The organism is Janthinobacterium longum, assembly GCF_051380735.1.
In the GTDB taxonomy this organism is placed as follows: Bacteria; Pseudomonadota; Gammaproteobacteria; order Burkholderiales; family Burkholderiaceae_D; genus Janthinobacterium.
In genome coordinates this window covers 1-57,671 of the sequence record NZ_JBNYXQ010000009.1, presented here as the reverse complement: position 1 = coordinate 57,671, position 57,671 = coordinate 1, and the positions used below count along the sequence as shown (strand labels likewise).

The following is a 57,671-nucleotide window of genomic DNA, read 5'->3' as shown; positions in this document are numbered from 1 at the left end:
GTCGCCTATGTGCCACTGGAGGGCGAAGGCCATGGTTTCCGCAAGGCCGAAAACATTATCCGCACCCTGGAAGCAGAACTGTATTTTTATCGGCGCGTGTTGCGGCTGGCCACGCCGCAAGGCGAGGCGCCGGTGCAGATCGACAATCTGCCAGCCTGATCGTTTCATTCACTCACCAAGAACAGCCGCATGACCGACCAGCAATTGCTTGAACAATTCGACGCCCTGCACCTGCACGAGAAGATGATCCTCGCCTTGCTGGCCATCGTCGGCGAGCCGGTCGGCAAGCACGCCGTGTATGAACACCTGCAGCGCGCCAATATCGGCGAACCCGACTGCACGCCCTTCAAATTGACCACGGTAACAGAGATGCTGCAGCGGCTGGCACGCCTGGCGCTGGCGACCGAGGTGGTGGGGCGCGGCTTTGCCTGCGAAGCGAAACTGCGCTGGCCGGCCATGCGCGAGGCGATCGAACACCTGCATTTTCGCGACCTGTGCCACGCGATCGAAACCATCAACCCGGTGCGCCGCAACTGGGACGGCTATGTGGAGTTGCGCAGCTACCGGCAAGGCGTGGCGCGCTTGCGCATCGCGCTGTTGCGCAATGACGAACGCAGCCAGGTAGCCAGCCTGCTGGCCGCCTGCATGGCCTGCTATGAAGCGCAGCAGCTGCATCCGCTGATCGAGATTTGCGGCCGGCCGTTCGAACCGGCGATGCTGCCGTATATCGTGCCGCAGCTGCAGGACGAGATCCTGGCCGTGCTGCTGGCCAATGCGCCGCGCGAGCCCGCCATGGCGCCGGCCATTCGCGTCTATGCCCGCACGCATTTCGCGGCGCAGACGGCGGCCGGCGACTGGATTGCCCCGGCGCTGCCGCTTGCCCTGGCTGAAGACGCCATCCTGTGCGGTGAGCTGGAGCAGGCAGCCGCTTACCTGGCCGGCCTGGAAGGCGCGCAGACCCTGTATATCGACAGCACCATCGCCGTGCTGCGCGGCGAACATGCCCAGGCGCTGGCCGGCTTTGAAGCAGCCCTGAAAGCGCTTCGCAAGGAAAACAGCAAGCGCAAGCTGCTGTTTACCGGCATCGGCGGCCACCTGTACATGCTGGCACTATTGAAAAGCGGTGACGCCAAGCACCTGAAAACGGCCGAGACCTATCTCGATATCGCCGTGCGAGCCCAGCCCAACCACGACAGCACCGTCTACCAGCAGCTGCATATGCTGCGCCTGGTGCGCGCCGGCGTGATGCAGGCCGAACTGGTGCCAACGCGCCACTGGGAAACCGCCTTGCAGGCGCAGCTGTTCCAGGGTTTGCTGTATTACTGGCTGTCGCTGCCGCAGTTCGCCGGGCACCAGCCGGAGCTGCTGGCACTGGTGACACAGGCCCAGGCGGCAGGCTACGAGCTGATCGCGGCGCATGCGGCCGGCTTGCTGGGTTTATCTGGTGATACGGCCCGGGAACGCCAGGCCACGGCCCTGCGCGCCAAACATGGCTTGACCGACATGGCTCCGTGGTTCGAGCGCCAGGAAGCATGGCAGCGCCAGCTGAGCGCGCTGATCAATCTGCAGCCAGGCGCCACCAGCGAAGCACCGGGCAGCGCTTCGCGGCTGGTGTGGCTGGTGGCCTTCGACACCCGTTACGGCCTGACGGCGGTGGAAGTGCGCGAACAGAAGCGCGACGCGCGTGGCGGCTGGAGCAAGGGCCGCGCGATGAGTCTGAAACGCCTGGCTGAAGACGCGCACGAGCTCGATTTCCTGACACCGCACGATGTGCGCGCGGCGGCCAGCATCCTGCCCTTCAAGCAATATTACTCATCGGCGCCGCGCCATGAAATCGTGCCCGACAAGGCGGCCCTGCTGCTGGTAGGGCACCCGCTGGTATTCTGGCTCGACGCACCGGACACGCGCGTGGAGTTGCTGGCCGGCGCGCCGGAACTGTTGATCAAGTCGCACGACGGCCAGTTGTGGCTGGGCCTGCAGCCCCCCGTACCGGAGGAAGCGGTCGACGTGGTGGTGGTAAAGGAAACCCCGACCCGCTTGCGCGTGGTGCATATCCAGGACGAGCACCGGCGCATCGCCGCCATCGTCGGCCTGGGCTTGTCGGTGCCGCTGCATGCGGAAAAACAGGTGCTGCAGGCGATCGCCGCCATCTCGTCGATCGTCACGGTGCAATCCGATATCGGCGGCGGTGTGGTAGACGCCGAAGTGATCACGGCCGATCCGCGCCTGCACGTCCACCTGCTGCCCTACAGCCAGGGCCTCAAAATGCAGATCCTGGTGCGCCCACTGGTCGACAGCGGCGCTTACTATGCCCCCGGCAGCGGCGCCGAAAGCGTGTTTGCCGACGTCGCCGGGCGCGCGGTGCAGGCGCGGCGCGACCTGAACGCCGAGCGCGAAGCGCAGCGCCAGCTGATAGGCAAGTGTCTGGTGCTGGAACAGGCCGAGGAAGAGCATGGCGAATGGCTGCTGGGCCAGCCGTCGCTGTCCCTGCAATTGCTGGTGGAACTGCAGGAGCTCGATCCCGCCGGGCTGGTGCTGGCCTGGCCCGAAGGCGAATCGATGCGCGTGTCGAAACGCATCGACAGCGGCCAGATGCGGCTCAATATCAAAAGTGAAAAAGACTGGTTTGCCGCCAGCGGCGAAGTGCAGATCGACGAAGACAAGGTGATGGACCTGCGCGCGCTGCTGGACCTGATGCAGAACAACAAGAGCCGCTTCGTGGCGCTGGGCGACAACCAGTTCCTGGCGCTCAGCGACGAACTGCACCGGCGCCTGTCCGAACTGGCCGCCTATGGGCAGCTGCAGGAAGATGGCGTGCAGATCCATCCGCTGGCAGCGTTTGCGCTGGAAGAGCTGGCCAATGATGCGGGCGGCGTGAAAGCCGACAAGCTGTGGCGCGAACACCTGCTGCGCCTGCGTGCGCTGGACGACTTTACGCCACAACTGCCCTCCACCTTGCAAGCGGACCTGCGCGACTACCAGCTGGCCGGCTTCGAGTGGCTGGCGCGCCTGGCCAACTGGGGCGTGGGCGCCTGCCTGGCCGACGACATGGGTCTCGGCAAGACGCTGCAGGCGCTGGCGCTGATCTTGTCGCGCGCACCGAACGGGCCGACGCTGGTGGTGGCGCCAACTTCCGTGTGCATGAACTGGCTATCCGAGGCGCAGCGCTTCGCGCCCACCCTGCAGCTGAAACTGTTTGGCAACGGCGACCGTGCCGACATGCTCGACAAGCTGCAGCCATTCGACCTGGTGGTGACCAGCTATGGTTTGCTGCAGCAGGAAGCGGCGCTGTTTGCCGGCGTGCGCTGGCATACGATTGTGCTCGATGAAGCGCAGGCCATCAAGAACGGCGCAACCAAGCGCTCGCAGGCGGTGATGGCGCTGCAGGGGGACTTTCGCATGGTGGCCAGCGGCACACCGCTGGAAAATCACCTGGGTGAATTGTGGAATCTGTTCCGCTTCATCAACCCCGGTTTGCTCGGTACGCTGGACCAGTTCAACCTGCGTTTTGCCGGCCCGATCGAAAAAGACCAGGACAAGCGCGCCGCAGCCGGCGCCCGTTTGCGGCTGCGCCGCCTGATCGCGCCGTTCATCTTGCGCCGCACCAAGACGCAAGTGCTGTCGGAACTGCCACCGCGCACGGAGATCGTGCTGGAAGTGCAATTGTCGCCGCAAGAGACCGCCTTGTATGAGTCGTTGCGCCGCGAAGCGCTGGAAAAGCTGGCGATGGTGGAAGGGCCTGCCTCGAAAAAAGCCATCCAGATCCTGGCCGAAATCATGAAGCTGCGCCGCGCCTGCTGCAACCCGCAGCTGGTGGCGCCGGAACTGGGCCTGGCCAGCAGCAAGCTGGCGGCGTTTGCCGGACTGCTGTCGGGCTTGCTGGAAAACCGCCACAAGGTACTGGTATTCAGCCAGTTTGTCGACCATCTGACCCTGATCCGCCAGCACCTGGAACAGCATGGCGTGCAATACCAGTATCTCGACGGCAGTACCACCATGCAGGAGCGCAAGCGGCGCGTCGACGCCTTCCAGGCGGGCGAGGGCGAGGTGTTCCTGATCAGCCTGAAAGCGGGCGGCATGGGCATCAACCTGACGGCGGCCGACTACGTGATCCATATGGACCCGTGGTGGAATCCGGCGGTGGAAGACCAAGCGTCGGACCGTGCCCACCGCATGGGGCAGCTGCGCCCGGTGACCATCTACCGGCTGGTGGCCAAACACACGATCGAGGAAGGCATCGTCGAATTGCACCAGCACAAGCGCGACCTGGCCGACAGCCTGCTCGAAGGCAGCGACGCGGCCGCGCGCATGTCGGCCCAGGATATGTTGGGCATGCTGCAGGAAGGCTTGAAAAAATAAGCGTGGCGCGAAACGGGCGGCTTGATTCCATGCGATGATGTTTTTTCCCTGGATTACGATTGCGCCCATGACCGACCCACTTGCCATTTCCACCAACGCCAGCCCGCGTGCGATTTTTTTATGCGGCAAGTCCTGGACCGCGTATGCCGGCACTTTCACGATCGCGGTGCTGCTGTTTTTCGCCGCCCTGCCGCTGGCGTTCAAGTACAACACGCGCGCCGCCTTTATCGTACTGATCGGCTCGGCGCTGATCGTCGGCTACCGCCTGCTGACCATCCGCAGCCATCAGTTGTATTACGACGAGGCGGGCGTGTGGCTCGCTTCCGGCATCTTGCCATGGAAGAAAAAACTGACGGGCGTGCTGTGGCGTGACATGGACCAGGCCAGTGCCGAGACCAACTTCTGGAGCTGGCTGTTCCGCTCATACACAGTGCGTATCGGCCTGCGCGCCACGCGACAAACGGTGATTCACGCGAGCGGCATGGCGCGCGGCAAGCAGGCCGTCGACACCATCAACAGCCGGCTGCAGGAGCTGCTGGACAGCCGCGCCGTCGTCGCCTGAAACCCGGAGCCTCGTGTAAAGCTGGCGCAACGCCGGCGATTGATGCTAATCTTTGCACCGCCACGGCAAGCACAGCAGGGGGTGCAATCGTTGTTTGTTACCGACATTATCAGTTTAATATTTACTGATAAACACAAATAACCAAATAATCAAGAGAATACTTATGATGATAAGAAACAAAGTTGCACTCGCAGCATTGATGATGGCGTTCACGCTGTCGCCGGCCGGCGCCGCCGGGAAACCGCAGAAAAACGGCAAGGCCAGCACCGGCAAGAAGGCGGCCGTCGCCGGCGCCACTGCCACAGCCACTGCCGCAGCGGCCGCCACCACTGAAAACAGCCGCGACCGCACCATGAATTACCTCAGTGGCCAGTTCCTGACCAATCTGTGGCGCCTCGATCCGGAAAGCGCGATTTCCGCCGGCAAGTATGATGGCGCGGCCAACCTGACCATCCCGGACGCGGCCTACCGCCAGCGCCAGCTGGCCTTTATCGACGAGTGGCTGGAAAAATTCGGCAAGCTCGATGGCAGCAAAATGTCGGACAAACAACGCACCGACCTGGCCCTGCTGACCAACAAGCTGCAGTCGGACCGCTGGTACCTGACCACCTTCCGCGAATTCGAATGGAATCCGGCCATGTACAACGTGGCCAGTTCCATCGACTACATCCTCAACACGGAATACGCTTCGCAGCCACAGCGCCTGCGCACCCTGCTCAAGCGCATCGCCACCGTGCCGCAATACTATGTGGCCGCGCGTGCCAGCATCGTCAACCCGACCCGCGAGCATACGCAACTGGCGATTGCCCAGAGCGCCGGCGTGCTGACCGTGCTCGACGACCTGAACAAGGCAGCGCAGGCGTCTATCCTGACGCCGACCGAAAAGCAGCTGTACAACACGCGCGTCACGGCGGCGCGCACGGCCGTGCAAGGCTATGCCGCATGGCTGACGGAACAGGACGCCGCCCTGGCGCAAAACGGCGCGCGTTCTTTCCGCATCGGCAAGGAGCTGTACGAACAGAAGTTCAATTACGATATCCAGGCCAGCGTCAGCGCCGAGCAGATGTACCAGAAGGCCCTGGCGGCGCGTGAAAAACTGCTTGAACACATGGACAGCCTGTCCGACGAGCTGTGGACCAAAACCATGGGCAACGTCGCCAAGCCACAGGACCGCAACCAGAAGATCGGCATGGTGATCGACAAGCTGTCCAGCAACCATGTGGCGCCGGCAGATTTTGTGCCGGAAATCCGCCGCCAGATTCCGCAACTGCAAGAATGGGTCACCAGCCACAACCTGCTGACGATGGACCCGCAAAAACCGCTGGTGGTGCGCGAAACGCCGCCGTACCAGCGCGGCGTGGCCGGCGCCAGCATCGAAGCGCCTGGCCCGTATCGTCCACAGGACCGCACCTATTACAACGTGACGCCGCTCGACGGCGAAACGCCGGAACAGGCGGAAAGCAGCTTGCGCGAATATAACCACTGGATCTTGCAGATCCTGAATATTCACGAAGCGATTCCCGGCCATTACACCCAGCTGGTCTATGCCAACAAGTCGCCTTCGCTGATCAAGTCCATCTTCGGCAACGGCGCCATGGTCGAGGGCTGGGCCGTGTACGGCGAGCGCATGATGCTTGAATCGGGCTATGGCAACAATGAAGCGGAAATGTGGCTGATGTACTCGAAGTGGAACTTGCGCAGCGTCACCAACACCATCCTCGATTACAGCGTGCACGTGCTGGGCATGACGGAAGCGCAGGCGATCGACCTGCTGACGCGCCAGGCCTTCCAGACCAGGCGCGAAGCGACGGAAAAGTGGCGCCGTGTACAACTCAGTTCGGTGCAACTGACCAGCTACTTCAGTGGCTACAGCGAAATCATGGACCTGCGTGAACAGCGCAAGCAGGCACTGGGCAGCCGCTTCGTGCTGAAGGATTTCCATGAGCAATTCCTCAGCTACGGCAGTGCGCCGGTCAAGGTGATCAAGGAACTGATGCAGTAAAGCTTTAACCGATAGCGTTTGCTCCAAACATTAAAAAAGCCGCTGCTTCCAGGGAAGACAGCGGCTTTTTTGCATGGCGCACGGCAAAACGTCTAGGAGGCTTCTTCCGGCGCCTGCGTGGCCCTGACAAACATCGGCGCCACCAGCAGGCCCAGTTCGAACAGCAGACACATCGGGAGGGCCAGCGCGAACTGGCTGACGATATCGGGTGGCGTGACGATGGCGGCGATCACGAAGGCGCCAACGATTACGTAGGGGCGCACTTCCTTGAGCTTGACAATGCTGACCAGACCCATGCGCACCAGGATCACCACCACCACCGGTACTTCGAAGGTGGCGCCAAAGGCCAGGCACATCGACATGACGAAATCGAGGTAGTTTTCAATATCGGGGGTCACCGCAATCGACGTCGGTGAAAAGTTGCTGATGAAATGAAACACGCGGCCAAATACAAAGAAATAGCAGAAGGCCACGCCGGCCATGAACAGCAGCGAGGACGAGATCACCAGTGGCGCGACCAGCCGCTTTTCATGCGTGTACAAACCAGGGGCGATAAATGCCCACATCTGGTACAGCACCCACGGCAGGGCAACGATAATGGAGATCACCAGCGTGACCTTCATCGGTACCAGGAACGGCGAAATGACGCCAGTGGCGATCATTTTCGAGCCGACCGGCAGCGAGGCGATCATCGGCGCGGCGATAAAGTCGTAGATCTGGGCCGGGCCGGGCCAATAAAACAGCACTGCGCACACCACCGCGATGCCGATCGAAGCCTTGACCAGGCGGTCGCGCAACTCGACCAGATGCGAGATAAAGGTGTCTTCCACCGGAGATTTGTCGCTCATGAATAAAAAGACGATGGGGAGGAGGCGCTGCGCGGCCTGAAGCGCGCCACGCGGGCAGCGGCCGACTGCACATGCTGCTTGCCGCCATGGCGCTGTTTATACCAGCCGGGAATGGCGGAATTGCGCACCAGTTTCTTGCGGCGGAACTCGCGCGCCTTGCGTGCCAGGTCATCCTGGGTGGCGCGCAGCATGGCTTCATGCGCATCGTGGCCGTCGTGGTCCTGCGCCGCATACACGGAAGTATCGCCGCGCCAGGCGTTTTCCACCTCGGCAAGATTACCTGAAATCGAATTTTCCACGCCATGCATGGATTTCTCCACGCTCTGCTTGACCGACTCGGCCGCCTCCTGCACTTCTTTCTGCAGGTTTTTCAGCTCTTCGAGTTCGATTTCACGCGTGACTTCGGATTTCACCTGGTTCAGGTAGCGCTGCGCCCGGCCATACAGGGTACCGGCCATGCGTGCCACCTTGGGCAGCTTTTCCGGGCCGATAACGATCAGCGCCACCACGCCAATGATGGCGATTTTAGAGAGACCGAGATCGATCATAAGCGTTCAAGTGCTTCAGACGGGCAAGGCACAGGCCCCGCCACGCCATCAGAACTTGCTTTTCTCTTTCGTGTCGACGTCGATCGTGCTTTTGTCGGCCACTTGCGATGGCGGCACGGGAGGGGTATTCACGGGCGGTTTTTCGTCGTCGCCCTTGATGCCATCCTTGAAGCCTTTGACTGCCTTGCCGATATCACCGCCCATATTGCCCAGTTTCTTGGTGCCAAAAACCAGCATCACGATCACGAGGACGATCAGCCAGTGCCAAATACTCAATGAACCCATCACATTCTCCTTGCGGGACAGCGCCCGAGTAGCGTCAACCAATGCCGGTAGTATACACGCGAACCTTGCCGGTTGCGTAAAGTCAGTGCTGGCCGCGCCATGGACGCGGGCCACCATATACATGCATATGCAGGTGGTACACCTCCTGGCCGCCGTCCGGACCGCTGTTGACCAGGGTCTTGAAGCCGCCCGATGGCACGCCATCGGCGTCCATGCTGACAGCGCAGCCGAATTCGGCCGCCAGCTTCGGCGCCAGGCGCAACAGCTTGCCCAGCACGTCCACATGGCTGTCGTCGCAATCGGACAGGGTCGCCACATGGCGTTTCGGGATCAACAGCAGATGCACGGGTGCGGCCGGGTTGATATCTTTAAAGGCGAGCAAGTCGTCGTCCTCGTACACAATGGTCGACGGAATCTGTTTTGCAGCGATCTTGCAGAAAATACAGTTATCCACGCATGCTCCAGGGTTGGTCAGTGTTTGTCCGCTTCGCCGGCGTCGCGCAGCTCATCCTTGCGCGCGGCTTTTTCTTCCAGGCCAGACAGGCCTTCGCGGCGCGCCAGTTCATCGAGCACCTGCTGCGGCGTCAGCTCGAACTGGGCCAGCATGACCAGCGTATGAAACCACAGGTCGGCGCATTCGTACAGCACTTTGGACGGATCGTTGTCGCGCCGCGCATCCTTGGCGGCCATCACGGTTTCCGTCGCTTCTTCACCGATTTTTTTCAGGATCGCATCGTCGCCCTTGGCAAACAGGCGCGCCACATAGGAGGTGGCCGGGTCGCCGCCATTGGCCAGCTTGCGCGATTCGATCACGGCGGCCAGGCGTTTCAGGGTGTCGCTCATTTGTTCTTCGCTTGCGGGTAAATGGTGTCGGGGTCTTGCAGTACCGGTTCGGTGATCTGCCATTCGCCGGTCTTTTCATCGCCTTCGAACTTCTGGAAGAAGCAGGAATGGCGGCCGGTATGGCAGGCGATGCCGCCGGTCTGCTCAATTTTCAGCAAGATCACGTCTTCATCGCAATCGAGGCGGATTTCCAGCACTTTTTGCGTGTGGCCCGATTCCTCGCCCTTGTGCCACAGCTTCTTGCGCGAACGGCTCCAGTAGACGGCCTCGCCCAGTTCCACCGTGCGCGACAGCGCGTCGCGGTTCATCCAGGCGAACATCAGCACATCGTTGCTGCCCGCCTCCTGCGCGATCACGGGCACCAGGCCGTGTTCGTCCCATTTGACCTTTTTCAGCCACTTTGCATTGCTTGCGACCATAGTTCCGTTCTGCATATTATCGTTATCCTGTTAAACCAGGCGCATCGGAATGCCCTGCTGCGCCATGAAACGCTTGGCTTCCTGCACCGTGTGATGGCCATAGTGAAAGATGCTGGCGGCCAGCACCGCATCGGCGCGGCCCAGCTTGATGCCATCGGCCAGGTCCTGCAAGCCGCCCACGCCGCCCGAAGCGATCACGGGAATGCTGACGGCGTCGGATACGCCGCGCGTCAGGCCCAGGTCGAAGCCGATCCTGGTGCCGTCACGGTCCATGCTGGTGAGCAAAATTTCACCGGCGCCCAGGCTTTCCATCTTGCGCGCCCATTCGAACGCGTCGAGGCCGGTGGCGTTGCGCCCGCCATGGGTAAATACTTCCCACTTGCCCGGCGCCACCTGCTTGGCGTCGATCGCCACCACGATGCACTGCGAGCCATGTTTTTGCGACGCTTCGTACACCAGTTGCGGATTGGTCACGGCCGAGGTGTTGATGCTGACCTTGTCGGCACCCGCGTTGAGCAGGCGGCGCACGTCGTCGACCACGCGCACGCCACCGCCGACGGTCAGCGGAATGAATACCTGCGAGGCGACCGCTTCGATGATGTGGAAGATCAGGCCGCGGTTGTCGCTCGATGCCGTGATGTCGAGAAAAGTGATTTCGTCGGCGCCCTGCTCGTCATAGCGGCGCGCGATTTCCACCGGGTCACCGGCGTCGCGCAGTTCGGTGAAATTGACGCCCTTGACGACGCGGCCATTGGTCACGTCCAGGCAGGGGATGATTCGTTTTGCAAGCATGATTAATCCAGATTGTCGCCACAAGAAAACCGGGACGCATGCGCCCCGGCGTGCTGCCTTATGCCTCGGTGCCAGCGTCCGTATCAGGTTCGATGTCGCCGCTGAGCTCGTCGGCGCGCAGTTGCGCCGAGGCCAGGTCGATCGTGCCTTCGTAGATGGAACGGCCGCAGATCACGCCTTCGATGCCTTCGTCCTGCACCGCGCACAGCGCTTCGACGTCGCCCAGGTTATGCAGGCCGCCTGACGCGATCACGGGAATTTTCACCGCTTGCGCCAGCTTGACGGTGGCGTCGATATTGATGCCACCCATCATGCCGTCGCGGCCGATATCGGTATAGATAATCGACTCGACGCCATAAGCTTCGAATTTTTTCGCCAGGTCAATCACTTCATGGCCCGACATCTTGCTCCAGCCATCGGTGGCCACTTTGCCATCCTTGGCGTCCAGGCCGACGATGATATGGCCGGGGAAGGCGCTGCAGGCGTCATGCAGGAAGCCCGGGCTTTTCACGGCCGCCGTGCCGATGATGATGTAGCTGATGCCGGCGTCCAGGTAGCGCTCGATGGTATCGAGGTCGCGGATGCCGCCGCCCAGCTGCACCGGGATTTCGTCGATATCGTTTTCTACCGCGAAATCCTGCACGGCTTTCAGGATGGCCTTGACGGCGCCTTCATTTTTCGGTTTGCCGGCAAACGCGCCGTTCAGGTCGACCAGATGCAGCCGCCGCGCGCCTTGCATCAGCCAATGGCGGGCCATTTCAGCCGGGTCTTCGGAAAATACAGTGGCAAGTTCCATATCGCCTTGTTTCAGGCGTACGCAGTGACCGTCTTTCAGGTCGATGGCGGGAATAAGCAGCATGGTCAGTGTGGTTTAAGGTGAGTGAGTAGCAAAAGGTTCTGGGAAAGCAACGGTCAAGGTCAGGGTTGCCAGTGAACGAAGTTCTGGTACAGCTGCAAACCGGCGGCAGCACTTTTTTCAGGGTGGAACTGTGTAGCGAAAATATTATCACGCGCAACGGCGCACGCGAACGGCTGGCCGTAGATAGTCTGGCCAACAGTATGGGCTGCCTCTTGAGGCTGAGCAAAATAGCTGTGCACGAAATAGAAATAGGCATCGTCGGCGATGCCGTCCCACAGGACGTGCGGCGCCGTTTGTTTCACCTGGTTCCAGCCCATTTGCGGCACCTTGAAGCGCGAGCCGTCTTCCTGCAGCTGGCCGTCGAGCTGGAAACGCACGACTTTGCCGGGCAACAAGCCCAGTCCGGCCGCATCGCCCTCTTCGCTGCCATCGAACAGCATCTGCTCGCCGATGCACACACCAAGCACCGGCTTGCTGTCAGCGGCGCGCAGCAGCGCTTCCATCACGCCCGATTCGCGCAGGCTGCGCATGCAGTCAGGCATCGCGCCCTGGCCCGGCAGCACGATGCGGTCTGCGCTGTCGATGTCCTGCGCCAGGCCCGAAATGCGCACGTCCGCTTCCGGCGCCACGGCGCGCAGCGCCTGCGCCACCGAGCGCAGGTTGCCCATGCCGTAATCCACCACCACAATCTTGTTCATGTGTTTTATTCAGTCTGAAAATCGATGAAAACGATGCAAGGCCGGCGCTTACAGGCTGCCCTTGGTCGATGGAATGATGCCGGCCGCGCGCTCGTCGAGCTCGGCGGCCATCCGCAGTGCGCGGCCAAAGGCCTTGAACACGGTTTCGCACTGGTGGTGGGCATTGGTGCCGCGCAGGTTGTCGATATGCAGGGTCACGCCCGCGTGGTTGACAAAGCCGCGGAAAAATTCCAGGGTCAGGTCGACGTCGAAGCCGGCGATCATCGCCCGCGTAAACGGAATATGGTATTCGATGCCCGGGCGGCCCGAGAAGTCGAGCACCACGCGTGACAGCGCTTCGTCCAGCGGCACATAGGCGTGGCCGTAGCGGCGGATGCCCTTCTTGTCGCCGATCGCCTTGGCCAACGCCATGCCCAGCGTGATGCCGACATCTTCCACCGTATGGTGGTTGTCGATATGCACGTCGCCCGTCGCCGTGATGTCCAGGTCGATCAGGCCGTGGCGGGCGATCTGGTCCAGCATATGGTCGAGGAAGGGCACGCCGGTATCCAGCTTTTGCTGGCCGGTGCCGTCGAGGTTGATGACGACGCGAACTTGCGTCTCATTGGTATTGCGCGTGATATCTGCGGTGCGGTTCATGAGGGGACTCTGGCGATAGGCTAAACGAGGGATGCCTGGAAGGCATCGTAAAAAAGGGTGTTTTCTTCGGGAGTACTGACGCTGACACGCAGGCAATTGGCTAGCACAGCGTGCATTTTACTCATATTTTTGATTAAAACCCGGCGGGCAAGCAGTTTGGCGCAAACATCGTCGGCGTTGGCCACACGAATCAGGAGAAAATTTGCCTTCGATGGAAACACCGTCACGCCGGGCAGCGCTGCCAGCCTGGCGGCCAGCTCATCGCGTGCGCGGTTCAGCAAGGCGGCCTGGGCATTGAGCACGTCAAGATGGTCCAGCACGAACTCGGCCGCCACTTGCGTCAGGACGTTGACGTTGTATGGCGGGCGCACTTTCTCGAATTGTTCCAGCAAGGCTGGCGCGGCCGACATATAACCGAGACGGATGCCGGCCAGGCCAAGCTTCGATACGGTGCGCATCACCACCAGGTTGGCAAACTCGGGCAGGCGCCCCATGAAGCTCTGCTGCGCGAATGGTTCATACGCTTCGTCGAGCACGGCAATGCCGGTGTCACCGAGGGCAGTGATGATGCGCTCGATATCGGTCGCATCGAACAGGTTGCCGGTCGGATTATTAGGGTAAGCCAGGAACACCAGCGCTGGCCGGTACTGTTCGATGGCCGCCAGCATGGCGTCCAGGTCCAGGCTGAAATCGTCGTTGAGCGGCACGCCAACGAAATCCATGCCCGCAAACTGTGCCGAACGCGCATACATCACGAAGCCTGGCACCGGCGCGAGCATGACGGCACGCGGCGCCGGCGCTTGGCTGGCGCAGGCTACCGCCAGCATCGAAATGAGTTCATCGGAACCGTTACCGAGAATGACGTCATGGCCAGCCGGCACGCCGAGCTTGTTGCAGACTGCTGCTTTCAGGCTCTCGTACGAGTGCGGATAACGGTTCAGTACCGAGCCGGCCAGGCGTGTACCCAGTTCTTCGCGCAACGGTAGCGGCAGCAGATACGGGTTTTCCATCGCATCGAGCTTGAGATAGCCGCCCGCGTCGGCCACCTGATAGCTGTTGACGGCACGCACATCGGCACGCACCGTGTTGTTGATTAACTGATCGAGGAAAGACATGCTGCAAACACTCCTGACTTGAATGAAAATTTAAACTGCTGCGTCTTCCGGCACCACGGCGCGGCGGGGTTTCCTGGCTGCGGTTTTTTTGGCGGCAGGCCGGGTGACGGCTTTCTTTTTCGCCGGTGCGGCTGAAATTTCTTGCTCTTGCTCCTGCTCCTGCGCCGCCAGCCGCTGTTCGATAATCGTGCAGTAATCGGGGTTCAGTTCAAAACCGACGAAATCGCGCCCGCAGCGTTTGGCCGCCAGCGCCGTGGTGCCGCTGCCCATGAACAGGTCAAGCACCACGCCACCGGGCGGGCACGACGCTTTCACCATGCGCTCGATAATCACCAAGGGCTTCTGGGTCGGATGGTCGGCCCGTTCAGGATGCTCCTTGTGCAGGCGCGACACGCTCCACAAATCTTTCGGGTTATAGCCCAATTCCAGCCACTTGGCACCGACGAAGATCGAGCGTGAGCGCGCCTTTTTTGTCGCCGCGTCATACGCGATGCGCACCGCGTCGAGGTCAAAGTAATAATCCTTGCGCCTGACAAAAAACCCGATCGTGTCATGCACCGACGAAAAGCTGCGCACACTGCCGCCCATCGACGGCACACGCCGGTCCCAGATGATTTCATTCATCATCGTCATGCGCTGTTTCAGCATCACGAAGATCTCGGGCGAATTGCGCCAGGTGGTGAAAATATACAGGCTGCCATTGGCTTTCAGCTTGGGCAGCGCCGCATCGATCCACTGTTCGGTCCAGCGCAGGTAATCGGCTGCCGACTGCTGATCCGAGGCATTGCCGTAATCCTTGCCCAGGTTGTACGGCGGGTCGGTCAGGATCAGGTCGACCGCGCCATCGGGAATGCGCGCCAGCCCGGCCAGCGCGTCTTCGCACCAGACCCGGTTGATCCAGTCCTGCGCTGGCGCCGGCGATATCATTGCGGCTTCAGGCGCAGTTCGGCGCTGCGTGCGTGCGCCTGCAGGCCTTCGCCATAGGCCAGCGTAGCGGCCACTTTGCCCAACGTTTGTGCACCCGCTTCGCTGACATGAATGATCGACGAGCGCTTCTGGAAGTCATATACACCCAATGGCGACGAAAAGCGCGCCGTGCGCGAAGTCGGCAGCACGTGGTTGGGACCGCAGCAATAGTCGCCCAGCGATTCGGACGAAAAACGGCCGAGGAACATGGCGCCCGCATGGTTGATGCGATCGGCCCACTGCTGCGGGTTTTCCGCTGAAATTTCCAGGTGCTCGGCGGCGATGTTGTTGGCAATCGCGCACGCTTCTTCCATGTCGCGCACCTTGATCAGCGCGCCCCTGTCTTGCAGCGAGGTGCTGATGGTGGCCTGGCGCGGCATGGTCGGCAGCAGCCTGGCGATGCTTTCCTCGACGCGCGCGATGTAGCCGGCGTCCGGACACAGCAAAATGGCCTGGGCCAGTTCGTCGTGCTCGGCCTGCGAAAACAGGTCCATCGCCACCCAGTCCGGGTCGGTGCTGCCGTCGCACAGCACCAGAATTTCCGACGGACCGGCGATCATGTCGATGCCAACGATGCCGAACACGCGGCGCTTGGCGGCGGCCACATAGGCGTTGCCGGGGCCGACGATTTTGTCGACGGCGGCTATCGTGCGCGTGCCGTAGGCCAGGGCGCCGACCGCCTGTGCGCCACCGATGGTGATCACGCGCGTCACGCCGGCAATCGCGGCGGCGGCCAGCACCATCTGGTTCTTGATGCCGTCGGGAGTCGGTACCACCATGATGATCTCGGCCACCCCCGCCACATGGGCGGGAATCGCATTCATCAGCACCGACGACGGGTAGGCGGCCTTGCCACCCGGCACATAGATGCCGACCCGGTCCAGTGGCGTGATCTTCTGGCCCAGCACCGTGCCGTCCGCTTCGGTATAGCTAAAACCTTTCAGCTCGTCGCGCTGGCGCTCGTGGAACACACGGATGCGCTGCGCGGCGATCTGCAGCGCTTCACGCTGGGCCGATGGCAGGCCATTGAGCGCCGATTGCAGTTCGGCTTGCGAGATGTCGAAGGCTGCCATTTCGGCCGCGCCGCCATGCGGGATGCGGTCGAAACGATTGGTGTATTCCAGCACGGCGGCGTCGCCGCGCGTTTTCACATCGGCCAGGATCTTGGTCACCGACGTTTCAATCGCGTCATCGGTACCGGCTTCGAACGCCAGCAGCGTATCGAGCGACTGTTGAAAGCCATCCTGGCTTGAATCGAGCTTGCGTATCTGTATCGGCATAATGATCTTCCTGCTTGTCCCGGTGCGTGTTAGCGTGTTACTTGGCTTGCGAGGCGCGTTCAAACGCTTCGATAATCGGCTGCAAACGCTCGCGCTTGAGCTTCAGGGCCGCCTGGTTGACCACCAGGCGCGACGAGATTTCCATGATGTGTTCGACTTCCACCAGGTTGTTCGCGCGCAGGGTGCTGCCGGTGCTGACCAGGTCGACGATGGCGTCGGACAGGCCAACCAGCGGCGCCAGTTCCATCGAGCCATACAGCTTGATCAGGTCGACGTGCACGCCCTTGGCGGCAAAGTGCTCGCGCGCCGTGTGCACGAACTTGGTGGCCACGCGCAGGCGCGCGCCCTGGTGCACGGCTTTTTCATAGTCGAAGCCGGCTTGCACCGCCACCGACATGCGGCAGGCGGCGATATTCAAGTCGATCGGCTGGTACAGGCCTTCGCCGCCATGTTCCAGCAGCACGTCCTTGCCAGCCACGCCGAAGTCGGCTGCGCCATACTGCACATAGGTCGGCACGTCGCTGGCGCGCACGATAATCACGCGCACGTTCGGGTCATTGGTTGGCAGAATCAGCTTGCGCGAGGTTTCCGGGTTTTCCAGCACGCGGATGCCGGCCGCTTCCAGCAGCGGCATGGTGTCGTCGAAAATACGGCCCTTTGACAGCGCCAGGATCAGCTGCGAGTCCTTGTTCAAACCATTCATGTTCTTGCCTTTTACTTGATGCGCACGATGTTCGCGCCGACCGCGGACAGCTTCACTTCCATGCGGTCGTAGCCGCGGTCGAGGTGATAGATGCGGTCGATCAGGGTTTCGCCGTCGGCGGCCAGGGCGGCGATCACCAGCGAGGCCGAAGCGCGCAGGTCGGTCGCCATCACGGGCGCGCCACGCAGCTGCTTGACGCCGGCGATAATGGCCGTATTGCCCTCAATCGTAATATCGGCGCCCAGGCGGTTCATCTCCTGCACGTGCATGAAGCGGTTTTCAAAAATGGTTTCGGTCACGCGGCTGGCGCCGTTGGCCAGCGTATTGACGGCCATGAACTGCGCCTGCATGTCGGTCGGGAAACCCGGGTATTCGGTGGTGCGGAAACTGACCGGACTCGGACGTGCCGACATTTCGGCGCGGATCCAGTCGGCGCCAAAGGTCATCGTCAGGCCCATCGCACGCAGTTTGTCGAGCGCTGCGTCAAGGATGTCGGTGCGCACATTGCGCAGGGTGATATCGCCGCCGGTGGCCGCCACCGCGCACAAAAAGGTGCCCGTTTCGATACGGTCGGGTATCACCGCGTGGGCCGCGCCATGCAGCTCGGCCACGCCCTGTATCACCAGGCGGCTGGTGCCGATGCCGTCGATCTTCGCACCCATCGCCACCAGCAGGTTGGCCAGGTCGGTCACTTCAGGCTCGCAGGCGGCGTTTTCCAGCACGGTCTCGCCCTGCGCCAGGGTGGCTGCCATCAGCAGGTTTTCGGTGCCGGTGACGGTGATCATGTCGGTGACGATGCGCGCACCCTTGAGCTTGGCACACTTGGCGTAGATATAGCCCGCTTCGATGCGGATCTCGGCGCCCAGCGCCTCTAAACCCTTGATATGCTGATCGACCGGACGCGAACCGATGGCGCAGCCGCCCGGCAGCGACACTTTCGCTTCGCCGAAGCGTGCCAGCAGAGGGCCCAGCACCAGGATCGAAGCGCGCATGGTTTTCACCAGGTCATACGGTGCTTCCAGGGTCGTGATGGCGCTGCCATTGAGCACCACGCGGTCGCCGTCCTGCTGCACTTTCAAGCCAGTCTGGCCCAGCAATTTGAGCATGGTGGCGACATCGTGCAGGTGCGGCACGTTCGACAGTTCCAGGTCGCCGGCGGTCAGGAGACCCGCACACAGGATGGGCAGGGCGGCGTTCTTGGCGCCGGAGATGGCGATGTCGCCGTTCAGGCGGTTGCCGCCGTTGATCAGGAGCTTGTCCATTGCTTATCCTTGGTATTCTTCAGGTGTCAGGGTTTTCATCGACAGCGCGTGGATTTCCTCGCGCATGCGGTCGCCGAGCGCCGCGTAGACGATCTGGTGGCGTTGAATCAAACGCTTGCCGGCAAATTGCGGCGAGACGATGACGGCCTGGAAGTGCTGGCCGTCGCCCTCCACTTCGAGGTGGGTGCATTCGAGGCCGGCCTGCAGGTAGCCGTGGATCAGTTCTGGCGTGGTGGTCACGATAAGTCCTTGGAGATTTGAATTGGGTCGTAGATAGTATTAATGCGTATTAATGACGCAGGCGGTAACCGCTTTTCAGCAGGCGGATCGAGGCGAACGCCAGGATCACCAGGAAACCGGCGACGATGGACACGCTCAGCCACGGATTGACGTCGGAAGTACCGAAGAAGCCATAGCGGAAGCCATCGATCATGTAGAAGAAGGGGTTCAGATGCGACACCGTCTGCCACAGCGGTGGCAGCGAGTGGATCGAATAGAATACGCCCGACAAGAACGTGGCCGGCACGATCAAAAAGTTCTGGAAGGCGGCCAGCTGGTCGAATTTCTCGGCCCAGATGCCGGCGATCAGGCCCATGGTGCCCAGCAGGGCAGCGCCCAGAAAGGCAAACACGATGATCCACAACGGCGCCACGAACGACAGGTCGGCAAACCAGCAGGTGATGACGAACACGCCCAGGCCCACCGCCAGGCCGCGCGCCACCGAAGCGAGTACATACGCCGAAAAGATTTCCCAGTGCGACAAGGGGGTCAGCAGCACGAACACCAGGTTGCCGGTAATCTTCGACTGGATCAGCGAGGACGAGGAGTTGGCGAACGCGTTTTGCAGCACGCTCATCATCACCAGGCCGGGAATCAGGAAGGCGGTGTAGCTGACGCCGGGACTCGGTTCGACGCGGCCATCGAGCACATGGCCGAACACCAGCAGGTACAGCATCGAGGTCAGCACGGGGGCGGCCACGGTTTGCGTCGCCACTTTCCAGAAGCGCAAGGTCTCTTTATAGACGAGGGTGCGAAAGCCTGACGACATCATACGGTACCTTTATCCATGATCTGCAAGAAGATATCTTCCAGGTCAGCTTGTTGCAATTGCATTTCATCGATCACGGCGCCCGACTCGCGCAGGCGGGCCAGGATCTGTTCGACTTCGCTGTAGTCGTTCACGCGCAGGCTGAACTTGTTCGGCGCCTGCGGCTCTTCGGGGTGCAGCACCAGGTGGCGCAAATCGGCCGGCAGGCTGCCGTGCTGCAGGTGCACTTGCAGCTGCGAGCCGGCGATGCGGCGGATCAGCGCCGACATGGTGTCGAGCGCCACCACCTTGCCGCTTTTCAGCATGGCCACGCGCTGGCACATGGCTTGCGCCTCTTCCAGGTAGTGGGTGGTCAGCACCACCGTGTGGCCGCCTTCGCGGTTCAGGCGCGAGATAAATTTCCATAAAGTCTGGCGCAGTTCCACGTCGACGCCGGCGGTCGGCTCGTCGAGCACGATCACCGGCGGCTTGTGCACCAGCGCCTGGGCCACCAGCACGCGGCGCTTCATGCCGCCCGACAGCGCACGCATATTGGTGTCCGCCTTGCTGGTCAGGTCGAGGTTTTCCATCACCTCGTCGATCCACTTGTCGTTGTTGGGCAGGCCGAAATAGCCGGACTGCAGGCGCAAGGTCTCGCGCACCGTGAAGAAGGGATCGAACACCAGTTCCTGCGGCACCACGCCAACGCTGCGGCGCGCATTGCGGAAGTCCTTGACCACGTCGTGGCCCTGAATGGTGACGCTGCCTGCGTCCGGCCGTATCAGGCCGGCGATAATGGAAATGAGGGTGGTCTTGCCGGCGCCGTTGGGACCGAGCAGGCCGAAAAATTCGCCCTCCTTGATCTCCAGCGAGACGCCGCCCAGCGCCTTGAGCGATTTATAGCTCTTTTCGACATTCGTGATTTGAATTGCGGTCATGTGCTTGTGTTCTGATGTGATGCGCCGCTTGCCGGAGTAAAGCCAGGCCGACAGGCCGGTGCCGGGCGCCGTCTTCTTTTGAAGGTGGCGCAACAGTCAATTATAGTTGGAAAATTCGTGGAACACTTGGAGATCAGTCCGGCGGCGCGCTGGCACGGCCGGCTTGATAACTACTGCTGATGCGGGGAGCGGGACAGGATCAATGATGATGCAGGTCGGACGGGCTGCGCGCGGCGTGGGCGCCGGCAGTGCCACAGTCCTCGGCCGACAGCGTGCTCGACACGAGCGCGCACACGCCATACAGCTTGGTCAGGTTTTTCAGGTTGGTCGGCAGGTTGTTCAGCTCCAGCACGGCGCCTGCTTCCTGCGCCGCGCGCTGCCACGTCAGCATCACCGAGACGGCCGCCGAATCGACGGCTTTCACGTTGCGCAAGTCAAACCTGGTCTGGCCCGAGCGGATTGCCGCCATGCCCTGCTCCAACGCCAGGGTGGCGTTGTGCACGGTCAGTGACGTCAGGGACTGCAAGGTATCTAGAGGGTCTGGCATGGCGTGGCTGCGCTGGAGCTGGATCGGAGCTATATGATAGCCGATTATTTGGTTTTGGCGACAGGACGCGAGGCCAGGGCCTTGTTTTTATCGGCCAGGGTCTTGATCAGTCCGTCGATGCCACCCTTGCTGATTTCACTGTTGAAGCTGCTTTTGTAGGTTTCCACCAGCCAGGCACCCATCACATTGATGTCATAGATCTTCCAGCCGGTAGGCGACTTGGCCACGCGGTAGTTCAGCAATACCGGTTCGCCACGGGCCACGTTCACCTGCGAGCGCACTTCCACATCGGTGTCATCCGGGCTGGCGCGCAGCGGCTTGAAGTCCACGGTTTCATTTTTGATTTGCGACAGCGCACCGGCGTAGGTGTACACCAGCAGGGTGCGGAACTCGGCCGACAGACGCTGCTGCTGGTCCGGCGTAGCGGTGCGCCAGTGACGGCCGGCGGCCAGCGAGGTCATGCGCTGGAAGTCCACGTACGGCAGGATCTTGGTTTCCACCAGCTGGTTGACGCGATTGATATCGCCAGCCTGGATGCCCTTGTCGGCCTTGGCCGTGTCGATCACTTCCTGGCTGATGCGCTTGACCAGCGCATCCGGCGCTTCAGCGGCAGGCGCGGCGGCCTGGGTGGCAGTGGCAAAAGCGATGGTGGCCATCGCGAGCAGTTGTTTCAGCAATTTCATGGTTCTACCTTTCAGGTGATCGTGCCATGCGCAGGCCGGTATTCACTGTGGAACACCGCCTGTAGCGCAGGGTAAATGACAATGCGTAACGCTAGTCTACTATTGCGTCGTGGTCCCGGTGGCAACAGTATTGCTACCAGATGTTACCGCGTCAGCGGCGGCCGGCGCCGCATTCATGTTGTCTTGCTCATTGATGGCGCTGCTGTCGTTCTTTGGCGCCGGTTCGTCACTGCGACTGTTACCGCCGTCGGAAACCTTGCTTTCACGCGCCTGCAGGTAGCCGTCGCGCACGAACTGGTAACGGTCGAGCGCCGCCGCTTCCATCAGGTTGGTGGCGTCGAGGTAGGAAGCGCGCTTGTCGATCACGCGCGTGACGGTGCCGATATTGCGCACATTGGTCGGATCCTTGTAACGCCATGGATCGCCCACCACGTCGAGCGGCAGGGCGACGGTGTCGCGCATGGTCGACGGACCCATCAGCGGCAGCACCACGTAAGGACCCGAACTGACGCCATACCATCCCAGGGTCTGGCCAAAGTCTTCATTGTGCTTCGGCACGCCCGCCTGCGAGGCGATGTCGATCAGGCCGAGGATACCGAACGTCGAATTCATGGAGACGCGCACGATGTCCTGCAAGCCCGCCTCGCCCTTGCCTTGCAGCAAGTTGTTGGCGGCGCTCCAGACATCGGACAAGTTGCCGAAGAAATTGCTCACGCCGGTCTGCACGAACGATGGCAGCACGTTCTTGTAAGCAGTCGCCACCGGTTTCAAGGCCACTTCATCGACCTTGTCGTTGAATTTGAACATGGCACGGTTGTAACCCTCCAGCGGGTCGCGCGGGTTGCCGCTGCTGGCGCAAGCGCTGAGGGTGGCGGCAATTGCCATGACCAGGGCGATACGGCCCGCATTTGTTACAGTATTCATGTTTGACTCGCTCATTTGCTGTCCTTGCCGTCTGCTGCCTTGCTGTAGATGAACTGATTGATCAGGTCTTCCAGCACCGTGGCCGATTGAGTGCGGGCAATCTTGTCGCCCTCTGCCAGGTTTGCTTCGTCACCGCCCGCTTCCAGGCCGATATATTGCTCACCCAACAGACCAGCCGTCAAAATCTTGGCCGAGCTATCTTTCGGAAATTTATAACCTTCTTCGATGTCCAGCTTCACCAGTGCCTGATACGTCTTGTCGTCAAACACGATTTCCGACACCCGGCCGACCACCACGCCTGCGCCCTTGACGGGTGCTTGCGGTTTCAGGCCGCCGATATTGTCGAACTTTGCCGTAATAGTATACGTATCGGTGAAAGACAGCGAACTCATGTTGCCAGCCTTAAATGCCAGAAACATCACTGCCGCCACGCCCAGCAAGACGAACAAGCCTACCCAGACATCCAGAGATTTACGTTGCATAAACAATCCTAAATAATTTTTTACTTGCCGCCCCCTGCGCAGGAGGCTGATTTTCTTGCTCTTACGAACTTACTTGCTGAACATCACAGCTGTCATCATGAAATCCAGCCACCACACCATCAGCGACGAGATGACCACCGTGCGCGTGGTAGCACCGGACACATCTTCCGGTGTCGGCTCTGCCTGGTAACCCTGGAACAGGGCGATAAACGTCACGGCAATGCCAAATACCATGCTTTTGATATACGTGCCGTTGACGATATCTTTCCAGACATCGACACCGGCCTGCATTTGCGACCAGAACGAACCTTCGTCAACGCCGATCAGCACCACCCCCACCAGATAACTGCCAATAATGCCGACCGCCGTGAAAATACCACCGAGGATCGGCATGGCGATCACGCCGGCCCACAAACGCGGTGCCAGCACGCGCTGGATCGGGTTCACGGCCATCATTTCCATCGCCGACAATTGCTCGCCAGCCTTCATCAGGCCGATTTCAGCCGTCAGCGAAGTGCCGGCGCGGCCGGCAAACAGCAGGGCGGTCACGACCGGCCCCAGTTCACGCATCAGCGACAGCGCCACCAGCTGGCCCAGCGACTGCGTCGCGCCATAAGTGGTCAGTGTGTAATAACCTTGCAGCCCCAGCACCATGCCGACAAACAGGCCGGAGACGGTGGTGATCACCAGCGAGCGGCTGCCGACAAAAAACAATTGCTCGACCACCAGGCGCGGCCGGCGAAACAGGCCGCCCGAAGCGGCAATAATGATAAAGAAGGACCTGACGGCAAAGCCGAGGTCCTGGATAGAATGACGCAACCATGCTCCGATAGCCGCCAGGAAGCGCACAATCATCGGCTGACCTCCGCGTGCAGACCCAGGTCATCGGCCAGCGTCTTGCCGGGATAGTGAAACGGCACCGGCCCATCGGCTTCCGCATTGACGAACTGCTTCACGTACGGGTGGCTCGAGACGGCCATCTCGGCCGGCGTGCCGTGCGCCACGATTTTGCCCGACGACAGAAAATAAACATAATCAGCGATGGCGAAACACTCCTTCACATCGTGCGATACCAGGATGGACGTTGAACCGAGCGCATCGTTCAGGTTGCGGATCAGATTGGCGGTCACGCCCATGGAAATCGGGTCGAGGCCAGCAAACGGTTCGTCGTACATGATTAATTCAGGGTCGAGGGCGATCGCCCGCGCCAGCGCCACGCGCCGGCCCATGCCACCCGAAATTTCAGCAGGTTTGAGTTGCGCCGCATTGCGCAGGCCGACCGCGTGCAACTTCATCAGCACCAGGGTACGGATCAGCTCTTCGTTCAGGTCGGTATGCTCTCGCAACGGGAAAGCAACGTTCTCGAACGCCGTCAAGTCGGTAAACAAGGCACCGTGCTGGAACAGCATGCCCATCTTGCGGCGCATCAAATACAGATTCTCGGTATCAAGTTCATGCACGACCTGGCCGTGGACGGTGACAGCGCCGGAACTGGGGCGCAACTGGCCGCCGATCAGGCGCAGTACGGTTGTCTTGCCACTGCCGGAGCCACCCATGACGGCCACAACTTTTCCACGTGGGAAATCCATTTGAAGGCCCGATAAAATCGAACGTTCTCCATAGGCAAAGTGTAAATCACGGATTTCAACAAGATTTGGCACGACGAAACTCACTATTTTAATGGCGTATTGTAGTGCAGAAAGACCAATCTCTGCTGAGGCGCCCCTCGCCACCACCTTGGCAAGGGGAAGAATACAACACTAATGAATCGAAAGTCAGATATTTTAGTGTAAAAACCGTGTAAAGACCGGCGCCCTTCGCGGTTAGTTGATCCCAAGAAAAAACAACAAGGGCCACAACGCTGTGCGCGCCGTGGCCCTGGCTTTCAAAGCGAGCAAGTGCTCGCTTATTTTCTTAACGTGGCAGCAACGATGCGCCCATCAGGAACTCGTCGACGGCGCGCGCGCACTGGCGTCCTTCACGGATCGCCCACACCACCAGCGACTGGCCGCGGCGCATGTCGCCGGCGGCAAAGATCTTTGGCACCGAGGTGTAGTAGCTGCGTTCGCCTTCCGTGGTGGCCTTGGCATTGCCGCGCGCATCGGTGTCGACGCCGAATGCTTCAAGTACCTGCTGCACCGGCGACACAAAGCCCATTGCCAAAAATACCAGGTCGGCCTTCATCTCGAATTCCGAGTTCGGCACTTCGCTCATCTTGCCGTCTTTCCACTCGACCCGGCAGGCGATCAGCTTTTCAACCTTGCCGCCCTTGCCTTCGAAGCGCTTGGTGGCCACCGCCCAGTCGCGTTCGCAACCTTCCTCGTGCGAAGACGAGGTGCGCAGCTTGGTCGGCCAGTAAGGCCAGACCAGCGGCTTGTTTTCCTGTTCCGGCGGCATCGGCATCAGTTCGAACTGGGCCACCGAGGCGGCGCCCTGGCGGTTCGAGGTGCCGACGCAGTCCGAGCCCGTGTCGCCGCCGCCGATCACCACCACGTGCTTGCCGGCGGCCTTGATCTGGTCCTTGATCTTGTCGCCGGCGTTGACCTTGTTTTGCAGCGGCAGGAAATCCATGGCGAAATGCACGCCCTTCAGTTCGCGGCCCGGCACCGGCAAGTCGCGCGGCTGCTCGGCGCCGCCGGCCATGATGACGGCGTCGAATTCTTTTTCCAGGTCTTCCGGGAAAATCGTTTCCTTGGCCCAGTTATTCACATGGGCAGGGAAATCCTTGCCCACCAGCACGCTGGGGCGGAATACCACGCCTTCGGCTTCCATCTGTTTCACGCGCAGGTCGATATGCGACTTTTCCATCTTGAAGTCAGGAATGCCGTAGCGCATCAGGCCGCCGATGCGGTCGCTCTTTTCAAACACGGTGACGGCATGGCCGGCCCGCGCCAGTTGCTGCGCCGCCGCCAGGCCGGCGGGGCCGGAGCCGACGATGGCCACTTTCTTGCCGGTACTGAAAGAGGCCGGCTGCGGCGTGACCCAGCCATGTTCCCAGCCCATGTCGATGATTTTATGTTCGATCGACTTGATGCCGACCGGATCTTCATGGATGCCCAGGGTGCAGGCGGCTTCGCACGGTGCCGGGCAGATGCGGCCCGTAAATTCCGGGAAATTATTGGTCGAATGCAAGACGTCCAGTGCTTCGCGGTAGGCGCCGCGGTACACCAGGTCGTTCCAGTCCGGGATGATGTTATTGACCGGGCAGCCCGAGTTGCAGAAAGGGATGCCGCAGTCCATGCAGCGCGCGCCCTGCACGGTCGCCTGCGCGTCCGACAGGTGCAGCACGAATTCCTTGTAGTTCTTCAGACGCGCGGCAGGCTCCAGATAGTGTTCGTCCTGGCGCTTGAATTCCATGAAGCCGGTGATTTTACCCACGATGATTCCTTTATATTTGGCTGGCGGGGAGCGGCCTGGCCGCTCCCTGGTCACATTATTGTCAGCTGGCTCAGGCGGCGACGGCTTGCACTTCCTGTGCGGCGTCGGCGGCCATTTCAATCAGCGCGCGCTTGTATTCGTTCGGGAAGACCTTGACGAATTTGCCGCGTGCCACTGCCCAGTCGTCGAGCAGGACGCGGGCGCGGGTGCTGCCCGTGTGCTTGAAGTGACGCTCGATCAGGCGCTTGAGGATCACTTCATCGGCTTCCGGCGTGCCATTGCGGTGCTGGGCATGCCACGCATCACGCTGGGCTTGCTGCTCGCTGGCCGTAAGCACCTTGTCGAGGCTGACCATGGCCGTGTTGCACTTGCTGGCAAAGTCACCGGCCGGGTCGTACACGTAGGCAACACCGCCCGACATGCCGGCCGCAAAGTTACGGCCCGTCGCGCCCAGCACCACCACCGTGCCGCCGGTCATGTATTCGCAGCCATGGTCGCCCAGGCCCTCGACCACCGCAGTGGCGCCCGAGTTGCGCACGGCAAAGCGTTCGCCCGCCACGCCATTGAAGAAGGCTTCGCCGGCAACCGCGCCGTACAGCACCGTGTTGCCGATAATGATGTTATCCACCGCCCAGCCGCGGAACTCGGTATTGGGCCGCACGATAATGCGCCCGCCCGACAGGCCCTTGCCGACGTAGTCGTTGCCTTCGCCGACCAGGTCGATCGTGATGCCGTGCGCCAGGAAGGCGCAGGCCGACTGGCCCGCAGTGCCTTGCAGCTGGATGTGGATAGTGTCATCCGGCAAGCCGGCATGGCCGTATTTCTTCGCCACCTCACCGGACAGCATGGTGCCGACCGTGCGATTGACGTTGCGCACCGGCGAAATGAACGACACTCTTTCGCCCTTTTCCAGCGCCGCACGGGCTTGCGCGATCAGCTTGTGATCGAGCGCTTTGTCCAGCCCGTGGTCCTGGTTTTCCACGTGGCGGCAGGCCTGGTCGCCCGTCGTTTCCGGTTTGTGGAAGATGGCCGAGAAGTCCAGGCCCTGCGCCTTCCAGTGCGTGATCGCCTTCGATTTGTCGAGCAGGTCGACGCGGCCGATCAGTTCATCGTAGGTACGGATGCCCAGCTGCGCCATCAATTGACGCGCTTCTTCGGCCACGAAGAAGAAGTAATTGACGACATATTCCGGCTTGCCCGAGAACTTGGCGCGCAGCACAGGATCTTGCGTGGCCACGCCCACCGGGCAGGTGTTCAGATGGCATTTGCGCATCATGATGCAGCCTTCGACCACCAGCGGCGCGGTGGCAAAACCGATTTCGTCGGCGCCCAGCAAGGCGGCGATCACCACGTCTCGGCCGGTACGCATCTGGCCATCGGCCTGCACGCGGATGCGGCTGCGCAAGCCATTCAATACCAGCGTCTGCTGCGTTTCCGCCAGGCCCAGCTCCCACGGCGTGCCGGCGTGTTTCACCGACGACAATGGCGAAGCGCCGGTGCCGCCGTCATGGCCGGCCACCACCACGTGATCGGCCTTGGCCTTGGTCACGCCGGCGGCCACCGTGCCGATACCAACTTCCGACACCAGCTTGACCGAGATAGAGGCGCGCGGATTGGCGTTTTTCAAATCGTGGATCAACTGCGCCAGGTCTTCGATCGAATAGATATCGTGGTGCGGCGGCGGCGAGATCAGGCCCACACCCGGCACCGAGAAACGCAGGGTAGCGATATATTCCGACACTTTATGGCCGGGCAACTGACCGCCTTCGCCAGGTTTCGCGCCTTGCGCCATCTTGATCTGGATCTGGTCGGCCGAGTTCAGGTAGGCCGCCGTGACGCCGAAGCGGCCAGACGCGACCTGCTTGATGCGCGAACGCAGCGAATCGCCTTCCTGCAGGGCAATGTCGACCACCATCTGCTCTTTGCCCATGATCGAGGCCATGGTTTCGCCCTGCTTGATCTTGATACCCTTCAGTTCCATCGCATAGCGCGACGGATCTTCGCCGCCTTCGCCGGTGTTCGACTTGCCGCCGATACGGTTCATGGCGACCGCCAGGGTGGCGTGCGCTTCGGTGCTGATCGAGCCCATCGACATGGCGCCGGTGGCGAAACGCTTGACGATTTCCTTGGCCGGCTCCACTTCATCGAGCGGGATCGCCTTGGTCGGGTCGAGCTTGAATTCGAACAGGCCGCGCAGGGTCAGGTGGCGACGGCTCTGGTCGTTGATGATCTGGGCGTACTCTTTATAGCTGGAGAAATTGTTGCTGCGCGTGGAATGCTGCAGCTTGGCAATTGCGTCCGGCGTCCACAGATGGTCTTCGCCACGCACGCGGAAGGCGTATTCGCCGCCGGCGTCGAGCTTGTCGGCCAGCAGCGGGTCATTGCCGAAGGCCAGGTTATGCAGGCGCAGCGCTTCTTCCGCCACTTCAAACACGCCGATGCCTTCCACGTTCGAGGCCGTGCCCTTGAAGTACTTGTCGACCAGGGACTTGTTCAGGCCGATCGCTTCGAATATCTGCGCGCCGCAGTACGACATATAGGTCGAAATACCCATCTTCGACATGACTTTCATCAAGCCCTTGCCGACCGCCTTGGTGTAGTTGTAGATCGCCTTGTCGCCAGACAGGTCGCCCGGCAAGCCTTGCGCCAGGTCGACCAGGGTTTCCATCGCCAGATAAGGGTGGACCGCTTCCGCGCCATACCCTGCCAGCAAGGCGAAGTGATGGGTTTCACGGGCCGAACCGGTTTCCACCACCAGGCCGGCCGAAGCGCGCAGGCCCTTGCTGACCAGGTGCTGGTGCACGGTCGAGGTGGCCAACAGTGCCGGAATGGCGACCTGCTCGGCACAGATGGCGCGGTCCGAGATAATCAGGATGTTATGGCCCGACTTGACGGCGTCGACCGCTTCGGCGCACAGCGAGGCCAGGCAAGCTTCGACGCCTTCCTTGCCCCAGGCCAGCGGGTAGCAGATATCGAGTTCATAGGACTTGAACTTGCCGCCGGTGTGCGCGCTGATATTGCGCAGGCGCGCCATGTCGTCAAAGCCCAGTACCGGCTGCGACACTTCCAGGCGCATTGGCGGATTGACGTTGTTGGTGTCGAGCAAGTTTGGTTTCGGGCCGATAAACGACACCAGCGACATCACCATCGCTTCACGGATCGGATCGATCGGCGGGTTGGTCACTTGCGCGAACAACTGCTTGAAGTAGCTGTACAGCGGCTTGAGTTTGTTCGACATGACGGCCAGCGGCGAGTCATTGCCCATCGAACCGGTGGCTTCCTCGCCGGCGGCGGCCATCGGCGCCAGCAGGAATTTCAGGTCTTCCTGGGTGTAGCCGAACGCCTGCTGGCGGTCGAGCAGCGAAGGCTGGGCTTTTTCGCCTTGCGCGCGGTCCTGCTTCGCCTGGCCCTCGGCCATCTTGATTTCGTTGAGCTTGATGCGCACCGAGTTGATCCACGCCTTGTACGGCTTGGCGTTGGCGTAGGTATTTTTCAGTTCCTGGTCGTCGATGATGCGGCCCGCTTCCAGGTCGATCAGGAACATTTTGCCAGGCTGCAAGCGCCATTTCTGGATGATCTTCGATTCCGGGATCGGCAGCACGCCCGATTCCGAGGCCATCACCACCAGGTCGTCGTCGGTGACGATGTAGCGTGCCGGACGCAAGCCATTGCGGTCCAGGGTGCCACCGATATGGCGGCCATCGGTAAACGCCATCGCGGCCGGGCCGTCCCACGGTTCCATCATGGCCGCATGGTATTCATAGAAGGCGCGGCGGTTGTCGTCCATCGTGGTGTGGTTTTCCCACGCTTCGGGGATCATCATCATCATCGCCTGGGCGATCGGATAGCCGGCCATCAGCAGCAGTTCGAGCGCATTGTCGAAGCAGGCCGTGTCGGACTGTCCTTCATAGATCAAGGGGAACAGCTTTTGCAGATCGTCGCCCAGCACGGCCGACTTCATCACGCCTTCGCGCGCGCGCATCCAGTTGAAGTTGCCCTTGACGGTGTTGATCTCGCCGTTGTGGGCGATCAAACGGTAGGGGTGGGCCAGCGGCCATTCCGGGAAGGTGTTGGTCGAGAAACGCTGGTGCACCAGCGCCAGCGCCGAGATGCAGCGCGCGTCCTGCAGGTCTTTATAGTAGACACCGACCTGGTCGGCCAGCAGCAGGCCCTTGTAGACGATGGTGCGCGCCGACATCGACGGCACGAAGAATTCCTTGCCATGCAGCAGCTTCAAGGCCTGGATCGCGTGGCCCGACGATTTGCGGATCACATACAACTTGCGCTCGAGCGCGTCGGTCACCATGATGTCCGGGCCACGGCCGATAAAGATCTGGCGGATCACCGGCTCCTTGGCGCGCACGGTCGGCGACATCGGCATGTCGGTATCGACCGGTACATTGCGCCAGCCGAGCACGACCTGGCCTTCGATGCGCACGGCGCGCTCGATTTCCTGTTCGCAGGCGATGCGCGACGCATGTTCCTTCGGCAAGAACACCATGCCCACGCCATATTCGCCAGGCGGCGGCAACTCCACGCCCTGCTTGGCCATCTCTTCGCGGTAATACTGGTCAGGAATCTGGATCAGGATGCCGGCGCCATCGCCCATCAGCGCATCGGCGCCGACGGCGCCCCGGTGATCGAGGTTTTTCAGTATCAGCAAACCCTGTTCGACGATCGAATGGGTTCTGTTGCCCTTGATATGGGCGACGAAGCCGACGCCACAGGCATCGTGTTCATTGGCTGGGTCGTACAGGCCTTGCGCTTTCATGGGCTCTCCGCTGCAGAAATCTATCGAAAGCTCAGGGTAGTGCAATGCAGCAGAAAACTCAACTACAACAATCAGGGTCAGAGTCGAATTAAATTCAATTTTGTCGCTGTGAAAATTTAATAGGGACATAGTCATTGTTTTATCAATGAAAATGCGTCTTGTTTCCTCTTTCCTTTATTGGCTGGTCTCGACCGCAATCTTGCGCGGCCGGCCACGTTTCGCGGGCAGCACCTGGCGTTTCATTTTGACTTCCAGGGCCTGCTTGAAGGCGTCCGAGCCGAGCGGCCAGCCCTTCAATACGGCCGCTTCCAGGGCCTTGACCTGGCTGCTGCCCAGGCCCTGCTCGACCAGGCGCAGATAGGCCGCCTCGCGCTCGAATGGCGTATTGCCCAGCGCCCAGTACAGCGCATGGTCGGTAACGATGGGGTCGCTCTGCAGGCCCGCATGGTGGGCATGGCTGGACCAGGGGTAGTCACGCGGCTGGGCCGCCAGGCCCGCCTGCACCGGCACCATTTCCAGATAGTGACAGGAAAGCAGGAAAAAATGCTCGGCATCGATGACCGAGGTTTTGTAGCGTCCCTGCCACAGAGCACCCTCACGCCCATACTTCTGGTTAAAGTAGGGTACGTAATAGCGCCCCAGCCACTGCATCAGCTGGCCCAGGCCGGTCGCATCACCGGGCGTGGCCAATAAATGCAACTGGTCAGGCAATAACACATAGGCGTGGATCGCGACCTTGAACATTTTGGCGCCGGTTTTCAGCCACGCAAGGAACTGCGTATAGTCAACGCTGTCCTGGAACACCGGCTGGCGGTTGCTGCTGCGCTGGATAACGTAATGGGGCAGGTGGGGAATGATCAAACGGGGCAAGCGGGCCATGGCAGAGTCGTCAGGATAAAGGCTAATACCTTGATTCTACACATGTTGTTTACCGCAACATGACTCTGGCCCTGATTTTTTTTCACAAATCAAAAAAAGGAAGTGACTACGTCCCTTTTTATTGATGGCCCGGCTTCAGGACAGATTGAAACTGGCCGACAGGCTGTAGCCTTCGCCATAGGCGCTGCGTAGTGGCAGATCCTGGCCCAGGCCGGTCTTGGCTTTCTTGCGCAAGCGATATACCAGCATGTCGACGCGGCGGCCCGCATCGGGATCTTCGCCGCCCATGCCGGCCACGATCACATCACGCGGCACCGGGCGGGTATTGATGGTCAGGAGGTGCAGGAAATTGAATTCCTTTTCCGTCAGTGCGATCACCGAACCCATCAATTCCAGCTGGCGCGCGCTCACTCTGAGGGTCCACTTGCCAGGTTCCGGCGCGGCTGCTTCCTGCGGACCGACGCGGCGGTCCAGCGCCTCGATATGGGCGGCCAGTTCGGGGAACTTGATCGGCTTGGTCAAATAGTGGTCGGCACCGAGGCGCAAACCCCGGATGCGGCTGTCGAACGCCACCCGGCCTGTCAGCACCAGCACGCCGATCTGCGGATACAGCTGGCGCATGCGCGGAATGACATTGAAGCCGTCCTCATCCGGCAAACCCAGGTCAAGCACCACCACATCGACATTGCCGTGGCTGAGCGCTGCCCACATATCGCCGGCCGAGCTGGTGACATGCACTTCATGTTCGAGCTCAACGAGAAACTCCGCCATGTCTTCTGCGTAATCCAGATTGTCTTCGACGATCAGTATTTTCGTCATTGCTACGCCATTCTTCTGTTAATAAGCATTTCGTGAGGCAAACTTGCCATGCGCTTCTTGCAGCATCATGGACGGCAGGGCGGGCTTACGTCAAGGAATTATCACGGTTGGCTTCAGCACAGGCAAGATTTTTCCCGGTGGCCGGCAGCGGCAGCCAAATCCGGAAAGCGGCGCCGCCCTCCTCGCGGTTATTCAGCTGCAAACTGCCGCCATGCACCTCGACCACGGCGCGCGCCATATACAGGCCCAAGCCGGCGCCCGGGTGGCCGGCCGCATGCATGCCACGGTAGCCCTTGTCGAACACCTGCGCCATCTCGGATTCCGGCACGCCGGGGCCGCGGTCTTGCACCACGAACTCCACCCCGCCCTGTGGCGCCAGCCGGCCTTCAAGCATGATCGGGCTGCCGGCCGGGCTGAATTTGACGGCGTTTTCCAGCAGGATTTTCAGCGCCAGGGCCATGCCTGCCACGTCGCAGCGCAAGCGGGCCGGCAAGTCTTCATCGAGCTGCAGTTGTACCGGATGGCTGGCTGGCACGGTGGCAGCTGCCTGCTGCAGCAACATCGAAGGAGCGACGCCATCGGCGGCCCGCTCGCGACCGATGGCCGCCATGCGCTCGGGCGACAGATAATCGTCGATCATGGCCAGCAAACGGTCGACCGCAGCCTGGATCTTGAGATAGCGCTTGCGGGTGGCCTCGTCGGCGCCGCCGCCGGTCGCCACCAGGCGCTGGGCGGCGCCATCGATGGTGGCCAGCGGCGTGCGGAACTCATGCGACAACATCGAGGCAAAGCGTTTCTGCTCGAGCGCGCGCTGGGATTCTTCCCGCTGCGCCTGCGTCACGTCGCGCACGCTGCCGACCAGGGTCCAGGCGCGGCCGGCCATGCGCTCGACGATGGTGGAAGTAATTTCCAGCGCCAGCTGGCCTTCGCCGTGCGGCAATTCCACTTCGCGCACCAGCGTCAGTCGGCTGGTGTCGCCGTCCTGCCAGCGCCGCAAGCGGGCCGGCACATCGGCCGACAACAGCGTCGCGTGTTCCTGCAAGGCGGGCAAGTCCAGGCCCGTGACACGCCGGGCGGCCGGGCTGATATAAAGTAATTCGAAGGTGGTGGCGTCGAGCAGGAATTGCGCGTCGCGGCTGTGCTCGGAGAGCAGGCGGAACTGTGTTTCGCCCTCGCGTGCGCGCAGCAGGGCGCGGCGCAGTTGCACGAAACGCAGCGCCATCAGGATGGCGCCGGCCAGCAGCAACAGGAAAACAGGCAGCATGTTTACACCCGGCATGGTATCAATACGCCAGTATAAGCGTGCTTAATCTTCCAGCGGGGCAAAGATCTGTTGCAAGTCTTCCTGGGTAAGCGCCATTTTCTGCGACTCGCCTTCGGCCAGGATCGATTGCGCCAGCTCCGATTTCTTCTGCTGCAGCAACTGGATCTTTTCTTCCAGCGTGCCCTTGGCAATCAATTTATAGACGAACACGGGCTTGTCCTGGCCGATGCGCCAGGCGCGGTCGGTGGCCTGGTTTTCGGCTGCCGGATTCCACCACGGATCGTAGTGGATGACGGTGTCGGCGGCGGTCAGGTTCAGGCCCACGCCGCCGGCCTTCAGGCTGATCAAAAAGATCGGCACGGCGCCCTGCTGGAAGGCCGCCACTTGTGCGCTGCGGTCTTTCGTTTCGCCGGTCAGCAAGGCGTACGGAATATCGCGCGCTTCCAGTTCTTCCTCGATCAGTTCCAACATGCTGGTAAATTGCGAGAAAACGAGGATCTTGCGCCCTTCGTCGAGCAAGTCTTCCACCATCTGCATCAAATCAAGCAGCTTGGCCGAACCGGCCGCCTGCTTTTTCGCAGGCAAGGACTTGACCAGGCGCGGATCGCAGCAGACCTGGCGCAGTTTCAGCAGCGCTTCGAGGATCACGATCTGGCTGCGCGCCACGCCTTTCTTGTCGATTTCCTCGCGTACCTTCTGGTCCATCGCCAGGCGCACGGTTTCGTACAGGTCGCGCTGCGGCCCCGTCAGTTCGACCTTGCGCACCATTTCCGTTTTTGGCGGCAGTTCCTTGGCGACATTGTCTTTCGTGCGGCGCAGCAGGAAGGGCTTGATGCGGCGATTGAGCAGCATGCGGCGCAACGGGTCGTCCTGGCGCTCGATAGGATGGCGGAACTGGGTGTTGAAGGTCTTCTCGTCGCCCAGCAAGCCCGGCAGCAAGAAATGGAATTGCGACCACAGTTCGCCCAGGTGATTTTCCAGCGGCGTGCCGGACAGGCACAGGCGGTGGCGCGCGCGCAGCAGGCCCGCGCTTTGCGCCGCCTTGCTGCGCGTATTCTTGATGTAGTGCGATTCGTCGAGGATCACCAGGTGGAAATCATGCTCGCGCAAGGTTTCTTCGTCGCGCGGCAACAACGCATAGGTGGTCAGCACCAGGTCGCAATCGTCGATCTGGTCGAATTGCTGGGCGCGGTCCTTGCCTTGCAGCAGCAGCACTTTCAGGCTGGGCGCAAACTTGGCTGCCTCATCCTGCCAGTTGCCCATCAGGCTGGTCGGCGCGATCACCAGTGCCGGATGCGTCAGGCGCCCCGCTTCTTTTTCAATCAGGATATGCGCCAGCGTCTGTACCGTCTTGCCGAGACCCATGTCATCGGCCAAAATCCCCGCCAGGTCATGGTCGCGCAGGAACTGCATCCACGCCAGGCCGTCGGCCTGGTAGTCGCGCAAGGTGGCCTGCAGACCCTTTGGTGCCGCCACTTTCTGCACCGAACCGAACTGGCTCAGCTTGCGGCCCATGGCGCGCAATTGCTCGCCACCGGTCCAGCGCAGTTCCAGCCCGCGCGCCAGCTCTTCCAGGCGTGCCGCGTCCAGGGTCGACATGCGTACCGCGCGCTTGATCTTGTCGTTGAAGTACAGTTCGCCCAGGGTATTCAGGATAGGCCGCACGCGGCCCCACGGCAGCGCCACGCGGGTGCCGTCAGGCAGAGTGGCCAGCATCTGGTCATCATCGGCATGCGCGTCGATGATCTTCGGATTGAAGTCGTTCGGCGCGTTGCGTATCAGTTGCACCAGCACCGGCAGCAGCGGCACGCGTTCATGGTTGACGACGATGCCCAGTTCCAGTTCAAACCAGGCGTTGCCGCTTTCCGGGTCCTGGTCATCGATGTCGGCATACCAGTCGTCGACATCCAGCACGTCATAGCGGTATTTATTGGTTTTCTCGACGATCCAGCCGGCGTCGAGCAAGGTATCGATGCCGGACTCGGCAAAGCGCAGCCATTCGGCCTGGCTTGGCAGCAGCAAGGCGCCCTTCAGGCCGCTCAAGGGGGCCGCGCCGGGCTTCTTGAATTGCAGTTCGGCCAGCAGCGCCAGCGCGCGCGCTTCGTCGACGGTGTTGCGCTGGATAATTTCCGTTACCTCGCCCACCTGGCGCACCACGCGCTGGGCCGGGTCGAACGACACCCGTTCGCCATCGTAATCGTAGGACAGCACGGCAAAGTCATGCCAGCGCTGCACGCTGCCGTCGGCCAGCATGGCGCTGTCCATCAGCAATACCGGCGTCGGTGGCACATCCTTGCGCAAGCGCTGCGGCAACGGTTGCGGCAGCGGCATCAGATGCTGCAAGCCCTGCGCCAGCAGTAGTTGCGAAACGCGCATCTTGTCGTTCGCGTTCAGTGGCGGCGCCTGCGCCACCAGCGCCTGCAGGTCGGCCAGGGAAATGTCGGAGCCGCCCTGGTTCAGTTCCAGCACGCCGCAAGACAGATTGTCGATATACCACGGCGGATCGGTCGGCAGCATGTAGTCGATCTGGTCGGCGCCATGGTGGCTGACGCCCTCCGGCGGATCGACCTGCCAGCCCAGTCGCATGGTCTTGCCTTCGTCGCGCCAGAACAGCCGCGCCTGGCGTACCGGGCCTTCTTTCAATGGATACACCAGGCCATTGCCGACATCGGCCCAGGAATTGGCCCACAACAGTTTGTCCTGCTCGGCCAGCATGGACAGCAGGGCCGCGCCGACTTTCCCCTTCGGTTCGGTGGCACTGCCCGTCTGCGAATTTTGCCCCGTGCGCATGGCAACAAAGAAACGTACCAGGTCTTCGTCCGCCGGCGTCAGGAACGTGGGCGGCGCCGACAGCAGCGAAAAAATCTCGCTGATCGGGCTGGCCGCAGCCACATCGCCATTCGGCCGCAGCCGCGCCTTGTACAGGCACAGCGCCACATGGCGCCCGCCGCTGGTGGGCGCCAGCACATAGATCAGGCGGTGCGCATTGAGCTTGGGATCGGGTTCGGCCAGCGGCAGCACCGGCTTGGGATGGGCGGCGGCCTCCACGCGCTGCAGCCAGGTGGCGACGGCGTACGGCAAGGGCCCGCCCGGCGCGCTGGCCGGTGCGGCAGGGGTGTCACTGATATCGTCGCGGGTAAAATCCATGGTACGCATGATGGTTGGAGTGTGTATCAAAATCGGCAACAGGCAATATTATCCTTCATACGCGGCCGAATAGCTTATTCAATATCAGTTCCACCGTGCACACTGTCCAAAGACTGACACAATCGCGCCGATTGCGTATCATTCCAGCCTTGATCGCTTTGGAAACAACCATGCTGCCCACCATCGAACAACGTCTTGCCCTTGAACTTGCCGCCAAACCGGTGCAAGTTGCCGCCGCCATCGAACTGCTCGACGAAGGCGCCACCGTGCCTTTTATCGCCCGCTATCGCAAGGAAGCGACTGGCGGCCTGGACGATATCCAGCTGCGCCTGCTCGAAGAGCGCCTGCGCTACCTGCGCGAACTCGAAGAGCGGCGCGCCGCCATCGTGGCCTCGATCACGGAACAGAACAAAATGACGCCGGCGCTGCTGGACGCCGTCATGCACGCGGAAGACAAGACCCGCCTGGAAGACTTGTATCTGCCGTATAAACAAAAGCGCCGCACCAAGGCCCAGATCGCCATTGAAGCGGGCTTGAGCCCGCTGGCCGACGGCTTGCTGGACAATCCGGAACTGACGCCGGAAATGGAAGCGGGCAAGTTCCTGCGCGACGCGTTTACCAGTGCCGATGGCAATAACCCTGGCGTGCCCGACACCAAGGCGGCGCTTGATGGCGCGCGCCAGATCCTGATGGAGCGCTTTGCCGAAGACGCCAACCTGCTGCAAAGCCTGCGCGAATACGTGCAGGAGCACGGCGTGGTCGAGTCGAAAGTGGTGGCAGGCAAGCAGGATGAAGGCGAAAAATTTGCCGATTATTTCGATTACTCGGAAACTATTAGTACCGTACCATCGCACCGCGCGCTGGCCCTGCTGCGCGGGCGCCGCGAAGGCATCCTCGACGTCACCTTGCGCCTTGATACGGAAGCGGAAAAACCGAAATGGGATGCGCCGCACAACCCGTGCGAAGGCCGTATCGCCGCCCGCTTTGGCATCAAGAACCAGGGCCGTCCGGCCGACAAATGGCTGTCCGACACGGCGCGCTGGACCTGGCGCGTCAAAAGCTTCATGCACCTGGAAACCGAACTGATGGGCGCGCTGCGCGAACGCTCGGAGCAGGACGCCATCAATGTGTTTGCCACCAATCTGAAAGCGCTGCTGCTGGCCGCGCCGGCCGGCCAGCGCGCCACCATGGGCCTGGACCCGGGCCTGCGCACGGGCGTGAAAGTGGCCGTGGTCGACGCCACCGGCAAAGTCGTCGACACGGCCGTGATCTACCCGCACCAGCCAAAGAACGACTGGGATGGTTCCCTGCACACCCTGGGCCGGCTGGCCGCCAAGCACAACGTATCCTTGATCTCGATCGGCAACGGTACCGCCTCGCGCGAAACCGACAAGCTGGCGCAGGACCTGATCAAGCAGCACCCGGAAGCGAAGATGACGAAAATCGTCGTCTCGGAAGCGGGCGCGTCGGTGTACTCGGCGTCCGAGTTCGCATCGAAAGAATTGCCGGACATGGATGTGTCGCTGCGCGGCGCCGTCTCGATCGCGCGCCGCTTGCAGGACCCGCTGGCCGAACTGGTGAAAATCGATCCGAAATCGATCGGCGTGGGCCAGTACCAGCACGACGTGAGCCAGAGCCAGTTGGCCCGCTCGCTCGACGCGGTAGTGGAGGACTGCGTCAATGCGGTCGGTGTCGACGTCAACACGGCGTCCGCGCCACTGCTGGCGCGCGTGTCGGGCCTGTCGGCCAGTGTGGCGCAAAGCATCGTCAGCTATCGCGACATGAAGGGCGCGTTCACCTCGCGCGCGGCACTGAAAGGCGTGCCGCGCCTGGGCGACAAGACGTTTGAACAGGCGGCCGGCTTCCTGCGCGTGATGGGTGGCGACAATCCGCTCGACGCCTCGGCGGTCCATCCGGAATCGTACCCGCTGGTGGAAAAGATTTTGGCCGACATCAAGAAAGACATCAAGGCCGTGATCGGCGAAACGTCGTTGCTGAAAACATTGAACCCGGCCAGGTATGCCGATGAAACTTTCGGCGTGCCGACCATTTCCGACATCCTGAAAGAGCTGGAAAAGCCGGGCCGCGATCCGCGTCCCGAATTTACCACCGCCACGTTCAAGGAAGGCGTGGAAGAAATCCGCGACCTGCGCCCGGACATGATACTGGAAGGCGTGGTCACCAACGTGGCGGCATTTGGCGCCTTTGTCGATATCGGCGTGCACCAGGATGGCCTGGTACATATCTCGGCATTGTCCAATACCTTCGTCAAAGATCCGCACACGGTGGTGAAAGCCGGCCAGGTAGTGCGCGTAAAAGTGCTGGAAGTCGATGAAAAGCGCAAGCGCATCGCGCTGACCATGCGATTGACGGACAGCGCACCACAGGCCGGCAGCAAGCCCGAGCAAAAAGGCGACCGCAACGACCGCCGCAGCATGGCCCAGCACCAGTCGCAAACACGCAACGCCCCCGAGCCGGCCGGCAGCATGGCGGCCGCGTTTGCCAAGCTGCGCGGTTAAGTCGTGCCAGACATCATCATCGCGACAGCCAGCGCCAGCAGTACCGAAGCGCTGCTGTTGCAGGATGAATTGTCAAGCGTGCTGCAGAGGCTCACTGGTGACAGTGGCCATGCTTCGTTTGCCAGCGACGCGCCGGACCAGCGCAGCAGATTTTATCTGGCCAAAAACAGTGCCGGCCAGCTGCTCGGCTGCGCCGCCCTGCGTCCGCTGGGCGAACCGTACAGTACAACGGCCGAACTCAAGCGCATGTATTCCCGCCCCGGCAGCGCGGGCGTGGGCGCAGCCTTGCTGGCGCATGCCGAAGCAGAAGCGCTGCGCCTGGGCTACCGCGCCGTGCACTTGTCCACGCGCGTGATCAACACCCGCGCCGTGGCCTTTTACAGCAAGCATGGCTACACCCGCGTCACGCCCTGGGGCAAATACGTGGGCGCGGCCCAGTCCATCTGCCTGGGCAAGGCGCTGCAGCGTGACTGAGTTCCTCAATTAATGACCTGAGCGCATACCCGTGGCGTCGTTTTCTTATAAAATGACGCCATCTATTTATTTACCCAATCAGAGGCCACCATGAGCGACGTACAAACCTGGATCAAAGAAACCGTGACGAGCACGCCGGTCGTGCTGTTCATGAAAGGCACGGCCCAATTTCCACAGTGCGGCTTTTCCGGCCGCGCCATCCAGATCCTGAAAGCCTGCGGCGTGGAAAACATCGCCACCGTCAATGTGCTGGACGATCCGGAAGTTCGCCAGGGCATCAAGGACTATTCGAACTGGCCAACCATTCCACAACTGTATGTCAAGGGCGAGTTTATCGGCGGCTCCGACATCATGAATGAAATGTTTGAATCGGGCGAACTGAAGTCCCTGCTCGATGCCTGATGTAGCGCAGCGGCCGCGCCGCATCGTCGTTGCCATCACGGGCGCTACCGGCGCCGTGTACGGTTTGCGGCTGCTGCAGCTATTGGGCGCCATCCCCGGCATCGAAACCCACCTGGTGTTGTCGGACGCGGCGGTATTGACGCTGCACCAGGAAACCGGCCTGGGCCGCAAGGATATCGAAGCGCTGGCGCACGTGGTGCACAAGCAACGCGATATCGGCGCATCGATTGCCAGCGGTTCCTTCCAGTCGGATGGGATGGTGATTGCGCCCTGCTCGATGAAGACGCTGGCGGCCGTGGCGCATGGCCTGTCGGATAATCTGATCACGCGCGCGGCCGATGTGGTGCTCAAGGAGCGCCGGCGCTTGATTTTGATGGTGCGCGAAACGCCATTCAACCTGGCGCACCTGCGCAATATGACAGCTGTCACCGAAATGGGCGGCATCATTTTCCCGCCCCTGCCCAGCTTTTATAATTTGCCGAACAGCATCGCCGAGATGGTCGACCACACGGTCGCAAGAGTCATCGACCTGCTCGGTATCGAACACAGCCTTGCGCCACGCTGGAACGGGCTCAAGAATAGCGACAGCGCTACCGCATAAAGCAGTCAGCGCTTTTCGAACTGTACGGCACTGGCGCGTTTCAAATCCCTGGCTTCTTCAACCATCCTGCGTTGGGCTATCCGTTTGCGCATCACTTCCGCATGCTGCGCAGCGGTCATGGGCGGCACGGTCATCAAGTCTTTCAACTGCGCGGTGTTGCTGTAGTTGCTTTTCATAAGACGGCTCAAATGCTCGGCTCCGTGGTGGATGACAAACTGGCTGCTTCTGATCTCATTATGCGCCGCTATTGGCAACTGCGCCGTCTGTTACGGGACGATTATCGAATAATCGCGTTGCAGTGCAACATAAGAGGTCTGATTGTGCAGCAAAATCATGTCTCCGGCATGACCGCGCGTAAAAAAACAGCCAACCTTGAACGGTTGGCCTGGCGCCATGCGAAAAGCGCCGCGACTACGGGAAAATACTTACTTTTGGTAGTTGACGCGCACCAGCATGCGAATAAATTCGCGCGCGATTTGACGATGATGCTCATCTAATCTTTGCAGATCAGCAATTAATTTCACATCGGCCGACTCGAAACGCGACAAGGCACTGCCCGCTTCACCATTCGGGACAGCGCTTTCGGGCCCGCCAAAGCGCAGCCATTCCGCCGGCACACCAAGCCACTGGGCGATCATGCGCAATTTTTCTTGCGTGGGAATGGCCTCTCCAACTAACCATTTCCTGGCTGCATGCACGGTAATCGGCCGTCCGTCGAAACGGATATTGAATTCCCGGGCCAGTCTGGTCGGGCTGTCGGGGGAGTAGTGGGCGTTTTTCAGAGCCAGCTGAAGTCGCTGGCTGAAGCTTTCGCGTTCGTTAGAAGAATTCATAGGTGTACTATTTCATGTTGTAACATGAAAGTCAGTTTCTTGAATGACCATGCTGATTGTTAATTTTTGAAAAGTAAATACTTCACAATTAACACTCCAGCAGACTTTTTGGGTAAAAAAGCCGCCAAATTTTCTTTTGTTATCCTGCATGGCTTCGGGTCAAATTCGCGGCTGGCTTTGAATTTCGCAATGCAGCACGATTTCAAAGCCTCGTTTTGGCACTACAACATACGGTATAGGATCATGCGCCCCTGAGGCAACAGATGCAAGGTGCACGCCATACAATTTCTTAATAATAAATTTTATAAAAATACTATTTAATTTCATTATAGAAACTTATGACATCATGCTTGCCTGAATGGCAAATTTACTTCCATCATAACGAAAAGCACTTATGTTGGCACGAAGAAAGTTGGTGTCATCTGCGCCAGTATTTCTTTTCTGGTGATACGACGCAGGCGCGCTACAATGGCATTGACGCGAACGTAAACGTCAATCCAGTCAACACATCATGTCCCTCAGCCCCATGTCCCTGCCCGTGCCCGCACCAAGCAATACCTACACCATTACCGAACTGGCCCGCGAGTTCGACATCACGGCGCGCGCCATCCGCTTCTATGAAGACCAGGGCTTGCTGAGCCCGAAACGCGAAGGCGCGGGCGGGCGCAGCCGCGTCTATACGCCACGTGACCGCACTCGCCTCAAGCTGACCTTGCGCGGCAAGCGCCTGGGCCTGGCCTTGTCCGAGATCAAAAGCCTGGTCGACATGTATGAATCGCCAAAAGACACGCGCGCGCAGATGGACCGCTTCCTCGGCGTGCTGGCGCAGCACCGGCAGACCCTGGAGCAGCAGCGCATCGACATCGAAATGGCACTGGCCGAAATCAGCAGCCACGAAGCGGCCTGTGCGCGCATGCTGGCCGAACTGGACGACGGCGCGGTAGCGCGGTAAAAACGCAGCGGCCCGCATGATGCAGGCCGCAAGCACATGCTTTATACTTTGCTTTACGTTTACGTAAACGTCACAACTGAGTATCATAGCTTTTAAAACGATTGCTTTTGAAGCGGCAGACAGCCGATCACATATAACGACGACGAGGACGACATGCTCCATCTCCCAGGCTTGACCTTTGACCACGGCGAAGACATCGCCTCCCTGCGCGAAGCGATACAGCAATTCGCCGCCGCCGAAATCGCCCCGCGCGCGGCCGAAATCGACCGCAGCGACCAGTTCCCGATGGACTTGTGGCGCAAGATGGGCGACATGGGCCTGCTCGGCATCACCGTCAGCGAAGAATATGGCGGCGCCGGCATGGGCTACCTGGCCCACATCATCGCCATGGAAGAAATCTCGCGCGCCTCGGCCTCGGTCGGCCTGTCCTACGGCGCCCACTCGAATCTGTGCGTCAACCAGATCAAGCGCAACGGCAGCGACGAGCAAAAAGCCAGATACCTGCCAAAACTGATCACCGGCGAACACATCGGCGCACTGGCCATGTCGGAACCGAACGCCGGCTCGGACGTCGTCAGCATGCAGCTGCGCGCTGACTTCAAGGGCGACCGCTGGGTGCTGAACGGCACCAAGATGTGGATCACCAACGGCCCCGATGCGGACGTGCTGGTGGTGTACGCCAAGAACGACCTGGCGGCCGGCGCGCGCGGCATGACGGCGTTCCTGATCGAAAAACATTTCAAGGGTTTTTCGATCGCGCAAAAGCTCGACAAACTGGGAATGCGCGGCTCGCATACGGGCGAACTGGTGTTCCAGGATTGCGAAGTGCCAGCTGAAAACGTGCTGGGTGGCTTGGGCAAGGGCGTCAATGTGCTGATGTCGGGCCTCGATTTTGAGCGCACGGTGCTGTCCGGCGGCCCGCTGGGCATCATGCAGGCCTGCATGGATCTGGTGGTGCCGTATGTGCACGAGCGCAAGCAGTTTGGCCAGGCCATCGGCGAATTCCAGCTGATGCAGGGCAAGCTGGCCGATATGTATTCGACCATGATGGCCTGCAAAGCCTATGTGTATGCGGTGGGCCAGGCTTGCGACCGCGCCACCACGCCGGAAGCGGTGCGCCAGTTGCGCAAGGATGCGGCCGGCGCGATTCTGTACAGCGCCGAAAAAGCCACCTGGATGGCCGGCGAAGCGATCCAGACGCTGGGCGGCAATGGCTATATCAATGACTACCCGGCCGGGCGCCTGTGGCGCGACGCCAAGCTGTATGAAATCGGCGCCGGCACCAGCGAAATTCGCCGCATGCTGATCGGCCGCGAATTGTTTGCCGAAACCAAATAAGCCATTACTGATACGGAGATCCATCATGCATGATCCAGTCGTTATCGTCGGTGCCGCGCGCACCCCCATGGGCGCCTTCCAGGGCGATTTTTCCAACGTCACCGCCAGCGACTTGGGCGCCGTGGCCATCAAGGCCGCCGTCGAGCGCGCCGGTGTCGCCCCCGAACTGGTGGAGCACGTGTATTTCGGCAATTGCCTGATGGCCGGCCAGGGCCAGGCGCCGGCGCGCCAGGCCTTGCGCAAGGCTGGCTTGCCGGACTCTACCGGCGCCGTCACCCTGTCGAAAATGTGCGGTTCGGCCATGCAGACCACCATGTTTGCCCACGACACCCTGCTGGCCGGCAGCGCCGAGGTGGTGGTGGCCGGCGGCATGGAATCGATGACCAATGCGCCCTATCTGGTGCCCAAGGCACGCGGCGGCTACCGCATCGGCCACGGCATGCTGTTCGACCACATGATGATGGATGGCCTGGAAGACGCCTACAGCCGCGACGAAAAAGGCAATGCGCGCTCGATGGGCACTTTTGCCGAAGAATGCGCCAGCCAGTATGCGTTCACGCGCGAAGCGCAGGATGCGTTCGCCATCGAATCGGTCAAGCGCGCCCAGGCAGCAGCCAAGGGTGGCGGCTTTGACTGGGAAATCGCTCCCGTTACCGTGCCCGGCCGCGGCGGCGATACCGTCGTCAGCGTCGATGAGGGTCCATTGAAAGCGCGGCTGGAAAAAATCCCGTCCCTGAAACCAGCCTTTAAAAAAGATGGCACGATTACCGCCGCTTCGTCCTCGTCGATCAACGATGGCGCGGCTGCGCTGGTACTGATGCGCGAATCGACGGCGAACAAGCTCGGTCTCACCATCATTGCAAAAATCCACGGCCACGCCACGCATGCCCAGGCACCGAATCTGTTTACCACGGCGCCGATTGGTGCCGTGAAAAAACTGTACGCCAAGACCGGCTGGAGCAGCAGCAATGTCGACCTGTTTGAAATCAACGAGGCATTTGCCGCCGTGCCGATGGCCGCCATGCACGACCTCGATATTCCACACAGCAAGATCAATATCCACGGCGGCGCCTGCGCGCTGGGCCATCCGATCGGCGCCTCGGGCGCGCGCATTATCGTCACCCTGCTGGGTGCCTTGAAAAAGAGCGGCGGCAAGCGCGGTGTGGCGGCGCTGTGCATCGGCGGCGGCGAAGCGACGGCGATGGCGATCGAACTGGTATAAGCTGGGCTTTTCCATCACTCCAGGGAGCAGCATATGCCTACAGCATTGATTATTGGCGCCTCGCGCGGCATCGGCCATGAAATCGTTCGTCAATATCGCCAGGATGGCTGGCGCGTGATCGCCACCGCCCGCAAGGTCGAGGACTGTGAAACGCTCAAGCAACTGGGTGCCGAGGCGCACCAGCTCGACGTGACCGACGTCGAAGGCTGCGCCGGCCTGGGCTGGAAGCTCGACGACGAAAAGCTCGAAGTCGCCATCCTGAACGCGGGCGTGTATGGCCCGCGCCACGACGGCTTTCCCGCGCAAGCCGATTTCGATGCCGTAATGCATACCAATGTGCTGGCGGCGATGCGCTTGCTGCCGATCCTGGCGCCGCTGGTAGGCAATGCCAGGGGCAAGCTGGCGGTACTGTCTTCGCACATGGGCTCGCTCAGCGAACGCAGCAACGCCAGCGGTTCGCTGTACCGCGCCAGCAAGGCGGCCCTCAATTCCGTGCTGATCGATACGGCGCTCGTACACGGCCCGCAGGGCGTGAGCTGCGTGGCCTTCCACCCGGGCTGGGTGCGCACGGACATGGGCGGCGCCGGCGCCGATATTTCTCCCGAAGAAAGCGCGGCCGGCATCCGCGCCACCCTGGCCAGCCTGCCTCAAGCCAGGCAGGCGGTTTTCCGCAATTACGACGGCAGCCCCATCGGCTGGTAAAAAAACCATGATACTCAATGAAGAGCAAAGCATGATACAGGAGGCGCTGCGCAGTTTTTCGCGCGAGCGCCTGGCGCCGAACGCGGCCCACTGGGACAAGGAGCACCATTTCCCGAAAGAAGAACTGCAGGAACTGGCGGCACTGGGCGCGTTTGGCGTGGCCGTGCCGGAGGAACTGGGCGGCGCCGGTCTCGACTATGTGTCGCTGGCACTGGTGCTGGAAGAAATCGCCGCCGGCGATGGTGGCACCTCGACGATTATCTCGGTCAATAATTGCCCCGTTTGCAGCATCGCCATGATGTACGCGAATGCGGCGCAGAAGGAACAATGGCTGCGTCCGCTGGCGCAAGGCACCATGCTGGGCGCCTTTTGCCTGACCGAACCGCACACCGGCAGCGACGCTTCGGCCCTGCGCACCACTGCCACCCGCGATGGCAATGACTACCTGATCAACGGCACCAAGCAGTTCATTACCAGCGGCAAATATGCGGACGTGGCCATCGTCATGGCGGTGACCGACAAGGCGGCCGGCAAGCGCGGCATCAGCGCTTTCTGGGTACCGACCAATACGCCCGGCTATATCGTGGCGGGGTTGGAACAGAAAATGGGCCAGCACTCGTCGGACACCGCGCAAATCCTGTTCGAGAACTGCCGCATACCGGCCGAAAACCTGATCGGCGAGGAAGGCCAAGGCTACAAGATCGCGCTGTCCGGCCTGGAAGGCGGACGCATCGGCATCGCCTCGCAAGCGGTCGGCATGGCGCGCGCCGCCTATGAAGCGGCATTGACTTACGCGCGCGAACGGGAAAGTTTTGGCAAGGCCATCTATGAACACCAGGCGGTACAGTTTCGCCTGGCCGACATGGCCACGCAAATCGAGGCGGCGCGGCAACTGATACGCCATGCGGCATCGATGAAGGACGCCGGCATGCCCTGCCTGAAGGAAGCGGCGATGGCAAAACTGTTTGCGTCCGAGATGGCCGAAAAAGTATGCTCCGACGCCATCCAGGTGCATGGCGGCTACGGCTATGTGTCGGACTTCCCGGTCGAGCGCATCTACCGCGATGTGCGCGTGTGCCAGATCTACGAAGGCACCAGCGATATCCAGAAAATCCTGATCGCCAGAGCTTTATAAAAGCAGTAAAAATCTCGGCGCCTTGAGCAACCGTAGCGAGCAAGCCCGATATCGGCTTGAGTAACGCAGCCGTACTTCGGTACGGCGAGTAACGCCGAGTCGAGAGCGGGCTGCGCAGTAGGTTGCTCAACGCGCCAGCCACAGACGAAAAAAAAGCCCGCTAGCGCGGGCTTCGTTCCAATGTATTACCAATGCTTTAATCGTTTCATGGACGCCAGTGCTATCTGCAAAGTGCCTCCTGATTTTCGGACTCCCATGCTATCTGCATGGTGACTCCAAGTGTAAATCGACCAACGTATCCGGAATTACAAAATCCACTGCTCGTACTCGTTATGCCATCGACATTACACCTGTCGGTCGCCGTACTTGAACTGGATAGTGAGAGTATCTGCTAGCAAATCTCAACCACTGAACGTAGTATAGCACAGCGGTTTGTGCGGCGCAACAACCTTTTTAAATCAAGTTCTTAGCTCCAGCGGCTTGTCTTCTTCACCGCCGCGCGCCACGCGCTCGTATTCGGAAATGACTTGCGCACCCATCAACAGCAAAGTGGCGCCGATCTCCAGGCTGAACATGACGACAATGGCCGTCGTCATCGAACCGTAGACGACATTGACCTGCGAGAGGGTAGAAAAATACCAGACCAGCACATGGCGCGCGATTTCCCACAGCAGTGCCGCCGTCACGCCGCCGATCAGCGCATGGGTAAACGACAGCCGGCCCACCGGCATCACCAGGTAAATTGAACTCAGTACCAGTATCTCGCCGGTCAACCCCAGCAAATACAGCAGCGCGCCCGACAAGCCCTCGAGGCCCCAATCCTTGCGTAGGAAGCGCACGCTTTCGTCACCCATCACCTGCAGGCCACCGGCCACCAGGGTAATGAGCAGGATGCCCACGCCCAGGCACAGGATATAGCAATACGGCAAGATGGCGGAAATCAGGAAATGGCGGCGCCGTATCGCCACGCGATGGTTGAAAATCACGCTCATGGCGTTTTCCAGTACTGTGAACGCCAGTGAGCTGAAAAACAGCATGGTAACGAGCAACAGCCAGCCGATCACGCTGCGGTTATCGAGAAAATGCGCGACCTCGGCCACGATGGCTTTCGATTGCCCCGGCACTAGCCATTCCAGGTAGTGGCCGATGGTGCGCAGCAGTTCGTCTTCAGCGATCACGTGCGACAGCGCCACCACCACCAGCATCAGGAGCGGCACGATGGACAGCAGCGAGTAATACGCGACGGCGCCGGCCAGCAGCAGGCCCTGGTTGGCGCGAAAGCCTTTCAGTACCTGCAATACGAACGATAAAGGATGGCTGAGGATATACGCACTGGCGTGGCGGTTGATCATGATGCACCTGGTAAAGGACGCGACATGACACTGTGCCATGCCGCCCATGCACCATAGCATACGGACAAATTGCGCCCACCGCCGTACGCGAGCTAACTGACGGCAGCTTCCAACAGAGTGAGCGTCTGGCGCTCGGCATCCAGGGTGGCCAGTATGCCCATGGGCAAGGTGAACTGGTCGCGGATATGGCCGAAGGAATAGCCGGCCACTGCCGTCGCCGTCAGTGGCAGCAAATGCTGGTCCACGGTCTGCTCGAGCGTCAATGAACTGCCACCCTCTTCCGCCTCGCAATGCATGAACACGCCCAGCATCAGCGCCGCTGCGCTCGACAGCTTGCTTGCCAGATCCAGCTGATACAACATGCGGTCGACCCGGTATGGCGCTTCGTTGATTTCTTCCAGAAACACTATGCGCTGCTCGAACTCGGCCGCATACGGCGTGCCGGCCAGCGCGCTGACCATGCACAGGTTGCCGCCGGTCAGCCGCCCCGTCGCCTGGCCGCCATGCACGGTGCGGATGGTGAAGTTGGGCTGGGTTTGCGCGCGGCGGTGATTTTCCAGCGCCATCGGTATCGTATATTGCTCCTGCGGCTGCATCAGTACGGCTTGCAAGTGCGTCACGGTGTAATCGGAAAAGGTTGAGGACGCCACCGGCCCGTGAAATGTCACCAGGCCCGTGTGGCGATGAATCGCCAGGTGCAGCGCGGTAATATCGGAATAGCCGATCAGGATCTTCGGGTTGGCGCGGATCATCTTGTAGTCGATATGCGCCAGCAGCGAAATGCAGCCCGAACCGCCACGTATGGCCCATACGGCCTTGACTTGCGGGTCACGAAACGCCGCATGCAGGTCGTCCAGCCGTTGCTGCACCGTGCCGGCGTAATTGCCGTGCACGGCACGGATATGCGTACCCAAGGTAACGCGCAGCCCCAGCGATTCGATATTGCTGATGGCCCTGGTGATGTCGTCTTCATCGAGCAGGCCGGCAGGAGCGACCAGAGCGACCAGGTCGCCCTGGCGCAGGCGCGCCGGTTTGATCAGGGGGTGTGCTTGCATGGGTGCTCCTTTTGGCTGCGCGGCAGCGGCCAGGGCCGGTGCGCCTGCCGCACCGACGGCGGCGGCCAGCATGCCGCCAAACTGGCGCCGGCTAAAACTGCTGTGACTGCTCATGCGGCCCTTTCTGGAAAAGAAAACGGCGGCGCCAGGCGCCGCCGCTGCAGTCATGCTCCGCCTGCGCGGATTACATGAACTTGTATTTCACCTGGAACGACAGCGCACGGCCACGCGGATCGGCCACTCGTGGGTCCCAGCCGGCGCCGACCACATCGTCAACGTTATGCGCAGTGAACGGCGGGTCCTTGTCGAACAGGTTCTGGATGCCCACCGTCAGGGTCGTATTCTTGAAACCGGTATAAGTGCCCGACAGGGTATAGGTAGTATAGCTGCCGACCTTCGGATTGAAGCCGGCCGGGTACGGCAGTGCGCCGCCATTCGGCACCTGGTCCTTGTAACCGGTGCTGTAGTTCTGCGTCAGCAAACCGCTCCAGTCGCCACGCGCCAGCGAGAACGAGGCGTTGTGCTTCCAGCGCAAATACAGGTCGCGCGTGTAGAAATTGCCCACGTACTCCTTGTACTCCTGGCCGGCAATCTCGGCAAACTTGAAGCTCTGGGTCCAGGTGCCATCGAGCGCCGCATTCCATTTGTAGCCGTTGGTGCTGCCTTCGCCACGCAAGCTCAGGTCGGCGCCGCGCGTGCGCGAACCGGCCGCATTGATCCAGCCGGCCTGGATGTAGTTGATGGTGTCATCGGCATTGCGGATGATGTTTTGCGGCAGCAAAGCGGCATTTTGCAACACGATGGTGGCCGACCGGTTCAGGATGCGGTCCCTGGAATTGATGGCCCAATAATCGAGCGAGGCGGAATATCCCTTGAGCGGTTCGATCACCATCCCCAAGCTGCCCTGCTTCGAGGTTTCCGGTTTCAGCGCGGTATTGCCGCCCGAGAAATAATTCAGGCGTGATGGTGCGCAGAAGACCGGATCGCCAGGATGGCGGCCGCAACCAATGGTATCGATCACGCCGCTCGACAGTTCCTGGAACAGCTGGCCCGAATACAGCTGGGTAAAGCTGGGCGCCAGGAAACCCTTGTTGGCCGAACCACGGAACAGCAGCCAGGAAGCGGGCTGGTAGCGGAACGACACTTTCGGATTGGTCGATGCGCCGACCAGGCTGTAGTCATCGCGGCGCAAGGCCAGCTGCATTTCCAGGTCCTTGATGATCGGTACCAGCAATTCCGCGTACACGGCCTTGACGTTGCGGCTGGCTTTATCCAGCGCCGCATTGCCCGGCGACAGATACACCAGCGTCGCATCGATATCCTGGCCAAACGCATAGCTTTCGCGGCGCAGGTCAAAACCGACTGCGGCCGACATGGCGCCGGCCGGCAATTGCAGCAACTCACCAGACACCGAGCCATCGATACCCGTCAGGGTAGTCTTGCCATGTTGAAAATCGCCACGGAACTTGGTCGACTCGATCAGATCCCTGGCAGCCTGGCTCTGGCTCTGGCCAGGGCCCACCCACGGATTGATCACGCCGCTGGCCAGCGCCGGGAACAGCTGCGCCGTGTACGAGTAGCCGTCAAGCAGCCTGGTGTTGGTCTTGCTTTGCGCATGCGACACGCCGGCTTTGTAGTCCCACTTGCCGAGCGTGCCTTCGAAGCCAACCAGCAGGCGCAGGTTGTCGGTGGTGTTTTCCTGGGTGCGGTTGCCGAAATCGTTGGCGCGCCATTTATACGAAATCGGCTTGGTATTGTCGAAGGTCGGGATGTAGGCAGACAAGTCCTGGTAATACGCGCCACCGACTGGATAGAGATTGCCCGCAGCAGCCGTAGTCTGGATCTGCATCGGCGTAAATTCCGCCGTCGCCTTGGTGCGCGAGCCAAGCAGCTCGACAAACATCGTATGGTCCTGCGCCAGCTTGAAAGTGCCACGGCTGAGCAAATTGGCGCGCTCGACCGGGAAGGAAATCACATAGTCGCCACCGTAGTCGTAGGCGCAGGAATAGGTGGTGCGCAGCGGCGAAGTAACTTTCGACCACAGCGCCGTCTGGTATTGCGACATGCCGGCCACCGTATCGCACTTGCCCGTCAAGCTCAGCGGATTGGCTTGCAAGTATTGATTGGTGCTGCCGGGAACCGTAAACGAGGTACCCAGGGCCGTGCCGGCGCCGGTCAGCTGGTTGGCGAACGGCGTGCCGGTGGTGTCAGGCGACAGGCCGCGGCCCGGCTGGAAACCGTTGGCAAAACTGCGCTGGCTCGAGCTGAGCTTGTCGTCATTGTCGACCGTCAAGCTCATCATGACGTTGTAGCCGTCTTCTTCCAGGCTGCCATGGCCGGCCAGCAAGGCGGCGCGGCGATTCATGCCGCCGCCTGCTTCGGTGGAATTGGTGGTGGCCGACGCTTCCACGCCGTTGTAATTGGTTTTCAGAATGAAATTGATCACGCCGCCGATGGCGTCGGTGCCATAGATGGCCGAAGCGCCATCCTTGAGGATTTCCACGCGCGAGATGGCGCCCATCGGGATCGAGTTCAGGTCGACCGCCTTGCCGCTGGCGCCGTGGGTGGCAATACGCCGGCCGTTCAACAGCACCAGGGTGCTGTTCGGCCCCAGGCCGCGCAGCGAAGCGAACGATGCACCGCCGCTGACCCGGTCGGCATCGGCGCCAAATACGTTATTGCCGGAGGTCATATTGTTCGCACCGGTGCCATTCGACGAGATGGTCGACATCAATTGTTCGGCGCTGGTAATGCCCTGCTTTTCGATCTGATCGTAGGTGATCACTTGCACCGGCAGCGCACCTTCCTTGGCGATGCGCTTGATGCTGCTGCCCGTCACTTCGACCCGTTGCATTGCCTGTGGCGTCGCTTCCTGTGCGACGGCCGTGCCAGCCACCCCTATCAATGCCATCAACTGCGCTAGCTTCTTCAATTTCACGGGCCTTCTCCTTATTGGGCAATCGATACTTGAATTCTTCAAGCCAGGTTGTTAGTCATATCGCTGCATCTGTCTCGCAGTACATTTTTTTATGATGTTTGCGCATGACTTTATTTGTTTTCATTTTCAGAGTAGCGCGATGCTTCCGCCACCAGCCAATGAAATATGCTTTCCTAACCATAACTTTTTGGAATGAATGCCCTTTTTCACCGCTGGCTTATTTCGCTGCGGGGCGGCCCCGTGTCATATCGACGTCCAGATAGCGCCAGGAAGTGAATTCCACGGGATGGCGCCTGTAGTTTTTTAGCCACGGCTGCTGCAGGTCGGCCGAAACAGGATGGGTCAGCAGCACCCATGGCGTATAGGCATGGATCAGCTGTGACATGTCGAAGTACAGGCTGTGCCGGCGTGGCGTATCGGACAGCAGGCGCGCCTCCTCATAGCGTTTATTGTAATCGGGCAAGTTGAAGCGAGCGTAGTTGACTCGGCCACTGTTGGGACCGTACAACAATTGCATAAAGTTATCACCATCCGGGAAGTCGGCGATCCAGTTGGTCTCGAACATCTGCACCTTGCCCAGGCGCGAGGCCTTGATGATTTCGGTCTTCTTGTCGCTCTTGAATTCCACGCGCAGGCCGATCGCATTGAGATTGCGGCGCCACAACTCGTCGCGCAACCTTCCCACCGTGCTCGGCTCCGTGTGCATGGTCAGGATCAAGGGCGTGCCGTCGGGCTGGCGGCGAAAACCATCCGCGCCCAGCTTGTAGCCGAAACGGTCCAGCAGCGCACGCGCCAGTACCGGATCGTATGACACAGGGCTGCGGTAGTTTTTATCGTAGCCCAGCACATTGGGCGGCAGCGGCGACTGCGCCGGCAGGGCCATGCCCTTTTTCAACAACGCGATATCCTCGCCGCTGTTATAGCTGAGGGCAATCGCGCGCCGCAGGGCCAGCCTGACTTTGCTGTAGCCTCCGAGCACCGAATCGTCCATATTCATCCACATATAATAGGTCTGCAGCACCGGGAAACGTTCCAGGGTGATGCCTTTCGCTGCCAGTTCCGGCTTCAGTGCGCCGTTGGCCAGCACCATATCGGTCAGCGACTCGGGCACCTGCTCAAGGTAATCGAACTCGCCTTTCAGGAAGCCCAGCATGCGCGACTGGTATTCCTCGACGATGCGCACTTCGATGCGCTCGACCAGCGGCAGCTTTTTTCCTTCCAGCGACCTGGCAATCGCCTGATCGGCTGGCGCCAGTGCGGCCAGCGCCGCCTGCTGCGTATGGAATACGGTGGTACGGAAATCGGGATTGGCCTGCAGCACGATCTTGTCGCTGCGCTTCCACTCGGTGATCATGAACGGACCGGTACCTACCGGATGGTTGCCCAGCTGGCCAGGCGCCTTGTACGCTTCGGCCACTTCGCGCGCCACTACGCCGGTGGCCGGCATGGCCAGATAAAACAAAAAGTTCGGATCGATGCTGTTGAGGCGGATGCGCAGCGTATATTTGTCCAGCGCCTGCAGTCCTGCGATCGGCGTGTCGTAGCTGAAGTTTTTCTTCAGCGCCGCATCGCCCACCAGTTTGTCTTCCAGCAAAAACAGCCACGGCGATTTCAGCGCAGGGTCGTACAGCCGCATCAGGCTGTACACATAATCTTGCGCCGTCACTTCGCGCGGCTTGCCCTTGAAGGCAGGGTCGGGCGTAAAGAACACGCCGGGCTGGATCCGGAAGGTATAGCTCAGGCCACCGTCCTCGATTTTCGGCAGGCCGCGCGCCGTGTTGCCCTGCAGCTTGACCGGGCGCGCCAGGTAGTCGTAGCGCAGCAGCGGATCAAACACGTTTTCCATCAGGTTCAGGCTGGCCAGGTCGGAAGCGACGGCCGGGTCCAGGCCCGTCTCGCTGGTACTGAGGAACAGGTGCAGGGTCTTGCCGGCACGAGCAGCCCCGGCATCGGCGGCGGCCTCGGTGGCTGCCTGAGCAGTGCCGGCAAACAAGCTCAACAACACGAGGCAGGCGGCGCAAGCGGTTTTACGCAAAAACATTATCAGTGATCCAGTACAGGTGAAGGCAGGCATTGTCCACACTACGCGGGCAAGCACAAGGACGCCAATGAAAACAGGCTGCCAGCTTATAACCTTTTGGCATGCGAAGGCTGCATTCTTTCATCAACGTAGCGCACGCTGCCTCTATACTTTGCTTGCAGGTATTTTCCTTGTTTCACATTAAAAACTGATCATCCATGGCACTCAATTACATCTGGTCCGGCTTTTTCCTCGTAGGTTTCCTCGCTGCCGTGCTGCAGTGGCTGTTCCTGGGCGATACCGATATCTTCAAGCGCATCATCGATGGCACCTTTGAAACAGCCCGCATGGGCGTGATGGATATCGCGCTGCCGCTGGCCGGCGTGATGACCTTGTGGCTGGGCATCATGAATATCGGCGAAAAGGCGGGCATCGTCGGCTGGCTGGCGAAGGTGATCGCGCCGTTCTTTTCGCGCATCTTCCCGGAAATTCCCAAGGATCATCCGGCCACCGGCCATATGGTGATGAATTTCTCGGCCAACCTGCTGGGGCTGGACAATGCGGCCACGCCGTTTGGCCTGAAAGCGATGGAAAGCCTGCAGACGCTGAACCCGAACAAGGAAGAAGCCACCAACGCGCAGATCATGTTCCTGGTGCTGCATACCTCGGGCCTGACCCTGATACCTCTGGCAATCATGGCGCAGCGCTCCATTTTAGGTGCTGCCGATCCGTCCGACATCTTTATTCCCTGCATGATCGCCACCTATGTCGCTACCGTCGTCGGCATCATCACGGTATCGATCAAGCAACGCATCAATCTGCTCAACAGCGTGGTGCTGAGCTGGCTGGGCGGCATGACGGCCGCCATCGTCGCCATGATCTGGTATTTCACGCAATATCTGACAAAACAGGAAATCGAGCTGGTGTCGAAAGTGGTCAGCAACCTGGTGCTGATCAGCGTGATCGCCATCTTTATCATCGGAGCACTGCGCAAAAAAGTGAACGTGTATGACGCCTTTATCGAAGGGGCCAAAGGCGGCATCCAGACGTCGATCACCGTGATTCCCTACCTGGTCGGCATGCTGGTGGCCATCAGCGTGATCCGCAACGCGGGGGTGTTCAATTTCGTCATGAGCGGCTTTAACTGGTTCTTTGCCAACCTTGGCATCAATACCGATTTCGTGCCCGCCTTGCCGACCGCCATGATGAAGCCGCTCAGCGGTTCCGGCTCGAAAGCGATGATGATCGACGCCATGAATACCTATGGCGTCGATTCCTTCGTCGGCCGACTGGCCTGCGTGTTCCAGGGCTCGGCCGACACCACCTTCTATATCGTGGCTCTGTACTTCGGCTCGGTCGGTATCCGCAAGACGCGCTATGCCATCACGGCCGGCCTGATCGCCGACCTCGCCGGCGTGGTTACCGCCGTGTTTGTCGCCTACGTCTTTTTCCATTGAGGAGCGCCATGTTACGTCCCGTACTGATCGCCGCCCTGTTGGCCGGGCTTGGCCTGTCGACAGCGTACGCGCAATTACCCGAGTCGGTCAGCGTGCTGCTGCGCAGCGCCAATATTCCCGAGGACGCCATGGGCGCCATCGTCCTGCGCGGCAACACCGTGGTGATGTCGCACGGCGCCGAACGCAGCATGCAGCCGGCATCGACCATGAAACTGGTGACCACGGCCGTTGGCCTGGAACAGCTGGGACCCACCTTTCGCGGCCGCACGGAGCTGCGCACCAGCGCCGACGTCATCAATGGGGTGTTGAAGGGTGACCTGATCTTGCGCGGCGGCGCCGACACGGATTTCAATGCCGACGTGCTCGAACACATGCTGCAAACCCTGCGCAACCAGGGTATCGTGAAAATCAAGGGCGACCTGATCCTCGACCGCCAGTTGTTCCAGCCGGCCCGTCCCGATATCGGTGCACCACCGTTCGATGAATCGGCCGAGTTCCGCTACAACGTGATTCCCGACGCCTTGCTGCTCAATACCAATTTGCTCGATATCGAACTCAGCTCGACCACGCAGCAACTGAACCTGCTGATGCTGCCGGCGCTCGAGAATGTGACGCTCACCAGCGACATGACTTTAGTAAAAGGCAGTTGCGCGCGCTGGGAAGACGGCTGGCGTCCGCCCGAATACCGACGCGATACGGGCGGCAAGCTGCAAGTCATCCTGCATGGCACCTTCCCGCAGAATTGCCATAAGGCGTTCAGCATCAATGTGCTGGACCGCAACGATTACGCCGATCGCTTGTTCCGCAGCACCTGGAAGCGGCTGGGCGGCACCATTACCGGCAGCGTGCGGGAAGCACCAAACACAGGCTTGCCGCCGGTGGCCGAACCAGTCGGCACGCGCATGCTGGCCGATCACGTGGCGCGCGCCTTGCCGGAAGTGCTGCGCGACATCAACAAATCGTCCGACAACACCCTGGCGCGCACTCTGTTCCTCAGCATCGGCAGCCTGCAAAGCGATGGCTGGCTGGGCAGCCGACCGGTCGCCATGACGGCGCCCGAAGATACAGCCACGCGTACGCGGCAAGTAATACAGGACTGGATGCAGCGCCACGGTATCGATACAAACGGCATGCTGGTCGACAATGGTTCAGGCCTGTCGCGCACGGGCCGCATTGCGCCGCTGCAGCTGGCAGGCGTGTTGCAGGCGATGCAGCAAAGCGTGTGGGCGCCCGAATTCCAGTCCAGCCTGCCCATCGTGGCTTTGGACGGCACCATGCGCAAGCGCCTGCTGGGCAGCCCGGCCGCCGCACGCGCCCGCATCAAGACGGGAACGCTGAAAAATGTAGTGGCAATCGCCGGGTATGTGCCGGACGCCAACAACCGGCAATGCGTGGTGGTAGCCATGATCAATAGCGACCTGGTGGGCAATGGCAACGGCCGCGCCGCAGTCGACGCGCTGATCGAGTGGGTGGCCCGGAGCGTTGCGACGCCGGGGGTCGCAAGCCAATAACCCTTGAACAGCCGGGGTCAGACCCTCAATGCCGCAAACTCAGAGGCTTGCGCCGTCGGTCGTGGGGGTCTGACCCCAGACTTCGCTTGGGGTTAACAATGACAAATCACCAGACGAAAAA

General features: G+C 60.8%; 51 protein-coding genes (1 of these 51 running past the window's edge). 16 read left to right on the top strand and 35 right to left on the bottom strand.

Annotated features, from left to right (window positions below):
• The 4 genes from ACQ4WM_RS20070 to ACQ4WM_RS20055 form a co-directional block, all read left to right on the top strand.
• On the top strand, positions 1-159 hold the 3' end of the coding sequence (locus tag ACQ4WM_RS20070) for a S9 family peptidase (protein WP_436548423.1). 1,788 nt of this gene lie to the left of the window's left edge; the window shows 159 of its 1,947 coding nt (coding positions 1,789-1,947); the start codon falls outside the window, past its left edge; its stop codon occupies positions 157-159.
• 30 nt (positions 160-189) lie between these two features.
• The gene (locus ACQ4WM_RS20065) at positions 190-4,359 is read left to right on the top strand and encodes an SNF2-related protein (protein WP_436548422.1); all 4,170 of its coding nucleotides are present in this window, start codon (positions 190-192) and stop codon (positions 4,357-4,359) included.
• A 67-nt stretch (positions 4,360-4,426) separates the two neighbouring features.
• Positions 4,427-4,921 (top strand): hypothetical protein, encoded by a 495-nt coding sequence (locus tag ACQ4WM_RS20060; protein ID WP_436548421.1) that lies wholly within the window; start codon positions 4,427-4,429, stop codon positions 4,919-4,921.
• A 166-nt stretch (positions 4,922-5,087) separates the two neighbouring features.
• The gene (locus ACQ4WM_RS20055; protein WP_436548536.1) at positions 5,088-6,923 is read left to right on the top strand and encodes a DUF885 domain-containing protein; all 1,836 of its coding nucleotides are present in this window, start codon (positions 5,088-5,090) and stop codon (positions 6,921-6,923) included.
• A gap of 92 nt (positions 6,924-7,015) precedes the next feature.
• Here the strand turns inward: ACQ4WM_RS20055 and tatC are convergent, their stop codons facing one another.
• The 30 genes from tatC to ACQ4WM_RS19905 form a co-directional block, all read right to left on the bottom strand.
• On the bottom strand, positions 7,016-7,771 hold the full coding sequence (gene tatC, locus ACQ4WM_RS20050) for a twin-arginine translocase subunit TatC (RefSeq protein ID WP_436548420.1): 756 nt from the start codon (positions 7,769-7,771) through the stop codon (positions 7,016-7,018).
• Positions 7,768-8,319 (bottom strand): Sec-independent protein translocase protein TatB, encoded by a 552-nt coding sequence (gene tatB, locus ACQ4WM_RS20045; RefSeq protein ID WP_436548419.1) that lies wholly within the window; start codon positions 8,317-8,319, stop codon positions 7,768-7,770. Before tatB ends, tatC begins: the two co-directional genes overlap by 4 nt.
• 48 nt (positions 8,320-8,367) lie before the next feature.
• Positions 8,368-8,604: a Sec-independent protein translocase subunit TatA gene (gene tatA / locus ACQ4WM_RS20040; protein ID WP_436548418.1), complete on the bottom strand. Its 237-nt coding sequence runs from the start codon at positions 8,602-8,604 to the stop codon at positions 8,368-8,370.
• 82 nt (positions 8,605-8,686) lie between these two features.
• Positions 8,687-9,058 (bottom strand): histidine triad nucleotide-binding protein, encoded by a 372-nt coding sequence (locus tag ACQ4WM_RS20035; protein WP_436548417.1) that lies wholly within the window; start codon positions 9,056-9,058, stop codon positions 8,687-8,689.
• Positions 9,059-9,075: 17 nt separating this feature from the next.
• Positions 9,076-9,447 (bottom strand): phosphoribosyl-ATP diphosphatase, encoded by a 372-nt coding sequence (locus tag ACQ4WM_RS20030; RefSeq protein WP_436548416.1) that lies wholly within the window; start codon positions 9,445-9,447, stop codon positions 9,076-9,078.
• On the bottom strand, positions 9,444-9,866 hold the full coding sequence (gene hisI / locus ACQ4WM_RS20025; RefSeq protein WP_436548535.1) for a phosphoribosyl-AMP cyclohydrolase: 423 nt from the start codon (positions 9,864-9,866) through the stop codon (positions 9,444-9,446). The genes ACQ4WM_RS20030 and hisI overlap by 4 nt, the downstream gene beginning before the upstream one ends.
• Positions 9,867-9,896: 30 nt before the next feature.
• Positions 9,897-10,658: an imidazole glycerol phosphate synthase subunit HisF gene (gene hisF, locus ACQ4WM_RS20020; RefSeq protein ID WP_436548415.1), complete on the bottom strand. Its 762-nt coding sequence runs from the start codon at positions 10,656-10,658 to the stop codon at positions 9,897-9,899.
• Positions 10,659-10,716: 58 nt separating this feature from the next.
• The gene (hisA, locus tag ACQ4WM_RS20015; RefSeq protein WP_436548414.1) at positions 10,717-11,517 is read right to left on the bottom strand and encodes a 1-(5-phosphoribosyl)-5-[(5-phosphoribosylamino)methylideneamino]imidazole-4-carboxamide isomerase; all 801 of its coding nucleotides are present in this window, start codon (positions 11,515-11,517) and stop codon (positions 10,717-10,719) included.
• A gap of 59 nt (positions 11,518-11,576) precedes the next feature.
• Positions 11,577-12,215, bottom strand: a complete 639-nt coding sequence (hisH, locus tag ACQ4WM_RS20010; RefSeq protein ID WP_436548413.1) for an imidazole glycerol phosphate synthase subunit HisH — start codon at positions 12,213-12,215, stop codon at positions 11,577-11,579.
• Positions 12,216-12,263: 48 nt separating this feature from the next.
• Positions 12,264-12,854: an imidazoleglycerol-phosphate dehydratase HisB gene (gene hisB / locus ACQ4WM_RS20005; RefSeq protein WP_436548412.1), complete on the bottom strand. Its 591-nt coding sequence runs from the start codon at positions 12,852-12,854 to the stop codon at positions 12,264-12,266.
• Positions 12,855-12,874: 20 nt separating this feature from the next.
• Positions 12,875-13,969, bottom strand: a complete 1,095-nt coding sequence (gene hisC, locus ACQ4WM_RS20000; RefSeq protein WP_436548411.1) for a histidinol-phosphate transaminase — start codon at positions 13,967-13,969, stop codon at positions 12,875-12,877.
• Between the two features lie 30 nt (positions 13,970-13,999).
• Positions 14,000-14,896, bottom strand: coding sequence for a DNA-methyltransferase (locus ACQ4WM_RS19995; protein WP_436548410.1), 897 nt, complete (start codon positions 14,894-14,896; stop codon positions 14,000-14,002).
• A complete protein-coding gene (hisD, locus tag ACQ4WM_RS19990) occupies positions 14,893-16,215 on the bottom strand; it encodes a histidinol dehydrogenase (protein ID WP_436548409.1) in 1,323 nt (440 codons plus the stop codon). Before hisD ends, ACQ4WM_RS19995 begins: the two co-directional genes overlap by 4 nt.
• Positions 16,216-16,252: 37 nt before the next feature.
• Positions 16,253-16,918 carry an ATP phosphoribosyltransferase gene (gene hisG / locus ACQ4WM_RS19985; protein WP_426075622.1) on the bottom strand — a complete coding sequence of 222 codons (666 nt, stop codon included), beginning with the start codon at positions 16,916-16,918 and terminating at the stop codon, positions 16,253-16,255.
• Positions 16,919-16,929: 11 nt separating this feature from the next.
• Positions 16,930-18,180, bottom strand: coding sequence for a UDP-N-acetylglucosamine 1-carboxyvinyltransferase (gene murA / locus ACQ4WM_RS19980; protein WP_436548408.1), 1,251 nt, complete (start codon positions 18,178-18,180; stop codon positions 16,930-16,932).
• Between the two features lie 3 nt (positions 18,181-18,183).
• Positions 18,184-18,420: a BolA family protein gene (locus ACQ4WM_RS19975; protein WP_436548407.1), complete on the bottom strand. Its 237-nt coding sequence runs from the start codon at positions 18,418-18,420 to the stop codon at positions 18,184-18,186.
• 49 nt (positions 18,421-18,469) lie between these two features.
• Positions 18,470-19,231, bottom strand: a complete 762-nt coding sequence (locus ACQ4WM_RS19970) for an ABC transporter permease (protein WP_436548406.1) — start codon at positions 19,229-19,231, stop codon at positions 18,470-18,472.
• On the bottom strand, positions 19,228-20,145 hold the full coding sequence (locus ACQ4WM_RS19965) for an ABC transporter ATP-binding protein (RefSeq protein WP_436548405.1): 918 nt from the start codon (positions 20,143-20,145) through the stop codon (positions 19,228-19,230). The genes ACQ4WM_RS19970 and ACQ4WM_RS19965 overlap by 4 nt, the downstream gene beginning before the upstream one ends.
• Positions 20,146-20,344: 199 nt before the next feature.
• Positions 20,345-20,692, bottom strand: coding sequence for an STAS domain-containing protein (locus ACQ4WM_RS19960; protein ID WP_436548404.1), 348 nt, complete (start codon positions 20,690-20,692; stop codon positions 20,345-20,347).
• Between the two features lie 44 nt (positions 20,693-20,736).
• A complete protein-coding gene (locus ACQ4WM_RS19955) occupies positions 20,737-21,375 on the bottom strand; it encodes an MlaC/ttg2D family ABC transporter substrate-binding protein (RefSeq protein WP_436548403.1) in 639 nt (212 codons plus the stop codon).
• 99 nt (positions 21,376-21,474) lie between these two features.
• Complete coding sequence (locus tag ACQ4WM_RS19950; RefSeq protein WP_436548402.1) at positions 21,475-22,299, bottom strand: MlaA family lipoprotein; 825 nt, start codon at positions 22,297-22,299, stop codon at positions 21,475-21,477.
• Between the two features lie 11 nt (positions 22,300-22,310).
• Entirely contained in the window at positions 22,311-22,781 is a 471-nt protein-coding gene (gene mlaD, locus ACQ4WM_RS19945; RefSeq protein WP_308925834.1) for an outer membrane lipid asymmetry maintenance protein MlaD, read from the bottom strand.
• Between the two features lie 69 nt (positions 22,782-22,850).
• Positions 22,851-23,636 (bottom strand): lipid asymmetry maintenance ABC transporter permease subunit MlaE, encoded by a 786-nt coding sequence (gene mlaE, locus ACQ4WM_RS19940; RefSeq protein WP_436548401.1) that lies wholly within the window; start codon positions 23,634-23,636, stop codon positions 22,851-22,853.
• The gene (locus ACQ4WM_RS19935; RefSeq protein ID WP_436548400.1) at positions 23,633-24,442 is read right to left on the bottom strand and encodes an ABC transporter ATP-binding protein; all 810 of its coding nucleotides are present in this window, start codon (positions 24,440-24,442) and stop codon (positions 23,633-23,635) included. Before ACQ4WM_RS19935 ends, mlaE begins: the two co-directional genes overlap by 4 nt.
• Before the next feature lie 253 nt (positions 24,443-24,695).
• The gene (locus ACQ4WM_RS19930) at positions 24,696-26,159 is read right to left on the bottom strand and encodes a glutamate synthase subunit beta (RefSeq protein ID WP_436548399.1); all 1,464 of its coding nucleotides are present in this window, start codon (positions 26,157-26,159) and stop codon (positions 24,696-24,698) included.
• A gap of 70 nt (positions 26,160-26,229) precedes the next feature.
• Positions 26,230-30,930 carry a glutamate synthase-related protein gene (locus ACQ4WM_RS19925; RefSeq protein WP_436548398.1) on the bottom strand — a complete coding sequence of 1,567 codons (4,701 nt, stop codon included), beginning with the start codon at positions 30,928-30,930 and terminating at the stop codon, positions 26,230-26,232.
• Positions 30,931-31,104: 174 nt separating this feature from the next.
• A complete protein-coding gene (locus tag ACQ4WM_RS19920; protein WP_436548397.1) occupies positions 31,105-31,809 on the bottom strand; it encodes a transposase in 705 nt (234 codons plus the stop codon).
• 135 nt (positions 31,810-31,944) lie between these two features.
• Positions 31,945-32,628, bottom strand: coding sequence for a response regulator transcription factor (locus ACQ4WM_RS19915; protein ID WP_436548396.1), 684 nt, complete (start codon positions 32,626-32,628; stop codon positions 31,945-31,947).
• An 85-nt stretch (positions 32,629-32,713) separates the two neighbouring features.
• The gene (locus tag ACQ4WM_RS19910) at positions 32,714-33,892 is read right to left on the bottom strand and encodes a PAS domain-containing sensor histidine kinase (protein ID WP_436548395.1); all 1,179 of its coding nucleotides are present in this window, start codon (positions 33,890-33,892) and stop codon (positions 32,714-32,716) included.
• Positions 33,893-33,934: 42 nt separating this feature from the next.
• The gene (locus tag ACQ4WM_RS19905) at positions 33,935-37,039 is read right to left on the bottom strand and encodes a DEAD/DEAH box helicase (protein WP_436548394.1); all 3,105 of its coding nucleotides are present in this window, start codon (positions 37,037-37,039) and stop codon (positions 33,935-33,937) included.
• Between the two features lie 170 nt (positions 37,040-37,209).
• On the opposite strand from ACQ4WM_RS19905, the gene ACQ4WM_RS19900 reads away from it, so the two are divergent.
• From ACQ4WM_RS19900 to ACQ4WM_RS19880, 5 genes are all read left to right on the top strand, one after another.
• Positions 37,210-39,558 carry a Tex family protein gene (locus ACQ4WM_RS19900; RefSeq protein ID WP_436548393.1) on the top strand — a complete coding sequence of 783 codons (2,349 nt, stop codon included), beginning with the start codon at positions 37,210-37,212 and terminating at the stop codon, positions 39,556-39,558.
• A gap of 3 nt (positions 39,559-39,561) precedes the next feature.
• Complete coding sequence (locus tag ACQ4WM_RS19895) at positions 39,562-40,032, top strand: GNAT family N-acetyltransferase (protein WP_436548392.1); 471 nt, start codon at positions 39,562-39,564, stop codon at positions 40,030-40,032.
• 90 nt (positions 40,033-40,122) lie between these two features.
• Entirely contained in the window at positions 40,123-40,434 is a 312-nt protein-coding gene (grxD, locus tag ACQ4WM_RS19890) for a Grx4 family monothiol glutaredoxin (RefSeq protein WP_010402157.1), read from the top strand.
• On the top strand, positions 40,427-41,035 hold the full coding sequence (locus ACQ4WM_RS19885) for a UbiX family flavin prenyltransferase (protein ID WP_436548391.1): 609 nt from the start codon (positions 40,427-40,429) through the stop codon (positions 41,033-41,035). Before grxD ends, ACQ4WM_RS19885 begins: the two co-directional genes overlap by 8 nt.
• 71 nt (positions 41,036-41,106) lie before the next feature.
• Positions 41,107-41,532, top strand: coding sequence for a hypothetical protein (locus ACQ4WM_RS19880; RefSeq protein ID WP_436548540.1), 426 nt, complete (start codon positions 41,107-41,109; stop codon positions 41,530-41,532).
• Here the strand turns inward: ACQ4WM_RS19880 and ACQ4WM_RS19875 are convergent.
• Positions 41,461-41,868, bottom strand: a complete 408-nt coding sequence (locus ACQ4WM_RS19875) for a hypothetical protein (protein ID WP_308923082.1) — start codon at positions 41,866-41,868, stop codon at positions 41,461-41,463. The genes ACQ4WM_RS19880 and ACQ4WM_RS19875 overlap by 72 nt on opposite strands.
• Before the next feature lie 511 nt (positions 41,869-42,379).
• Here ACQ4WM_RS19875 and ACQ4WM_RS19870 point away from each other — a divergent pair.
• The 5 genes from ACQ4WM_RS19870 to ACQ4WM_RS19850 all read left to right on the top strand — a co-directional run bounded on the left by ACQ4WM_RS19870 (position 42,380) and on the right by ACQ4WM_RS19850 (position 47,217).
• Positions 42,380-42,820 (top strand): MerR family transcriptional regulator, encoded by a 441-nt coding sequence (locus ACQ4WM_RS19870; protein ID WP_436548390.1) that lies wholly within the window; start codon positions 42,380-42,382, stop codon positions 42,818-42,820.
• Between the two features lie 153 nt (positions 42,821-42,973).
• Positions 42,974-44,158 (top strand): isovaleryl-CoA dehydrogenase, encoded by a 1,185-nt coding sequence (locus ACQ4WM_RS19865; protein ID WP_436548389.1) that lies wholly within the window; start codon positions 42,974-42,976, stop codon positions 44,156-44,158.
• 25 nt (positions 44,159-44,183) lie between these two features.
• Entirely contained in the window at positions 44,184-45,380 is a 1,197-nt protein-coding gene (locus ACQ4WM_RS19860) for an acetyl-CoA C-acyltransferase (RefSeq protein ID WP_436548388.1), read from the top strand.
• A gap of 33 nt (positions 45,381-45,413) precedes the next feature.
• Positions 45,414-46,082 (top strand): SDR family oxidoreductase, encoded by a 669-nt coding sequence (locus ACQ4WM_RS19855; protein ID WP_436548387.1) that lies wholly within the window; start codon positions 45,414-45,416, stop codon positions 46,080-46,082.
• Between the two features lie 7 nt (positions 46,083-46,089).
• A complete protein-coding gene (locus tag ACQ4WM_RS19850; RefSeq protein ID WP_436548386.1) occupies positions 46,090-47,217 on the top strand; it encodes an acyl-CoA dehydrogenase family protein in 1,128 nt (375 codons plus the stop codon).
• Positions 47,218-47,675: 458 nt separating this feature from the next.
• Here the strand turns inward: ACQ4WM_RS19850 and ACQ4WM_RS19845 are convergent, their stop codons facing one another.
• The 4 genes from ACQ4WM_RS19845 to ACQ4WM_RS19830 all read right to left on the bottom strand — a co-directional run bounded on the left by ACQ4WM_RS19845 (position 47,676) and on the right by ACQ4WM_RS19830 (position 54,603).
• Entirely contained in the window at positions 47,676-48,569 is an 894-nt protein-coding gene (locus ACQ4WM_RS19845; protein ID WP_436548385.1) for a YihY/virulence factor BrkB family protein, read from the bottom strand.
• Positions 48,570-48,661: 92 nt separating this feature from the next.
• Positions 48,662-49,738, bottom strand: coding sequence for a S66 peptidase family protein (locus tag ACQ4WM_RS19840; protein WP_436548384.1), 1,077 nt, complete (start codon positions 49,736-49,738; stop codon positions 48,662-48,664).
• A 70-nt stretch (positions 49,739-49,808) separates the two neighbouring features.
• Positions 49,809-52,562, bottom strand: coding sequence for a TonB-dependent receptor (locus tag ACQ4WM_RS19835; protein WP_436548383.1), 2,754 nt, complete (start codon positions 52,560-52,562; stop codon positions 49,809-49,811).
• Between the two features lie 217 nt (positions 52,563-52,779).
• Positions 52,780-54,603 carry an ABC transporter substrate-binding protein gene (locus ACQ4WM_RS19830; protein ID WP_436548382.1) on the bottom strand — a complete coding sequence of 608 codons (1,824 nt, stop codon included), beginning with the start codon at positions 54,601-54,603 and terminating at the stop codon, positions 52,780-52,782.
• A 197-nt stretch (positions 54,604-54,800) separates the two neighbouring features.
• Here ACQ4WM_RS19830 and ACQ4WM_RS19825 point away from each other — a divergent pair, with 197 nt between their 5' ends.
• On the top strand, positions 54,801-56,039 hold the full coding sequence (locus ACQ4WM_RS19825; protein ID WP_436548381.1) for a nucleoside recognition domain-containing protein: 1,239 nt from the start codon (positions 54,801-54,803) through the stop codon (positions 56,037-56,039).
• An 8-nt stretch (positions 56,040-56,047) separates the two neighbouring features.
• Positions 56,048-57,550 (top strand): D-alanyl-D-alanine carboxypeptidase/D-alanyl-D-alanine endopeptidase, encoded by a 1,503-nt coding sequence (dacB, locus tag ACQ4WM_RS19820; protein ID WP_436548380.1) that lies wholly within the window; start codon positions 56,048-56,050, stop codon positions 57,548-57,550.
• Positions 57,551-57,671 lie beyond the last annotated feature (121 nt).

Coding starts and splice junctions, on each gene's coding strand:
- ACQ4WM_RS19965 (WP_436548405.1), bottom strand. CDS start 20,145: ATGACCGCAATTCAAATCACGAATGTCGAAAAGAGCTATAAATCGCTC.
- hisC (WP_436548411.1), bottom strand. CDS start 13,969: ATGTCTTTCCTCGATCAGTTAATCAACAACACGGTGCGTGCCGATGTG.
- ACQ4WM_RS19905 (WP_436548394.1), bottom strand. CDS start 37,039: ATGGATTTTACCCGCGACGATATCAGTGACACCCCTGCCGCACCGGCC.
- ACQ4WM_RS19910 (WP_436548395.1), bottom strand. CDS start 33,892: ATGCTGCCTGTTTTCCTGTTGCTGCTGGCCGGCGCCATCCTGATGGCG.
- ACQ4WM_RS19855 (WP_436548387.1), top strand. CDS start 45,414: ATGCCTACAGCATTGATTATTGGCGCCTCGCGCGGCATCGGCCATGAA.
- ACQ4WM_RS19915 (WP_436548396.1), bottom strand. CDS start 32,628: ATGACGAAAATACTGATCGTCGAAGACAATCTGGATTACGCAGAAGAC.
- dacB (WP_436548380.1), top strand. CDS start 56,048: ATGTTACGTCCCGTACTGATCGCCGCCCTGTTGGCCGGGCTTGGCCTG.
- grxD (WP_010402157.1), top strand. CDS start 40,123: ATGAGCGACGTACAAACCTGGATCAAAGAAACCGTGACGAGCACGCCG.
- tatB (WP_436548419.1), bottom strand. CDS start 8,319: ATGATCGATCTCGGTCTCTCTAAAATCGCCATCATTGGCGTGGTGGCG.
- tatA (WP_436548418.1), bottom strand. CDS start 8,604: ATGGGTTCATTGAGTATTTGGCACTGGCTGATCGTCCTCGTGATCGTG.
- hisF (WP_436548415.1), bottom strand. CDS start 10,658: ATGCTTGCAAAACGAATCATCCCCTGCCTGGACGTGACCAATGGCCGC.
- ACQ4WM_RS19850 (WP_436548386.1), top strand. CDS start 46,090: ATGATACTCAATGAAGAGCAAAGCATGATACAGGAGGCGCTGCGCAGT.
- hisI (WP_436548535.1), bottom strand. CDS start 9,866: ATGGTCGCAAGCAATGCAAAGTGGCTGAAAAAGGTCAAATGGGACGAA.
- ACQ4WM_RS20030 (WP_436548416.1), bottom strand. CDS start 9,447: ATGAGCGACACCCTGAAACGCCTGGCCGCCGTGATCGAATCGCGCAAG.
- hisH (WP_436548413.1), bottom strand. CDS start 12,215: ATGAACAAGATTGTGGTGGTGGATTACGGCATGGGCAACCTGCGCTCG.
- ACQ4WM_RS19950 (WP_436548402.1), bottom strand. CDS start 22,299: ATGAATACTGTAACAAATGCGGGCCGTATCGCCCTGGTCATGGCAATT.
- mlaD (WP_308925834.1), bottom strand. CDS start 22,781: ATGCAACGTAAATCTCTGGATGTCTGGGTAGGCTTGTTCGTCTTGCTG.
- ACQ4WM_RS19860 (WP_436548388.1), top strand. CDS start 44,184: ATGCATGATCCAGTCGTTATCGTCGGTGCCGCGCGCACCCCCATGGGC.
- ACQ4WM_RS19925 (WP_436548398.1), bottom strand. CDS start 30,930: ATGAAAGCGCAAGGCCTGTACGACCCAGCCAATGAACACGATGCCTGT.
- ACQ4WM_RS19840 (WP_436548384.1), bottom strand. CDS start 49,738: ATGAGCAGTCACAGCAGTTTTAGCCGGCGCCAGTTTGGCGGCATGCTG.
- ACQ4WM_RS19845 (WP_436548385.1), bottom strand. CDS start 48,569: ATGATCAACCGCCACGCCAGTGCGTATATCCTCAGCCATCCTTTATCG.
- ACQ4WM_RS19865 (WP_436548389.1), top strand. CDS start 42,974: ATGCTCCATCTCCCAGGCTTGACCTTTGACCACGGCGAAGACATCGCC.
- ACQ4WM_RS19920 (WP_436548397.1), bottom strand. CDS start 31,809: ATGGCCCGCTTGCCCCGTTTGATCATTCCCCACCTGCCCCATTACGTT.
- ACQ4WM_RS19960 (WP_436548404.1), bottom strand. CDS start 20,692: ATGCCAGACCCTCTAGATACCTTGCAGTCCCTGACGTCACTGACCGTG.
- hisB (WP_436548412.1), bottom strand. CDS start 12,854: ATGAACCGCACCGCAGATATCACGCGCAATACCAATGAGACGCAAGTT.
- ACQ4WM_RS19825 (WP_436548381.1), top strand. CDS start 54,801: ATGGCACTCAATTACATCTGGTCCGGCTTTTTCCTCGTAGGTTTCCTC.
- ACQ4WM_RS19995 (WP_436548410.1), bottom strand. CDS start 14,896: ATGATATCGCCGGCGCCAGCGCAGGACTGGATCAACCGGGTCTGGTGC.
- ACQ4WM_RS19900 (WP_436548393.1), top strand. CDS start 37,210: ATGCTGCCCACCATCGAACAACGTCTTGCCCTTGAACTTGCCGCCAAA.
- hisA (WP_436548414.1), bottom strand. CDS start 11,517: ATGCTGCTTATTCCCGCCATCGACCTGAAAGACGGTCACTGCGTACGC.
- ACQ4WM_RS19885 (WP_436548391.1), top strand. CDS start 40,427: ATGCCTGATGTAGCGCAGCGGCCGCGCCGCATCGTCGTTGCCATCACG.
- ACQ4WM_RS19970 (WP_436548406.1), bottom strand. CDS start 19,231: ATGATGTCGTCAGGCTTTCGCACCCTCGTCTATAAAGAGACCTTGCGC.
- ACQ4WM_RS20060 (WP_436548421.1), top strand. CDS start 4,427: ATGACCGACCCACTTGCCATTTCCACCAACGCCAGCCCGCGTGCGATT.
- ACQ4WM_RS20055 (WP_436548536.1), top strand. CDS start 5,088: ATGATAAGAAACAAAGTTGCACTCGCAGCATTGATGATGGCGTTCACG.
- ACQ4WM_RS20065 (WP_436548422.1), top strand. CDS start 190: ATGACCGACCAGCAATTGCTTGAACAATTCGACGCCCTGCACCTGCAC.
- ACQ4WM_RS19955 (WP_436548403.1), bottom strand. CDS start 21,375: ATGAAATTGCTGAAACAACTGCTCGCGATGGCCACCATCGCTTTTGCC.
- murA (WP_436548408.1), bottom strand. CDS start 18,180: ATGGACAAGCTCCTGATCAACGGCGGCAACCGCCTGAACGGCGACATC.
- tatC (WP_436548420.1), bottom strand. CDS start 7,771: ATGAGCGACAAATCTCCGGTGGAAGACACCTTTATCTCGCATCTGGTC.
- hisG (WP_426075622.1), bottom strand. CDS start 16,918: ATGAATGGTTTGAACAAGGACTCGCAGCTGATCCTGGCGCTGTCAAAG.
- ACQ4WM_RS19875 (WP_308923082.1), bottom strand. CDS start 41,868: ATGAATTCTTCTAACGAACGCGAAAGCTTCAGCCAGCGACTTCAGCTG.
- ACQ4WM_RS19870 (WP_436548390.1), top strand. CDS start 42,380: ATGTCCCTCAGCCCCATGTCCCTGCCCGTGCCCGCACCAAGCAATACC.
- mlaE (WP_436548401.1), bottom strand. CDS start 23,636: ATGATTGTGCGCTTCCTGGCGGCTATCGGAGCATGGTTGCGTCATTCT.
- hisD (WP_436548409.1), bottom strand. CDS start 16,215: ATGCCGATACAGATACGCAAGCTCGATTCAAGCCAGGATGGCTTTCAA.
- ACQ4WM_RS19830 (WP_436548382.1), bottom strand. CDS start 54,603: ATGTTTTTGCGTAAAACCGCTTGCGCCGCCTGCCTCGTGTTGTTGAGC.